47 protein-coding genes and 2 pseudogenes (2 of these 49 cut by a window edge) are annotated in these 57,671 nt (G+C 62.8%); 21 read left to right on the top strand and 28 right to left on the bottom strand.

Going from position 1 to position 57,671, the window contains the following annotated elements:
- Both N5095_RS06755 and N5095_RS06750 read right to left on the bottom strand, forming a co-directional pair.
- On the bottom strand, positions 1-1,639 hold the 5' portion of the coding sequence (locus N5095_RS06755; protein ID WP_267621990.1) for a glycosyltransferase family 39 protein. The gene continues 62 nt to the left of window position 1, outside the view; 1,639 of the gene's 1,701 nt are visible here — the first part of the coding sequence; its start codon is at positions 1,637-1,639; the stop codon falls past the left edge of the window.
- A gap of 71 nt (positions 1,640-1,710) precedes the next feature.
- Positions 1,711-3,138 (bottom strand): flippase, encoded by a 1,428-nt coding sequence (locus N5095_RS06750; protein WP_267621989.1) that lies wholly within the window; start codon positions 3,136-3,138, stop codon positions 1,711-1,713.
- A 293-nt stretch (positions 3,139-3,431) separates the two neighbouring features.
- Here N5095_RS06750 and N5095_RS06745 point away from each other — a divergent pair, with 293 nt between their 5' ends.
- Positions 3,432-4,562 (top strand): glycosyltransferase family 4 protein, encoded by a 1,131-nt coding sequence (locus tag N5095_RS06745; protein ID WP_267621988.1) that lies wholly within the window; start codon positions 3,432-3,434, stop codon positions 4,560-4,562.
- Here N5095_RS06745 and N5095_RS06740 read toward each other — a convergent pair.
- The gene (locus N5095_RS06740; protein WP_267621987.1) at positions 4,554-5,522 is read right to left on the bottom strand and encodes an NAD-dependent epimerase/dehydratase family protein; all 969 of its coding nucleotides are present in this window, start codon (positions 5,520-5,522) and stop codon (positions 4,554-4,556) included. The two genes, N5095_RS06745 and N5095_RS06740, sit on opposite strands and share 9 nt — an antisense overlap.
- Positions 5,519-6,529: a Gfo/Idh/MocA family protein gene (locus N5095_RS06735; RefSeq protein WP_267621986.1), complete on the bottom strand. Its 1,011-nt coding sequence runs from the start codon at positions 6,527-6,529 to the stop codon at positions 5,519-5,521. Before N5095_RS06735 ends, N5095_RS06740 begins: the two co-directional genes overlap by 4 nt.
- Positions 6,530-6,588: 59 nt before the next feature.
- Here N5095_RS06735 and N5095_RS06730 point away from each other — a divergent pair, with 59 nt between their 5' ends.
- Positions 6,589-7,407 (top strand): polysaccharide deacetylase family protein, encoded by an 819-nt coding sequence (locus tag N5095_RS06730; RefSeq protein WP_267621985.1) that lies wholly within the window; start codon positions 6,589-6,591, stop codon positions 7,405-7,407.
- A 55-nt stretch (positions 7,408-7,462) separates the two neighbouring features.
- On the opposite strand, the gene N5095_RS06725 is transcribed toward N5095_RS06730, so the two are convergent.
- Positions 7,463-9,058: a hypothetical protein gene (locus N5095_RS06725; protein WP_267621984.1), complete on the bottom strand. Its 1,596-nt coding sequence runs from the start codon at positions 9,056-9,058 to the stop codon at positions 7,463-7,465.
- A gap of 173 nt (positions 9,059-9,231) precedes the next feature.
- Between N5095_RS06725 and N5095_RS06720 the strand changes: the two genes are divergently transcribed.
- Both N5095_RS06720 and N5095_RS06715 read left to right on the top strand, forming a co-directional pair.
- On the top strand, positions 9,232-9,837 hold the full coding sequence (locus N5095_RS06720) for a metal-dependent hydrolase (protein ID WP_267621983.1): 606 nt from the start codon (positions 9,232-9,234) through the stop codon (positions 9,835-9,837).
- Positions 9,838-9,921: 84 nt separating this feature from the next.
- On the top strand, positions 9,922-10,851 hold the full coding sequence (locus N5095_RS06715) for an NAD-dependent epimerase/dehydratase family protein (RefSeq protein WP_267621982.1): 930 nt from the start codon (positions 9,922-9,924) through the stop codon (positions 10,849-10,851).
- Between the two features lie 169 nt (positions 10,852-11,020).
- Here the strand turns inward: N5095_RS06715 and wecB are convergent, their stop codons facing one another.
- The gene (gene wecB / locus N5095_RS06710; RefSeq protein WP_267621981.1) at positions 11,021-12,190 is read right to left on the bottom strand and encodes a non-hydrolyzing UDP-N-acetylglucosamine 2-epimerase; all 1,170 of its coding nucleotides are present in this window, start codon (positions 12,188-12,190) and stop codon (positions 11,021-11,023) included.
- Positions 12,191-12,489: 299 nt separating this feature from the next.
- Here wecB and N5095_RS06705 point away from each other — a divergent pair, with 299 nt between their 5' ends.
- Both N5095_RS06705 and N5095_RS06700 read left to right on the top strand, forming a co-directional pair.
- A complete protein-coding gene (locus N5095_RS06705; RefSeq protein ID WP_267621980.1) occupies positions 12,490-13,977 on the top strand; it encodes a sugar transferase in 1,488 nt (495 codons plus the stop codon).
- 100 nt (positions 13,978-14,077) lie between these two features.
- Entirely contained in the window at positions 14,078-17,077 is a 3,000-nt protein-coding gene (locus tag N5095_RS06700) for a LamG-like jellyroll fold domain-containing protein (RefSeq protein WP_267621979.1), read from the top strand.
- 38 nt (positions 17,078-17,115) lie between these two features.
- Here the strand turns inward: N5095_RS06700 and N5095_RS06695 are convergent, their stop codons facing one another.
- Together N5095_RS06695 and N5095_RS06690 are read right to left on the bottom strand one after the other, a co-directional pair.
- A complete protein-coding gene (locus N5095_RS06695; protein ID WP_267621978.1) occupies positions 17,116-18,237 on the bottom strand; it encodes a glycosyltransferase in 1,122 nt (373 codons plus the stop codon).
- Positions 18,238-18,469: 232 nt separating this feature from the next.
- Positions 18,470-19,720 carry a hypothetical protein gene (locus tag N5095_RS06690; RefSeq protein ID WP_267621977.1) on the bottom strand — a complete coding sequence of 417 codons (1,251 nt, stop codon included), beginning with the start codon at positions 19,718-19,720 and terminating at the stop codon, positions 18,470-18,472.
- A gap of 252 nt (positions 19,721-19,972) precedes the next feature.
- Between N5095_RS06690 and N5095_RS06685 the strand changes: the two genes are divergently transcribed.
- Positions 19,973-20,806 carry a DUF4330 family protein gene (locus N5095_RS06685; protein WP_267621976.1) on the top strand — a complete coding sequence of 278 codons (834 nt, stop codon included), beginning with the start codon at positions 19,973-19,975 and terminating at the stop codon, positions 20,804-20,806.
- Positions 20,807-21,129: 323 nt separating this feature from the next.
- Here N5095_RS06685 and N5095_RS06680 read toward each other — a convergent pair whose 3' ends face one another.
- Positions 21,130-22,014 (bottom strand): glycosyltransferase family 2 protein, encoded by an 885-nt coding sequence (locus tag N5095_RS06680; protein ID WP_267621975.1) that lies wholly within the window; start codon positions 22,012-22,014, stop codon positions 21,130-21,132.
- 12 nt (positions 22,015-22,026) lie between these two features.
- Here N5095_RS06680 and N5095_RS06675 point away from each other — a divergent pair, with 12 nt between their 5' ends.
- Positions 22,027-23,007 carry a glycosyltransferase family 2 protein gene (locus N5095_RS06675; protein WP_267621974.1) on the top strand — a complete coding sequence of 327 codons (981 nt, stop codon included), beginning with the start codon at positions 22,027-22,029 and terminating at the stop codon, positions 23,005-23,007.
- A gap of 354 nt (positions 23,008-23,361) precedes the next feature.
- On the opposite strand, the gene N5095_RS06670 is transcribed toward N5095_RS06675, so the two are convergent.
- The 4 genes from N5095_RS06670 to N5095_RS06655 form a co-directional block, all read right to left on the bottom strand.
- Positions 23,362-24,435, bottom strand: a complete 1,074-nt coding sequence (locus N5095_RS06670; RefSeq protein ID WP_267621973.1) for a glucose-1-phosphate thymidylyltransferase — start codon at positions 24,433-24,435, stop codon at positions 23,362-23,364.
- A gap of 40 nt (positions 24,436-24,475) precedes the next feature.
- Positions 24,476-25,612, bottom strand: coding sequence for a glycosyltransferase (locus N5095_RS06665; RefSeq protein WP_267621972.1), 1,137 nt, complete (start codon positions 25,610-25,612; stop codon positions 24,476-24,478).
- Positions 25,605-26,735, bottom strand: a complete 1,131-nt coding sequence (locus N5095_RS06660) for a DegT/DnrJ/EryC1/StrS family aminotransferase (RefSeq protein ID WP_267621971.1) — start codon at positions 26,733-26,735, stop codon at positions 25,605-25,607. Before N5095_RS06660 ends, N5095_RS06665 begins: the two co-directional genes overlap by 8 nt.
- A gap of 81 nt (positions 26,736-26,816) precedes the next feature.
- Positions 26,817-28,349 (bottom strand): alkaline phosphatase family protein, encoded by a 1,533-nt coding sequence (locus N5095_RS06655; RefSeq protein WP_267623011.1) that lies wholly within the window; start codon positions 28,347-28,349, stop codon positions 26,817-26,819.
- A gap of 318 nt (positions 28,350-28,667) precedes the next feature.
- Here N5095_RS06655 and N5095_RS06650 point away from each other — a divergent pair, with 318 nt between their 5' ends.
- On the top strand, positions 28,668-29,306 hold the full coding sequence (locus N5095_RS06650) for a xenobiotic acyltransferase family protein (RefSeq protein WP_267621970.1): 639 nt from the start codon (positions 28,668-28,670) through the stop codon (positions 29,304-29,306).
- A 23-nt stretch (positions 29,307-29,329) separates the two neighbouring features.
- On the opposite strand, the gene N5095_RS06645 is transcribed toward N5095_RS06650, so the two are convergent.
- On the bottom strand, positions 29,330-30,832 hold the full coding sequence (locus N5095_RS06645; protein ID WP_267621969.1) for a lipopolysaccharide biosynthesis protein: 1,503 nt from the start codon (positions 30,830-30,832) through the stop codon (positions 29,330-29,332).
- Positions 30,833-31,019: 187 nt separating this feature from the next.
- Between N5095_RS06645 and rfbB the strand changes: the two genes are divergently transcribed.
- The gene (gene rfbB / locus N5095_RS06640; RefSeq protein ID WP_267621968.1) at positions 31,020-31,958 is read left to right on the top strand and encodes a dTDP-glucose 4,6-dehydratase; all 939 of its coding nucleotides are present in this window, start codon (positions 31,020-31,022) and stop codon (positions 31,956-31,958) included.
- Between the two features lie 534 nt (positions 31,959-32,492).
- Here the strand turns inward: rfbB and N5095_RS22525 are convergent.
- Positions 32,493-32,570 (bottom strand): annotated as a pseudogene (locus tag N5095_RS22525) (hypothetical protein); the annotation flags it as partial.
- Positions 32,571-34,038: 1,468 nt separating this feature from the next.
- On the opposite strand from N5095_RS22525, the gene N5095_RS06630 reads away from it, so the two are divergent.
- Positions 34,039-36,048: an asparagine synthase-related protein gene (locus tag N5095_RS06630; RefSeq protein WP_267621967.1), complete on the top strand. Its 2,010-nt coding sequence runs from the start codon at positions 34,039-34,041 to the stop codon at positions 36,046-36,048.
- A 112-nt stretch (positions 36,049-36,160) separates the two neighbouring features.
- Here N5095_RS06630 and N5095_RS06625 read toward each other — a convergent pair whose 3' ends face one another.
- Positions 36,161-37,372, bottom strand: a complete 1,212-nt coding sequence (locus N5095_RS06625) for a carboxylate--amine ligase (RefSeq protein WP_267621965.1) — start codon at positions 37,370-37,372, stop codon at positions 36,161-36,163.
- A gap of 265 nt (positions 37,373-37,637) precedes the next feature.
- Here N5095_RS06625 and N5095_RS06620 point away from each other — a divergent pair, with 265 nt between their 5' ends.
- The gene (locus tag N5095_RS06620) at positions 37,638-37,880 is read left to right on the top strand and encodes a DUF7542 family protein (protein ID WP_267621964.1); all 243 of its coding nucleotides are present in this window, start codon (positions 37,638-37,640) and stop codon (positions 37,878-37,880) included.
- 82 nt (positions 37,881-37,962) lie between these two features.
- Entirely contained in the window at positions 37,963-38,355 is a 393-nt protein-coding gene (locus N5095_RS06615; RefSeq protein ID WP_267621963.1) for a hypothetical protein, read from the top strand.
- A 38-nt stretch (positions 38,356-38,393) separates the two neighbouring features.
- Here the strand turns inward: N5095_RS06615 and N5095_RS06610 are convergent, their stop codons facing one another.
- From N5095_RS06610 to N5095_RS06600, 3 genes are all read right to left on the bottom strand, one after another.
- Positions 38,394-38,732, bottom strand: a complete 339-nt coding sequence (locus N5095_RS06610; protein ID WP_267621962.1) for a CBS domain-containing protein — start codon at positions 38,730-38,732, stop codon at positions 38,394-38,396.
- A 155-nt stretch (positions 38,733-38,887) separates the two neighbouring features.
- Complete coding sequence (locus tag N5095_RS06605; protein ID WP_267621960.1) at positions 38,888-39,337, bottom strand: hypothetical protein; 450 nt, start codon at positions 39,335-39,337, stop codon at positions 38,888-38,890.
- A 59-nt stretch (positions 39,338-39,396) separates the two neighbouring features.
- On the bottom strand, positions 39,397-39,675 hold the full coding sequence (locus N5095_RS06600) for a hypothetical protein (protein ID WP_267621958.1): 279 nt from the start codon (positions 39,673-39,675) through the stop codon (positions 39,397-39,399).
- A 141-nt stretch (positions 39,676-39,816) separates the two neighbouring features.
- Between N5095_RS06600 and N5095_RS06595 the strand changes: the two genes are divergently transcribed.
- The 6 genes and pseudogenes from N5095_RS06595 (at position 39,817) to N5095_RS06570 (ending at position 45,055) form a co-directional block, all read left to right on the top strand.
- The gene (locus N5095_RS06595) at positions 39,817-39,999 is read left to right on the top strand and encodes a hypothetical protein (RefSeq protein WP_267621957.1); all 183 of its coding nucleotides are present in this window, start codon (positions 39,817-39,819) and stop codon (positions 39,997-39,999) included.
- Between the two features lie 297 nt (positions 40,000-40,296).
- Positions 40,297-41,271 carry a hypothetical protein gene (locus tag N5095_RS06590; protein WP_267621956.1) on the top strand — a complete coding sequence of 325 codons (975 nt, stop codon included), beginning with the start codon at positions 40,297-40,299 and terminating at the stop codon, positions 41,269-41,271.
- A gap of 296 nt (positions 41,272-41,567) precedes the next feature.
- The gene (gene aglF / locus N5095_RS06585; protein WP_267621955.1) at positions 41,568-42,299 is read left to right on the top strand and encodes a UTP--glucose-1-phosphate uridylyltransferase AglF; all 732 of its coding nucleotides are present in this window, start codon (positions 41,568-41,570) and stop codon (positions 42,297-42,299) included.
- Between the two features lie 65 nt (positions 42,300-42,364).
- A pseudogene (locus N5095_RS06580) lies at positions 42,365-42,556 on the top strand (NAD-dependent epimerase/dehydratase family protein); the annotation flags it as partial.
- Positions 42,557-42,686: 130 nt separating this feature from the next.
- Positions 42,687-43,709, top strand: a complete 1,023-nt coding sequence (gene rtcA, locus N5095_RS06575; protein ID WP_267621953.1) for an RNA 3'-terminal phosphate cyclase — start codon at positions 42,687-42,689, stop codon at positions 43,707-43,709.
- A gap of 221 nt (positions 43,710-43,930) precedes the next feature.
- Complete coding sequence (locus N5095_RS06570) at positions 43,931-45,055, top strand: hypothetical protein (protein ID WP_267621952.1); 1,125 nt, start codon at positions 43,931-43,933, stop codon at positions 45,053-45,055.
- Between the two features lie 223 nt (positions 45,056-45,278).
- Here N5095_RS06570 and glmS read toward each other — a convergent pair whose 3' ends face one another.
- From glmS to N5095_RS06540, 6 genes are all read right to left on the bottom strand, one after another.
- Entirely contained in the window at positions 45,279-47,084 is a 1,806-nt protein-coding gene (glmS, locus tag N5095_RS06565; protein ID WP_267621951.1) for a glutamine--fructose-6-phosphate transaminase (isomerizing), read from the bottom strand.
- Positions 47,084-48,364 carry a sugar phosphate nucleotidyltransferase gene (locus N5095_RS06560; protein ID WP_267621950.1) on the bottom strand — a complete coding sequence of 427 codons (1,281 nt, stop codon included), beginning with the start codon at positions 48,362-48,364 and terminating at the stop codon, positions 47,084-47,086. Before N5095_RS06560 ends, glmS begins: the two co-directional genes overlap by 1 nt.
- Positions 48,365-48,618: 254 nt before the next feature.
- Positions 48,619-48,921, bottom strand: coding sequence for a DUF8036 family membrane protein (locus N5095_RS06555; protein ID WP_267621949.1), 303 nt, complete (start codon positions 48,919-48,921; stop codon positions 48,619-48,621).
- Positions 48,922-48,976: 55 nt separating this feature from the next.
- The gene (locus N5095_RS06550; protein WP_267621948.1) at positions 48,977-49,288 is read right to left on the bottom strand and encodes an ArsR/SmtB family transcription factor; all 312 of its coding nucleotides are present in this window, start codon (positions 49,286-49,288) and stop codon (positions 48,977-48,979) included.
- 128 nt (positions 49,289-49,416) lie between these two features.
- Complete coding sequence (locus N5095_RS06545; RefSeq protein WP_267621946.1) at positions 49,417-50,745, bottom strand: DUF7282 domain-containing protein; 1,329 nt, start codon at positions 50,743-50,745, stop codon at positions 49,417-49,419.
- 281 nt (positions 50,746-51,026) lie between these two features.
- Complete coding sequence (locus N5095_RS06540; protein WP_267621945.1) at positions 51,027-53,558, bottom strand: S8 family serine peptidase; 2,532 nt, start codon at positions 53,556-53,558, stop codon at positions 51,027-51,029.
- A gap of 397 nt (positions 53,559-53,955) precedes the next feature.
- On the opposite strand from N5095_RS06540, the gene N5095_RS06535 reads away from it, so the two are divergent.
- Positions 53,956-54,615 carry a metallophosphoesterase family protein gene (locus N5095_RS06535; RefSeq protein ID WP_390203035.1) on the top strand — a complete coding sequence of 220 codons (660 nt, stop codon included), beginning with the start codon at positions 53,956-53,958 and terminating at the stop codon, positions 54,613-54,615.
- A gap of 25 nt (positions 54,616-54,640) precedes the next feature.
- On the opposite strand, the gene N5095_RS06530 is transcribed toward N5095_RS06535, so the two are convergent.
- The 3 genes from N5095_RS06530 to N5095_RS06520 form a co-directional block, all read right to left on the bottom strand.
- Complete coding sequence (locus N5095_RS06530) at positions 54,641-55,714, bottom strand: thiamine ABC transporter substrate-binding protein (RefSeq protein ID WP_267623010.1); 1,074 nt, start codon at positions 55,712-55,714, stop codon at positions 54,641-54,643.
- Between the two features lie 89 nt (positions 55,715-55,803).
- Entirely contained in the window at positions 55,804-56,121 is a 318-nt protein-coding gene (locus tag N5095_RS06525) for an MTH1187 family thiamine-binding protein (RefSeq protein ID WP_267621943.1), read from the bottom strand.
- 257 nt (positions 56,122-56,378) lie between these two features.
- The gene (locus tag N5095_RS06520; protein WP_267621942.1) at positions 56,379-56,735 is read right to left on the bottom strand and encodes a hypothetical protein; all 357 of its coding nucleotides are present in this window, start codon (positions 56,733-56,735) and stop codon (positions 56,379-56,381) included.
- Between the two features lie 179 nt (positions 56,736-56,914).
- Here N5095_RS06520 and N5095_RS06515 point away from each other — a divergent pair, with 179 nt between their 5' ends.
- Positions 56,915-57,671 carry the 5' portion of a DUF7847 domain-containing protein gene (locus N5095_RS06515; protein ID WP_267621941.1) on the top strand. 68 nt of this gene lie beyond the right edge of the window, so the window shows 757 of its 825 coding nt (coding positions 1-757); its start codon is at positions 56,915-56,917; the stop codon falls past the right edge of the window.

Here is a 57,671-nt window from a genome sequence, read left to right as displayed (position 1 = left end):
TGAACGGTATCGGTTTCCGCAGCGGCCCATCGAACCCGATTATGACGCCCCTTTCGATCGACTCGTCCTTCACTACGACCAGAGATACGTTCGAGTCCGGCAACGCCGTATACTGTGACACGGTGCCAGTCATCAATGCCATCTCGTTGAATGGTGCAGAGCCGCCGACTCGCTGACTGGTGTGTGCCGTAACGAGCGCCCAGGAATGGCGCTGAAGTTCGGTGTGTCCCGTGGTCGGAACCAACGAATCGTCGGGTTGGTCTCTGAAGTCGTAGTCGGTCGACGATTTGTAGGCACTTGGACCGACAAGCGCCGTAGTGAGCACCAATACGGTGAGACCGACGTGGAGCGTACGGCTGTTCGATGGTCCCCCGCGTTTCGCGACCGCGAGTGCGGCGAGGAGGAATGCAGCAATGAACGGCGCGTAGAAGACCAGCGAGAACCGTGCGACACGGGTTGCGTGGAGCAACTTCGACAGGATGGGAAGAACGAGCCAGACGATTGGGAGTCCAGTGATTGCGACTCCCGCGAGTGCGATGCCGGTGTTCTTCGACCGCTTCCGGAACAGCGACCAGAGGAGAAGCGGGGCGCCGGCTAGCATCGCCACCCTGTACAGCCAATTGTAGATGAAGAGGAAACGGTCGCTTCCGAACAGGAACTGGGTTTTCTCGTCGCTTCCACCGACGGTATTGGCGCTCCCAATTAGGGATTCTCCGCCGAGAGCGACGTTACCGAACGAGCGTAAGGCGTCGAGTTGCCACTCAATGAACGACGGGTCCGCTCCGACGTTTGCCCAGAGGACGATAGCCCCGAACAGGACACCGGTCGCCCCGACGAGATAGCGGAAACGGTCGAATTGTGGGTCGAAGGACGCATTTCGACGACGGAGCAGCGCGTACGCCACGATAAGAAGTACGAGGATTGAGAGAAGCAGGTAGCTGCTCGTGTAGTGGGTGAGCGCGATAACGGCCGCAATCGGCGCGATCAGCGCCAGCTGTCGGAGGTATCGGTGGTCGCTCCACGAGCGGGTGCTTCGAAGAGCCATCAGCCCGAGGAGAACGAAGAACAGCAACAGCACGAGATTCTCCTTAAGAAGAGACGTCGAGTTCAGGAGATAGACGAAATCCGTCGAGACAACGATGGTCGCGAGGGCTCCGAGTTTCTGACCGAAAAACGACGAAATCGGGAGATACACCACCAGTGGGATTAGTACTGCGGTGCAAAGCAACGCAGCGTTCCACGGAACGACGAACGAGTCGAACGGGATTTGCAGTGCGGCAATAAACAGGTTCGGACCGGGGTACCCGTTGCTCTCTGGGAAGCCGATGTGTCCATACTGGAGGAGCAGTTTGAACTGATGGAACCGGCCGTAGTTGTCTACGCCACTAAACATACCGAACCTGATTAGTTCGAAGTACCACCGCACGAAGTTCGCAGCGACGATAGCGAGCACCGACAGGGTGTATCTACCCTTCGCGAACCAGATGAGCGCCGGGACGAACAGAGCCAGAATGGACACGATGTATATGACACGACCGTTCGGGTGGCCGTGTTTTCCGATCTCCGTCAACACGAACGTGGCGGCGCCGAACAGGAGCCCGAACGCTCCGACAGTCAGTTTGGTGGTTTGACTCGTCATATCTACCGGTGTCCGTGATTTCGTCTGAGTCATGGTCGGTGAGCAATATAAAGTTGCGGTGCATTGTCGTATCACTCGTTACCACTAGACAGGGTGCGCAAGCCAGTAAGGACGACTTGCTCTCTTACCTCCGGGAATGCGATGGTCGTCCCGGCGTACAGGACGAAACCAATCAGAATGGCGAGAAGGAGGTCGACGAGTCCGTTCACGCCGACGAGCCACTGGTAACCGACGAGACCGAGAACCATCACGAGCGACCCGAGGGAGTACCAGAACAGGTGCCGGTACGGGACACGAACGGTAACGAACCTGGAAACGTATCGGCCAGCCAAGAACGTCTCAACTCCGAACGCCACCGCAGTCGCAATCGCTGCTCCGACGATACCGTACTGTGCGACGAGTGCGACGTTCAGGACGAGGTTCAGCACGACCGTGATGATAACCGCCCGCGCAACGAGGTCAGGTTTGTCCACGGCGAGAAGTGCCCGGTCGAGAATCTCCTTCACCGACAGGAGCACTTTCTCCCCCATCAGAATGACGAGAACGAGGGCAGCGACCGCATAGTCGGCACCGAACAGATATCTAAGCATTGGATCTGCAAGAACGACCACACCAAAGAACGCAGGCACCGAAACGAACAGACCGACACTCATCGCCGATGTCAGAGTCGACTCAACCGAGGACCGTTGGTCACTCTCGTTCCATTTACTGAGCTGGGGGAACGCTGTCGTGGCGACCGACCTCGCGACGAGAGACGCAACGAGCGTGATCTGCCACGCGTACTCGTAGGCACCAATCAGGGAGTTCGAGACGAACAGCCCCAGCACAGCGACGTCCATCCAGTTGTAAATGTACCCACCGGCGGCGGAGACGAAGTTGTATCGAGAGTATTGAAGCAGCGACCGAGCCTGCGCGATTGAGGGGCGTCCAAACGTCGTTGTCCAACTAACTACCCCCCAACTCACAGCGACAACGAACCCCCCTAAAAACCCGAATACGACGCCCAAGGTCCCGAATCCGACGATAGCGAGGGGAACAGCGACACCGAACCAGACGAGGTGTCTGGCCGCCTCAATCGGAGCCGTGTCACCGACCCGCAACTCTCCACGCAACACGTGGATTACGAGTTCCGAGGCCTCGTTGAGAACGACGCCGAGGGCGACCCAGAGGGCGAGTTCGGCACCCATGTACGCGTTCAAAGTGTCACGAAAAGCGTAGATGCCGATGAGAACGATTCCGGTTACGGCGGTCTTGAGGAGCAGGGCGGTTGTGAGGACGGTTCCGGAGTCCCTCCCTTCACTAAGGCGCTTCTCTACTGCTCCTCGAATCCCCACATCAGCGAGAAGCGAGAACACGCCGACGAGCGTCTGAAAGAGGAAGAAAGCACCCATCTGAGCGGGCGACAGATGTCGAGCCAAAACGGCCAGTCCAACGAAGACTGCAATGGCGCTGATGCCATTAGCTACAACGATTTTCAGACTGGCTCGGGCGAGGTTCATGACGGCGTACCCGCTTACTGTACGTGAGCAGATAAATCGATGGGGGGACCCCACCCGTTGGAGACCTAGCGTCACGATAGCAGTTAGCGATGGAGGGACGTGAGGCCCCTCCGGCGTCTTGACTGCCTCGAGTCGAAGACCCGTCGCGGTCCGAACGTCGAAGCCTCGGCCGCGCTGGCGTCAACGTAGATTCGGTCGCAGCGAGAGAGTCGTCGTATGACCCCTCGACCGATGTGTTGAGATCCGGACGTAGTTATATATTCACAGGACACAGTCGTCCTATCGAGCCGACTATGCGAATCCTCATCGTCAACGATTACTTCGAGCAGGTGGGGGGCGTCGAAGTGTACGTCCACCGCGTGAAGGACCTGCTCCGTGAACGCGGTCACGAAGTTGCGGTGGTCGGGGGCAAAGAGACAAACAGCGTGGTAGCCGGGTACGTCCGGAGCCTGTACAGTTTCCGGTACCAGCGACGTATCATGGATGCGGTCGACCAGTTCGACCCTGACCTCGTGTTCTGTCACAGCGTCATTTACAACATCTCCCCCTCGTTCCTGCGACCCCTCCACCGAAGAGGGGTGCCAGTCGTTCTGACTGTCCACGAGCTCAACGGACTCAGTTTCCGCCGATACCCGAACCTACCACCGGCCTTCGTGCTTCCATCGCTGCTGCGGAAGCTACTCCATCGACCGCTAATCGAGCGGTACGTCGACGCGTTCGTCGCCCCCTCATCTATCGCTCGGCATCAACTCGAGACAGAAGTCGGCGTCGACAACGTGAGCGTCATTCGGAACCCAGTATTCTGGGAAGTGGCGTCGGAGCCACCATCGTTCGGTAGCGGGCGAGTTCTGTACATCGGTCGATTGGACAGGAAGAAGGGAGTTCATGTACTGGTCGCGGCGTTTGCGGACCTCGTTTTGCGGATGGGTACCGGCACCGCCCCGACGTTAGAAATCGTTGGAACGGGAGAGGAATTGAGCGTGCTCCGCTCGCTGGTATCGCAACACAGTATTGAGGAGCACGTGACATTCACCGGCCATCTTGACCACGAGGCAGTTCGGGGGCGATATCGCGATGCGGACGTGTTCGTTCTCCCGTCCATCATCGAGGAGAACTGTCCTCTGACGGTCATGGAGGCGATGTGTCAGGGGGTCCCGGTCGTGACGACCGATTTCGGCGGCCAGCGAGAGCTCGTGGCAGGTCACGGCTGTGCACGGCTCGTCCCACCAGGCGACGCAGACGCCTTGGGACAGACTCTATATGACTTGCTGGACGACGTGAGCACGCTGACCGAGATGGGACGGAACGCGGTGGACGCGGCGGCAGATTTCTCGAAGGAGCGCCACGCCACACAGTTGGAATCGCTATTCCAAGGGCTCGTCTCTGACAGACGCGTCACCTGTCAGCCGGTCCGATCAGAGTAATCCCACGGATTCATACCATTCGATCGCATCGGCGAGCGTTTCGAGGGTCGAGCGTTGTTCGACTGGCGCCCGGAAAGTCTGTCGCTTCGGAACCGTGCCGCCGTCGGTCGGCGTTTGGAACTGGTCTCCCGGTGCCGGGAACAGGTCCTTCTCGTGAAGGAAGTTCACGACCGGTGGGAGCACGTGTTTACTGACGGCGAACGGCATCGGGACGACGAGACCCCGATTGTCAGTCAACTGCCCGATATGTCGGTAGAGTTTTCCTGTGCTAACATTCTCTCCCGAGAGAACGTATCGGTCGTCGAGGTTCACTTCCGGGTCCAGACAGTAGACGACCGAGTCTACGACGTCTTGGACGTGGACGACGTTGTACGCACCGGGTGCGTACAGCGGCGGGGCGAACACGACGTTCGTGGCGACACGCTGGAAGTGAGAGAATCGGTTGAGGCGGTAATCCCGCGGTCCGATGACGAACGTCGGGTACAGAATCGAATACTCGAACTCGTGATTCGTCTCGGTGAACAGTCGTTCTGCTTTGAGCTTTGAACGCTGATAGTCTTCGTGCAAGTTGCGCCCGAACTCCGGGTGCGCGAGGATCGTGCTGAAGAAGACGAATCGGTCGACACCATGCCTGTCGGCCGCGTCGACCAGCGCTGAAGTTCCATCGACGTTGATGTGCTTGATGCGCTCCCAGTCGACTCCCAACTGGTCCCGCAGCGTCCCCGTATACCCTCCGTATATCGCTGCGAGGTGAACGACCACATCGACGTCGGCCATCACTTCGTCAAGGAAATCAGGCGAAGAGAGGTCACCGGTGACAGTTTCGATCGATTGGGGGAGGTGGTCGGTGTTCGAGGACTGACGGACGAGCACGACCGGCTCGTATGACGGATCCGCTGCCAGCGTTTCGAGCAGGTTCACTCCGATGAACCCCGTACCTCCAGTAACGAAACACTTCATCGTGAAACCCCCCCCGTCTGATAAATGTCGTCGATGATCCTGGTCACTTCGACGCCCCGCTCTATCGGGGACAGCGTTTCATAGTCGCCGCGACGAACGTGTGCGACGAAGTCATCGATTCGGTCGGTGTGGGGGGTTTCAGACGGCCGTAGCCAGGTCTGGAATAACGGACCCAGCTGAATCAGCGGCCGCTGTCCGCGCTTGAAATACACCCACTCGCCCTGGACGGTTCCTTCGAGGGTCTCGTCGTTGAACTCTAACATACCTTCCACTCCGACGACAGTCGTCCGAACGTTCCATCGTTGATGCGTCCACCCAGCAGAGATGTCGACATCGGTGCCACCGACGTCGAGTGTCACTTCGGCGATGTCCTCGACAGCGTTGGTCCGTGCGTAACGCAGTTCCGCCGACTCGACCGAGACCGAGCCCTTACCGAACAGTCCGATGTAGAAATCGAGTACGTGCGGGAACTTGTCGACGACGACTCCACCGCCCGACAGATCGGCATCGTAGTACCACCCGGCTGGCGGCGGTGAAGAGTGATACACCGTCGTCGCCTGAGAGACATCACCTAGTAGCCCGTTTTGGAGCATCTGTCTCGAACGTCGATAGTTTCCCATATACCGCAACGCGTGTCCCATCTGTGTGACGATACCCGCGCTTTCCGCGGCAGCCTGCATTCGGCGGGCGCTGGCAAGCGAAGTCGAAACCGGTTTCTCACAGAGAATGTGGATGCCACGTTCCGCAGCATCGGTGAAGATCTCCTCATGGGTGAACGGAGGGGAACAGATACTCACCACATCGAGGTTCGCCTCCTCGAACAGCGACCCGTGATTCTCGTACTGGCCCCGAACGTCATACTGTTCCGCGACACGACGCCGGCGGTCGGGGTCAATCTCGGCGAGCCCGACCACTCGAGTCGCGGGATTGGCGTCGTATGCAGGGAGGTGGACGGACTCAGCGATATCGCCCGTGCCGACAATGCCTACCCGTAACGGTTCGGTCATGCGTAAAGGATTCATGACTCAGTATTAATACTTTGGCGGCGACATCCATCCAGTAGCTAATGTCGACAGAACGCGAACAGGACGGGGTCGTCTGTCTGACGGGTGACGTCCACGAGGACGACGTTCGTCGCGACGACGTTGCGGCCGTGCCCGAGTCCGAGATCAGCCTCTCGGAGCGACTTGCGGAGATTGCACGAGGATACGATATCGAACTGACGCTGTTCGTTGAGGGAAGAGTCTGTGTGCGCCGACCACAGCGCGTCGCCGACCTCGCCGCGACGCCAGGGGTTGAAATCGGCGGCCACACTTACAGTTCGTTCATGCCCCGCTGGGTACACCGACCCTTCAGACTCATGTTCGGGACCGAGTACGGGCCTGCTCGATATCAACGGCACGATATCGATCGAACGCTCGACGTGCTCGAGTCCACGACTGGCACTCAGGTTCTAAGTTGGCGGACCCACGCGTACGACTCGAACTGTGCAACACGAAAAGCGTTGAATCGAACATCCGTTGAGGTAATCTCGGATCGAGTGACGCCACCTACGGATATCGGCCCCGTTCGAAACGCAGGACTCGTTGAACTTCCTGTAAACACCCTTCGTGACGACGGATACCTTCGAGTGTCCACCCGTAGTGACGACCTCGTGAATGGAGACTGGTTCGATGACCGGATGTACGATCCCGATGAGTGGCTCTCGAAGGTGTGCGAGCAGACCGAAAGTATCGTTGAGCTAGGGGGAGTTGCCACGATTCAGGCCCATCCGATCTACATGTACGCAGCCGACGGGTTCGAAGTGTTCGAAGGTCTCTGTCAATGGCTTGCCGACCGAGATATCGAGACCCGTTGCTGTCACACGATTCACGATCACCTGTGAGTCGCAATACCGAATAACGGGAACGGTCGTTGTCCGCTCCCGCCGGGTGCGAGAGTTAACTCGTCTGACAGGACACGTCGGCGACCACATCGCCCGAGTCTGGGGTGCTTCCGTTCGACCACTCGAACTGGATTACGACACGGTCGATGTGACTGTCATCGTCTCGTTCGTACGAGATCCTCGGGTGACCGAGCGTCGCACCGGATGGCTTGCCTGGGACGTCGGTCACGTTGACGTCGACGGCAGGGGGGCGACTGTACGCGGTGTCGAGGCGAACGGTGATGCGCCCCTGGCCATCACAGGCAGCGTTCTGGGCCTCATTGTGGCTGAGACCGCGTGGGCGCTCACCGGAGAATGTCCAGTCGACACCGTTGCCGATGTCGTACGTGGGGTCCCGGCTCTGGGCGTTGTACACACGGAGACCGCCGAACGATACGCAGCCCTTGTCGCGTGACCGAATCGCATCGGTCGACTTGTCGTCGACTTCGATCGACCCGTTGATGAACGCCCCATCGGCGCTGTCGATACGAAGCTCTGCGTCGCCGGCCAAACGACGGTCGTTCCGGAGGCATCCGACCATGTACTCCCCGGCAGCGTCGGAAGTGAGATGGATTCCTTTGCCACGGTTGCGCTCGGCCGAGAGGACGAAGTGTCCTCGACAGGACCCGACGTAAACGCCACCATCGCCGGTGTCCGCGCGGCCGTTATTGTCGCTCCTGATGAACGCGTCGAACTCGCCGCCGGCACCGAACTCGACTCCCCAGCTCTGGTTCCCCGCGAAGTTGCCACTGATTTCGAGATACGACGGTGGACCGGCGGTGACGAGCCCCCGTTTTCCGTTGTCGAACCCGCCGATCCATTCGAGTTGGCTATTGAAGAACGATCCCTCGATGTACCATCCGTCGCGGTTCCAGTCGTTCGCAGAGACGTTGATGAACCGTGAGAACTCGACCTTGGCAATGTCGCCGCCATGATCGCCTGTGTGACCGAGGTCGACGCCGTACGTGCCCGACCCGTCGTTTCTGAGCACGAGATTCTCCACGACGATGTGGGCGTATCCCGTCGAGATGTTGGCAATCGAGAAACCAGCGCCGCTGCCCTGGTAGTGGTACTCCGTTCCGATGTGTGAGTTGAACTGTGTGTTCTGACGCGCGTTCCCTCCCTGACCCAGGATATGGACGCCCGAGTTCTTCGGTTCGATGGTCGTCGACCCGGAGTATGTGCCTGCGGGGAGAAGTATCCACCCCCCACTATCGAGTGCAGCCCACGCGTTATTGACCGCTCGACCGAAGTCATCTGTTGGGTCGTAGTACTGAACAGCCTCACTCAGCCCTGGGCCGGCGGCGACGATTTGATCCTCGACGGCGCCGACGAGAGCCTGTTTCGCGTTCGGTCCGACGCTGATGGAGTCGAACGTCGGTGACCGACCCGAAGACCGAATCTGCTGCCAATCGGATCCGTCGCCGATAAACTCGCGTTCGGTATCTGTTGCGAGGTACTTCGCACCGGTCTTGGGCTCGTACTCCTGGAGTGTGGACTCTGCTCCACGAATCTCGACACCTGTGTCGATTTTCCTGAAGTTCTCGTTTAGTGGAACGTGCCAGTCCTCTTCGCCTTGGGTCGGTGTCCGATAGTTGTGATTTTCCGTCATAGTGGTGCCAGCGAGACCGCACAGCGATTGCTTTCTGAGTGACCACCCAGATAACGATTTCGACTGTATTAGTCTCTCAAACGCAGTAATCTAGATATTTTCACACCACGGTGAAGTGGTTACTGTTGTGGGAGAAAAGGACGTGTCGGATGGCCATCTCGTCGCGAGTGGGGATGAGACGTATCGTCGTGAATGAAGGGTTAAACGGCTTGACCGCCAACCCGCAATCAATGTGGCCTTGGGGGCACCTTGTGTTCGGATATGTCGTATATTCGCTTTGGCGCCGGTTGTCTGGGAATCCACCTCCGACGGACACTACTGCTCTTCTCCTGGCGTTCGGGACACAGTTCCCAGACCTTGTCGACAAGCCGCTCGCGTGGACGTTCGGCGTCATCCCGAACGGACGGTCGCTCACACACTCGGCGATTACGACGACGATTATCGTCGTCACCGTCCTCTACGTAGCGCACCGCAGCAGTCGATTGTCGTATGCGACCGCGTTTGGGACGGGATACTACAGCCATCTGATTGGTGACGCGTTGAATCCGCTCCTCGGTGGGTCGCTGTACGAACTGGGCTTCCTGCTTTGGCCGCTTGTTCCAGCCATCGATTACGGAGACGGCGGGTTCCTCGCACACTTCGCAGAACTTGAACTCACTCCCCTGTTCGTCGTTCGCATATTGGTGTTAGCTGTTCCCGCGGCCCTCCTCTGGATAGCCGACGGGACGCCGGGGACTGCTCTCCTCCGGTGGGTCCGGACACGCTTCATTCCCGAGTAGTTGTCGGTCGCCGGGCGGGCGTTCGAACCGCTGCCGACGGCGAGCACCCACCTTTTTCCGCCTGCTCCGAGAATTGGACTGTCAATGAACTCGATAGGTCCTGTCGGAAAGCGGGTGCTCGTCACCGGCGGCGCCGGCTTCATCGGGAGCCACCTCGTCGACGCGCTCGTTCCCGACAACGACGTGGTCGTCCTCGACAGTCTCGCCTCCGGTGACCGGGCGAACGTCCACGACGACGCCGAACTCGTCGAGGGTGACCTCCGCGACGAGGACGCGCTCGACCGGGCGACGGAAGATGTCGACGTCATCTACCATCAGGGCGCGGTCGTCGCCGTCTCGGACACCGTCGAGGACCCGACGCGCTCGAACGCGGTAAACGTCGACGCCACCCTCTCGCTGCTCGAACGGGCCCGGGACGAGGACGCCCGCATCGTGCTCGCGTCGTCGGCGGCCATCTACGGCGACCCCGAGTCGGTCCCGGTCCACGAGGACGACCCGAAGACCCCCTCGTCACCCTACGGCGTGCAGAAACTGACGCTCGACCACTACGCGCAGGTGTACCACGACCTGTACGGGCTAGAGACGGTTCCGCTCCGATACTTCAACGTGTACGGGCCGCGACAGGGCGGGAGCGACTACGCGGCCGTCATCAGCGTCTTCCTGCAGCAAGCCCGGGAGGGTGGCCCCATCACGATAGAGGGCGACGGAGAACAGACTCGCGACTTCGTCTTCGTCGAGGACGTGGTTCGGGCGAACCTGCTCGCGGCGACGACCGACGCCGTCGGTGAGCCATTCAACGTCGCTACCGGGGAGCAAACCACGATTCTCGACATCGCCGACGCCATCGTCGGGGCGACCGGGAGCGACGCCGAGATAACCCACGTCGACCCACGAGTCGGCGACATCCGCCACAGCCGGGCGGACGTTTCGAGGGCAAAGGAGACGCTGGACTTCGAGGCGACGGTCGAGCTGGAGGAAGGAATCAGCCGACTGGTCGAGAGTACGCGAGCGTGAACTGCCTCGGGGTCAAGCCCCGAGGCACTCGCCTTGTTTATCTGTAGACGGTCGACGAGGCTCGCCGCCGGACGTGTACTTCGACCTCGACGACTTCGAGGAGACGGGTTGCCCCTCACCGAATCCTGAAAACGGTCGGACCGACCGTCGCCGACGCAGTGTCAGTCGTCTACGACTGTGAGTCGACACCGGGCTCACGGTCCGCCGGTCCCCCTTCGGGTTCGAATCGCTCGACGAGGGTGTCCACGATACGTTCGCCCGCCCGGCCGTCGCCGTAGAGGTCAGGGTGACCGGTCATCGCCGTCCGGACCGCTTCGTCGCCGTGGAGCGTCCGTATCCGTGCCGCGAGGTCGGCCGGTTCGACCAGCTCGTTCACGCCGGCGTCGACCGTCTCCGGCCGCTCCGTGTTCGGTCGGACGGTCAGACAGGGTCGTTCGAGTATCGACGCCTCCTCCTGTACCCCACCGGAGTCGGTGACCACCAGCTGGGCCTCCGAGAGGAGCGCGAGGAAGTCGAGGTAGTCGAGCGGCTCGACCGTGCGGAGCGCACCCGTCGACTCGAAGTCAAGGGCGTCGATGGCCGACCGGGTGCGCGGATGAACGGGGAACACGACCGGGAGCGGGGCATCGTCGAGCGCTTCCAAGGTCGAGGCGAGCCGGTCGGGGTCGTCGGTGTTCCGCGGTCGGTGAACCGTCGCGACCGCGTACCCCTCCGGTTCCAGACCGAATCGGTCGAGGACGTCGGAGCGCGACTCCGCGATTCGGGCGTGGGTCCGACAGGCGTCGACGACGGTGTTGCCCGTCATGCGGACGTTCCGGTCGATTCCCTCATGAGTCAGGTTCGTGGCCGCCTCCTCGGTCGGCGCGAACAGGAGGTCGCCGACGTGGTCGGCGAGAATGCGGTTCACCTCCTCGGGCATCGACAGGTCGCCGCTCCTGATGCCCGCCTCGACGTGTCCGAACGCGACGGGGAGCTTGCTCGCCGCGAGTGCCGTCGAGAGCACGGTGTTCGTATCACCCACCGCGAGGACGACGTCGGGGTCGCGTTCTTGGAGGAGGCGTTCGACGCCGACGAGCGCGTCTGCGGTTTGCTCGCCGTGGCTGCCGCTCCCGACCTCCAGGTCGACGCTCGGCGGGTCCAACTCCAGCGTCTCGAAGAACACGTCGCTCAGCTCGGCGTCGTAGTGCTGGTTCGTGTGGACCAGCGTGAGGTCGACCCGCTCGTTCGCCTCGGCGGCGCGGACGACCGGGGCGGCCTTGACGATCTCCGGCCGGGTTCCGACGACGAGCATGGCCGACACCCGTTTCGCTTCTCCCGCCACGTCATCGTTGACCGACATACGACCGACCGACAGTCCATCACCTCTTTGCTCTTTCGCGTTCCGTTCCCGCGGCTGGACCGACCCGCGAAAGGACGAGAATCAGGGCCGACCGGCGGAAATCAAGACCGACCGGCGGGAGCCAAGACCGACCGAAGAACCCTGGGCGAGTGGTAGGTGTGGCGCGTAGGGGCCGCGGAGCGTAGGGGGGCGAATCCGTCGTGTGTGCACCGACAGAAGTTCCGCCTCACCGTCGAACAACTAAGCTCGCCGACAGTGTAGAGAAAGACATTTATCCATCAGCGAGCCATCACCAGCCGATGAGTCCCCGGCAGCGACACCGCCTCCTCGCGATTCTCGGCACGGTCGGGCTGACCGACCTCGCCCTCCTTGCTGCCAACCACACGGGCGTCCAGCGCGTCGTGACGACCCTGGTTCCCGTCGTGGGACAGTTCCCGGCCGAGTCGCTGTCGGGTACCGCCCTCGACATCGCGCTGATGACGACCCTCCCGGTCGTCATGCTCGCGCTCGCGCCGCTGTACAAGCCGAACTCCCGACGTATCCTCGAGACGGTCGGACTGACGGTCCAGCGGGTGTTCGTCGCCAGCGCCGTGCTCGCCGCGGTGGGGTACTACGACTACACGTACCGCCTGCCGCGCATCACGCTCGCGCTGTTGACGACGGTCCTGTTGGTCGTCCTCCCGGCGTGGTTCGTCGTCATCCGCCGACGGCCCGTCAGGAGCGGCGACCGGGCGATTATCGTGGGTGACGACCCGACCGAAATCGACCGCGTGCTGGAGGCAACGGAGCAGGACGTCGTCGGCTACGTTGTCCCACCCGTCACGGCCTACGTCAACGGCGACCGTCAGTACCTCGCAGCGACCGACGGCGGGGACCGGAGACCGAACGTCTCGCTACCCGACGGCGGGCGACTGTCGCAGGTGGCGGCGGCCGACGCCGAGGCGCTCGAGTGTCTCGGCGACGTGACCCAACTCGAGTCGCTGCTGGTCGAGCACGACGTCGACACCGCGCTGTTCGCGTTCGCAGAACCCGACCGGGAGGCGTTCTTCGGCGCGCTCGCAACCTGCGAAGCGAACGGCGTCCGGACGAAGATTCACCGCCGGAACGCCGAGAGCGTACTCGTCGCCGACGCGGCGGCCGGCGAGGAGGTCGTCGACGTCGACCTGGAGCCGTGGGACGCACAGGACCGGCTGCTCAAACGGCTGTTCGACGTGGCGTTCGCGGGAGTCGGGCTGGCGGTGCTCTCGCCGGTCATCGTCCTCACCGCGCTGGCGGTGAAACTCGACAGCGAGGGGCCCGTGTTCTACCAGCAACGGCGCACCTCGGAGTTCGGCGAGACGTTCACCGTCGCGAAGTTCCGGAGCATGGTGACCGACGCCGAGTCGGACTCGGGTGCGGTCATCAGCGCCGAGGACGAGGGCGACGTCGACCCCCGCGTCACGCGGGTCGGCCGGTTCATCCGAAAGACCCACCTCGACGAGATTCCCCAGCTCTGGTCGATTTTGGTGGGCGACATGAGCGTCGTCGGCCCCCGTCCCGAACGCCCGGAGCTCGACGGGGAGATCGGCGAAACGGTCGAGACGTGGCAGCGTCGGTGGTTCGTCAAACCGGGGTTGACCGGCCTCGCACAGGTCAACGGTGTGACCGGTCACGACCCGGCGGCGAAACTCGAGCACGACATCCTCTACGTCCGTCAGCAGTCGTTCACCTACGACGTGAAACTCGTGGTCCGGCAGTTGTGGAAGGTCGGCGAGGACGTTGTGGAGACGGTCCGGTCGGGGCGCTGAGGGGCGCTCGGAGACGTCCCGCTCGGGTCCCATTATTAGACGTACTGTCCAGCAGATGAGACGTGAAACCGTTTTATGCACGTGCCGGCAACGGGGTTCCATGACCGACGAGCGGACGGCGGCCGCGGAGCTCCTCGCGGACCGCCCCGACCTGGAACCCGCCCTCCGAGCGCTCGTCGAACGCGACGCCGACGGCCCGTGGACGTTCGACGACACCGCCCTCGACTCCGGCGCGTTCGGCGAACTCGTCTCTAGGGAGTTCGTCGAGAGCGCCGGCGAGGGGTACCGCTTCACCGATCGCGTGGCCGTGCGGCGAGCGCTCGACAGTGAGTCCGGCGACACGTCCGAGACCGGTGCCTCGACCGTCGGCGCGTTCCGCTCGCCCAACCTGTCGCTCCCGAGCGTCGACCGTCGCGCCGCGGCGGCCCTCGCCGGGACGCTCCTCCTGCTCGTCCTCTTTCGCTCGTTCTCGCTCCCGGCGGTGTTCCGCGGCGGCGACGTCGTGCTCACCGCGAACGACCCCTACTACTACCGCTACCTCGTCGAAAAGACGCTCCGCGGCGTCGACGGGGGGTTCATCCCCGAGACGGCGCGTGTGGGCGAACCCCTCCTCGTGGCGACGCTCGCTGCGGTATCGATGCTGCTGGGCGGGAGTACCGGCGCAGTCGGCCTCGTCCTCGCGCTGTACCCCCTCCTCGCGGCGGTCGTCACCGGCGTCCTCGTCTACCTGCTCGCGACCCGCCTGACCGGGGACCGACGTATCGGGCTGGCGTCAGTCGCGATGCTGGCGATTACGCCAGTGCACGCCTACCGGACGAGTCTGGGCTTCGCCGACCACCACGCATTCGACTACGTCTGGCTGGCGCTGACGGTCGTGGCGCTCGTCTACGCGTTGACTCGCGAGGTCGGGGGTTCGAAGGGGCGCCGAGTCGGACTCCTCGCGACGGTCGCACTCGGCGTGGGTATCTCGGCACAACTGCTCGCGTGGGACGCGGGCGCATTACTCGTGCTTCCGGTCGGTGGGGCGGTGGCGCTCGCGTCCGTGTCGGCCGTCCGAGCAGACGAGTCACCGCTCGAGACGCTGTGGCCGGTCGCCGCCGGAGCCGGCCTCGGGGCGGTGCTCACCTTCCTCACCCATCTGGGACTCGGCTGGCAGTCGACGACGCTGGCGTCAGTATCGGCGGTGCTGTTCGGAGGGGCTGTCATCTGTGTCGCCGCCGGCGAGGTGGCCTCACGGCGCGGACTCGGCTACCGTAGCGCGGTGGGAATCGAAGGGGTGGCCGTCCTCGGACTGGTCGGTGCCTACTTCCTCGTCGTTCCCTCCTCCGGCTTCGCGTTCGACTCGGGCGTCGACGAGTTGTTCGGGACCGCGGGCGCGGTGGAGGCCGGGTCGATGTTCGGGCAGGAACTAGGCACGCTCATCGGCCCGCTGTTCCTGTTCGGACTGGTGTTCGTCCTCGGCCTGCCGTACCTTCTGTGGGCTACGTGGCGGGCGTGGACCGACCACGCCCCCGAGTGGGCCGCGATGGCGGTGTACGGGTGGTTCCTGCTCGTCCTGTCGGTCGTCCAGCTCCGCTTCGCGGGTGAGCTGTCGGTGTTCGTTGCGGTCTTCGCCGGGGTCGGGTTCGTCCACCTGGCTTCGAAGCTCGACGTGGCCGCCGTGCCCGATGTGGTTCAAGGCGGCTCCAACCGCGGTCGCAGGGCCGACGGCGGCGAGCGGACGGAGCTTGCGATGCCCGAGCGGCGGGAGGCGATGACGACCCTCGGTCTCGGGGCGATGGTCGGGAGTCTGAGTCTCGTCCAGACCCCCATCAAGACGAGCCAGTTGACACACGGCGAGGAGGCGTACGAGCTCGCGATGGCGATGCGGGAGTACGCCGACGAGCACGGGTTGGAGTATCCGGAGAGCTACGTGCTGAGCGAGTGGGGGAGCAATCGGTTCTACAACTACTTTGTGAACGGTGAGTCGCGGTCGTACGCGTACGCACGGAGCAACTACAGCGGGTTCGTCGGCGCCACCGACGGCGAACGGTGGTACCGGAAGCTGGAAGACCGGACCGGATTCGTCGTCGTTGACCGGGAGAACCCCGAGGAGGGTGGTCCGCTCTACTCTCAGCTACAGTCATTCGCGAACGGCGACCCCTCGGTTTCGGGGGTGGGACACTACCGTGCGGTGGGAGTCACCGAATCGAAGCTCGCATACGAACTGGTCCCGGGAGTGCTCCTCACGGGTCCGGCCAGCGACGGCAGTTCCGTACGGACGATGGCAAGCGTCGACCTTCCGGACCGAGGTTTCGAATACGACCGCCGGGTGAGCAGTCGACACGGGGTGTACGCCGTTCGGGTTGCGTATCCTGGGGAGTACACGGTCGGTGGACGGACGGTGGACGTATCCGACTCGGAGATCAGATCCGGTACCCGCCGAAGCTTCTTCGAGGGGGACGGTATCTCCTACTGGTCGTTCGACGCCGGCGAGGGGAGTACTGCCTACGACCGAGTGGGAGGCAACCACGCAGCCGTCGAGGACGCTTCGTGGACTTCGGGCGTCCGTGAGTCGGCGCTGTCGTTCGACTCCGAAGAGGGGTCACAGGCTATCGCCGGTACCGAGTCGGGAAGTTTCAGTGCATTCACCGTGAGTTCTTGGATCGAGCCACGAACGCAGTCGAGCGGAGCCATTCTCTCGGTCGGGAAAGACGGTGGCGCCGACTCGACGAGCGGATTCCTCTTCGACCACGGTCTCTCCGGCTGGGTGGACGACAGATTGGGACTGTTCGTCGGTGACGGAGACCGGTCAGCGGGGGCTCGGTCACCGTCCCTCGACCTCTCGTATCCGACGAACCGTTTCCACCACGTCGCGGTGGTCTTCGAACGTGGGGCAGTGACCTGGTTCCTAGATGGACGGCAAATCGGCCGTGGGTCGATCCCGGTATCGGCGGTCGACTTCGGCGACGCGAGCCGGGTTCGAATCGGTCGCGAAGCGACCAGTTACGGGGACTTCAGCCGCTACGACGGGTCGATGGACGAGCTCCGTCTATTCGGGGAGGCGCTACCGGACGAACGTATCGTTTCGCTCTACCGCGAGTCCGCCGTCGACGACTGAACCCGTGTCGGACACCGACGGCCGGGCGTTCGGTGCCATCAGGAGAGAATCGAATCGTACAATCGGTCGTAGTCTGCGACCATGCGCTCCGCGGTAAACCGATTTCGCGCCCGTCGTCGAGCGGCGTCGCCCATCTCCCGACGACGGGTCTTATTTACGACGAGTTCCTCAACGGCATCGGTGAACGCCGCCTCGTCGCCGGGGAGAACTACTCGTCCGGTCTCTCGGTCGGAGAGCGCTTCGGAGACCCCGCCGACATCGTACGCGACGATCGGGACGCCAAGGTGCATCGTCTCGAGGACCGTCAGCGGGAACCCCTCGAAGCGGGACGGAAGGAGGAACGCGTCGAGGTCCGCGAGGAGCGGGAGGGCGTCCTGACGGAAGCCGAGCAGGTGGACGTCCTCCATTCCGTTGTTCCGAACGAACCGCTTGCAGTCTTCAGCGAGCGGTCCATCCCCTATCAGCACCGTCGAGACGGGGTGCCCCCGGCCCCGGAGCCGTTTCGCTACCCGGAGAATGGCCAGTGGGTCTTTCTGCGGAGCGAGACGCAGAACCGCGCCGATGACGGGTACGTCGTCGTCGATGTCGAGTTCGTTCCAGAGAGGTGAACTGTTCGGAGCCGGGGTATACGGGGGAACACCGTTGTGAATCACCTCGGTGCGGGCGTTCTGTAGGATACCCCGTTCACACCCCTCCCGTCTGTCGTTTTCCGAGACGCAGACGAGAGCAGTCGTACCGCGTGCCAACGCTCGTTCACCGTGTACAAGCAGCGGTCGAAGCGACCCGTACGACGTGTTGTAGAACCCCCACCCGTGGACCGTGAAGACGGTCGGAACACCGGAGAAGAGCGACGCGAGTCGACCGACCAGGCCGGCCTTCGTGCTGTGACAGTGGACCAGGTCGAACGAATGCTCCCGGAGAATTTCGAGGAGCCGCAGGAGCGTCCTCGTATCGCTCAGCGGCGCTGGCGAACTCCTGAACGCAGGCAGTCGAAAAACCGGTATCCGGCTGGTCCGGAGTTCGCTGATGAGCCTGCCCCCGCCCCCGCAGGCCACAGACGCGTTCGCGTGCCCCCTGGTGGCGAGGAGGTGAACGACTTTCTGGGCACCCCCCCACGTTGAGCGAGTGACGACGTGAAGAACGCAATACTCAGCGGACATCGACTACTGTACGCTGAGTCAGCAGTGGTATCTATTTTGTGATTCCGACGACGGGTGTCCGAAGGTACATAACCGATGTCCCGTACAATGGATTGTGAAGCCGAAGGAGAGGATACGCGAGGCGAGCGTCTACCAAGCTGTCGAACGCTTGCGCCAGTACGGGGCACAGAGTTACACGTATCGTCTAGCAACGAACCCCCGTATCCTCGGCGGGGCGCTACTCGTAGCCGTCCTAATCGGAATGGTTCGGATACTGCTCACCGACATGAACGACGCTATCAAGTTCCTCTCGTTCGCCGTCCTGTTCGTCGCCTTCACGGCGCTCTTCTGGCCGTACACGAAGCCAGTCTTCGAGTGATTGTTCGAGTCCGAATAACGTAGGTGCAGCGAAGGTAATCAGGAGCAAGACGAAGGGGATACGATGCCTCACGCTCGTTCCGAAATTCGAGTCGATCAATCCGTACCCGATTACACCGCCAACGTAGACGACGATTAGACCGGTGCCGATTACTCTGTCACTCTCGGTCCTGTAGAGCGAACGGAGGGCACCAGTGAAGAAGAAGACGAGCAGCGGCAGCGAACCGAGCGCCAAGAGGTCGAACGCCGAGTTCACGTGGAGTGGGAAGGGGGCGAACTGAAAGTACAGGCCGCGAATTGGTGCTAATAGGAGGACATCGAACCAGGATTCGTATTGTAGTCCCTCGAGATAGGCGGCGCCGCCAGAGGCGCGGAACGCAATTCGGCGGTTGAGGGCAGAGAGCGGAACCAGCCGGGTGAGAGCGAGAAAACCGACGAAGCCGAAGGTCGTAGCGGATGCGGCAACGAGCCGAAGGGAGACCGGTTTCTCGGAGACGGCGTCCAAAACCCACAGGGAGGCTCCGGCCGAAGCTCCGAGAGCCAGTACCGCGGCGAGCTCCGGTCGGAGGAGAGAGAGAAGGGCAAGGAGCGGGGAGGCGACGACCAGTGGACGCCAGTCTCGGTTGTCCGGAACCATGCACAGAAGAGCCAGCGCCGTCACGAAAACGAGGATGGAGAGCGCGTCCCGCATCGGGAGGGTGGTGAACAGAAGCGGCAATGGGAGAAAGAGGACGGCCAACGTGTAGAGACGTGGTACCGACAGCGAGGGGTAGAGTGATTTCAAGACCCGGTAGAGTGGGAGCGGGGTCAGGACCGCCAGGAGGCCGTTGACCAGGGAGAGAACGATCGGATCGGCCCCCAGAAACGCGTAGACTAGCGCGTGGAACGCGGCGAACGAATCAACCGTCGATGAGAACGACGGTAGGCCTCCGTTCAATATCGCACGGGCCTCTCGGTCGAAGGTCGCGGTATCCCAGCGGTAGGGGAGGAGCGGCAAGACGACGACCGCGACGAGGGTGTGAACGGCGAAAGCTACCGGAGCGAGGACGCGATAGGTGCGGTCCGCTACCTTGGTGAGGACGAACAGCAGTGACAGCAGAGAAACTGCAAACGCATACAGTGCCATGGGAAGTAAGACCAATCCAGGTACTAAGCAGTAGTGGGTCTACAGAATTCGGCAGACGTAAGCGTACCGAAGAGGCACGTTCTACACGACCGTGACCCGCAGTCGCCGTCGTACCGGATCAGTCGGGTCAACAGCCCGAAACGAGTTCCCGACTCGAGCCAGTACAGCCACATCCCCTCGGGTCACGAACCCAGAATCGTTTTGCCGCGACTCGAATTTGTCTATCCAAATGCAACCGCCAGGTGACCCCCGATGAGTCCCATCGACGAGCGGGGCAATCTCTTCGGACTGGTAAACGTCGTCGACGCGGCCGTCGTCATCCTCGCGGTCGCACTGGTCGTCGCGAGCCTCGCCTTCCTCCTACAGCCCGAACCGGAACCGGAACCGACAGAGCCGGACCTCGTCGCTACGAGCGCCACACTCGACCTCGGAACGCAGCCGAGCTACCTCGTAGAAGAGATCGAAGTTGGGGACTCGTACTCGCCCGCCGAGAACAGTGAACTCACCATCTCTGAGATTTACGTCACGCCACAAGACGAGGCGGTACGAGTAATCCTCGATGTGAATCTCAGCGGGCCGGAATCCGGCGGGGTACTCGATTACGCCGGTGCGCCGCCTCGAGTCGGGCGGAGCCTCGATATCCAGACGATTGCTTACCAAGTCTCTGGGGAAATTCGGGGAGTCGACGACCCGAGTCAGCCCACGACCACGAAAGTTCTCGTCGCGGACCGTGTTTCGACTGGAACCGCTGAGAGCATCCAAGCAGGCGACAAATACATACTCGGGGGCCGAACGGTGGCCACTGTCGAGTCGATCACCACGTCCGCTACCAACGACACCGGACACAGTCACATCCTCGTTGGACTTTCGCTATCGACGTGGCTGGACAACGGCACCGCACACTTTGGGGGTCGCGTGATCCGCAGGAATGCGAGCGTCCTGTTCCGAACCGACGAGTATGAGTTCACTGGACAGGTCCGTCGTGTCGGGACAACCGAGCCTCGAAGGAACATAGAACACGGGCGGTCGCGTTCGGATTTCGAGACGTCTCTTTGTCTCTCGCAGGCGCGATTCGACTGGGAATGAACGATGGACTTCGCGAGCGACGGTACTGTCGCACGTATACTGCCATCGAAGCCGAGAGCGCCACCGTCGTCACGAGCCGAGGCGACTACATCTACGAACTGACCGCCCGGTGAGATACGGATATCATATCTTCTACCAACCTCTCTGTCCCTGGAACCGTCTCCAGAGCGACGTTCGAGGGACGTCTCTTCAGACAGGGAGCAAGACACCGCTCGGTCTCAGGGCAGTCACCGTTCGAGCGACTGTCATCTCCCCATACTTGCCGTCAGCCCGGAAGACGATAGGTACGGCGGCAGTACCCTCGCGGTGCATCGTCGACCTGGTCAGCCGTTCAAGCCGTTGTAGACCGCGAGGCCGAGTCCGAAGTAGTCGCGGACGTGCGGTGCTGCCGACCCCCGGAGGAGCGCGATTCCCTCCCGATGCCGGCCGTTTGCAAACGCGACCTTCGCCAGCGAGAAGCGATGGCGCTCGATAACCGGATATCCAGCCAACGAGAGGTCGACGACGATATCCGAGAACTTCCGTAAGTACCGTTTCCGGGCCTCGAGACAGGTTTCGAAATCCGGAACTCCCGTGTCGTGTTTTGTCACGAGCGGAGCATCGACGTATGCCAACCGGCTCCGCTGAAGCAACCGAACGAGGAACTCCCAGTCCTGATGGCGTGAGAACGTCGGGTCGAACCCTTCCAGTTCGTCGACGAGACTCCGCTCGACAACGAGTGTCGAGGACCCCCCGTGCGAGAACCGGAGCAGGAGAATGGCGTAGAGCAGCTCGGTGTCCCCCTCGATTCCCGTTTCTCGTTCGAGAAGATTGTCCACCAGGGAGACGACAGCGCTCTGGCGCTCGCTCCGGAAGCCGCAGTACGCAGCACGCCACTCCTCGGAACGGGTCTCCAGACGGCCGATCTGCCTGCTGAGCTTGTCAGCACGCCACTCATCATCCGAGTCGAGAAATGCGACGTACTCGCCGGTGGAGCGTTCGATTCCCGAGTTCCTCGCAGCACTTCCACCTCGATTGACATCGTGTCTGACGTATGTGAGTCGGTCGTCGTCGTACGCTTCGACCACTGCTCGCGTATCGTCGGTCGAAGCGTCGTCCACCACGACAACTTCGATATCCGTCATCGTCTGATTCAACGCGCTATCGATTGCGTGACCGACGACGTCCTCTCGATTGTGCGTGGGGATGACTACGCTGATCTTCACCATATTCTAATAAGTATGGAGTTCAAGTCGGGGATGAGCAATAAACCTGAAGATGCACTCACTGCAGTACTCACATCGACACCAGAGACCGAGCGATCCGAGACCTTCCCCTTACAGATGAAGCGGTTCTCGGTCATCGTCCCGGTATACAACGACGGCACCGGAATCCGAGACACATTGGAATCTCTCCTTGAGGTTCGTTACCCTCGTGATCGCCACGAGATACTCGTCGTCGATAACGGCTCAACGGACGACACGAAAGCCGTGGTCGAAAGCTTTGCCGCCGAGTACGCTCATGTCGTCGCACTTGAAGAGACGGACATTCAAAGTTCATACGCGGCCCGTAACACCGGGGTTAGGAGGAGTACGGGTGAGTTGGTAGCGTTCGTTGACTCGGACATGACCGTCGATGCGTCCTGGCTGAGGGATCTTGACGCGGTGTTTCAAGCAACTGACTACAGCTACGTCGCCGGTGACGTCGAACTGTACGTCCCCGACGGGCAGGATTCAGTTTGGAGCGAGTACAGCCTCGCGACAGGATTTCCCGTCCGTCACTACGTCTCCGAATTACACTTCTCGCCGACTTGCTGTCTGACCGTCCGCCATTCAGTGTTCGACGATGTTGGCTTGTTCGCAGAAGATCTGGAGTCGGGCGGGGACTTCGAGTTCGGACAGCGCGTCTTTCGGGCGGGGTACAGCCAACGATTCGCCGGGGACGTCACGTACTATCACCCAGCGCGAGCCACGTTCGGCCAGCACCTGAAAAAGGCTCGCCGGCTCGGTCGGGGGGCTGAACAGCGTTATCGGAACCACCGAGATACGCTGGGTGGTCGTCCCTGGTACCACCTGTTCAACTTCCTGCCGCCGAATCCAGCCCAATTCGTCGAACGTGTGAATAGTCATCAGACCCCTCAAAAGATGGCGACGTTCTACATGATAGAGTGCGTCCTGAAGATAGCCAGTTTCGTGGGCAGAGTTGAAGAGAGAACTGACTGACGGTCGGTGGCCTACCGGAAGAGAGCCTCGGACCCGCTGTCCACCGAAGCCGGTGAAAACAGAGTGTTCGCTGGGAGCAAAGAGCCCGTCTTGTACGTGTCTCTTTTCGCGGATAGCTACGCGCCCCACTGCCGTCCGGAGCCGACGTAACGCGGGAAGCCCGAACCGAGAATTCGAGCCGAAGTCGGTCCTAATCCTGCTGGACGTGCTGTCTTTGATCCTCCGGGAAGTCGTCGAACGAGAAGACGTTTGAACATCCCAGTCGTGGGCACTTCAGTACCCGTTCTCGGTCGAGGATGTTCGCTGCTACGATCGTCCCACAGTCCGAACACGTTTGTGTGAATATTTTCATATCTAAAGCTTCAGGTTCGAGTTCTCACCGACGACGAACCGGCGCCCGGTAGGCAGCAACTCATCTGCGCTCTCTACTGTTGTTCCTCGGCCCAAGAGACTATCAACGATTCGTTCGGAGGCGGTGATCGTGGACTCCCCTACAATGACGCTATTCTCGATTTGTGCACCTGCCACTACAGAGTCTCGGCCGATGGAGGTGTAAGGACCGATGTAAGTTCCAGACTTGATGTGGGTGTCCGCTCCGATAGAGACCGGACCGCGGACGACTGCCCCGGCCTCGACCACCGCTCCCTCTTGCAGGTCCACCTGACCAGTGACCTCCGCACCGTCTTCGATTTCACCACTCACAATGCCAATCTGTTCGTCGAGTACGAGCCGGTTCGCGTCGAGAATGTCGGTGGGCTTTCCAGTGTCTTTCCACCAGCCGTGAACCACGTGGGAGTCAACCCGTCCGTGTTCCTCCAGTAGCTGCTGGATAGCGTCAGTAATCTCTAACTCGCCGCGCCAGGAGGGTTCCAGTTCGTCTATCACATCGAACACTTCTGAGGAAAACACATACACTCCAATGAGGGCTAGATTACTCGGTGGAGAATCCGGCTTCTCAATCAACCGTTCGACACTCCCGTCTTCATTTAGATCCGCGACGCCGAACCGTTCCGGGTGGTCGACCTCCTGAAGTGCGATTCCTGCGACAAAGTCCCCTTGTCGAAAGCTTTCGACGAGTTCGACGACGCCCTGTTTCAGGATGTTATCCCCGAGGTAGACGACGAAATCATCTTCACCGACGAAGTCGCGTGCGCACCCCACCGCATGAGACAGACCGAGCGGTTCCCCCTGAAAGATGTACGTGATATCGACATCGAACGCGCTCCCGTCGCCGAGGAACTCCTGGATACGCGCCGCGCCTTTATTTCCGAGGACGATTCCGATTTCGGTGATTCCCGCCTCAGCGAGGTCCTCGATAGCATACTGTATCACCGGTTTGTTCGCCACGGGGACCAGTTGTTTCGGACCAGTGTGCGTTATCGGACGGAGTCTTGTTCCCTTCCCACCCGAGAGGATCACGCCTTTCATCGTTCACTCACACAACGGTGTCTCGTTCAACCTCAAGGGGTTACCGAATCCCGTCGTACCTCTCCTCTAATTGCTCCGCGAGAACTCGTACGTCGTGACGCTGTTCCATTCGCTCGACGCCGACCTGCCCCATCCGGGCCATCCGCTCTCTGTCGTTGACGCACCGTTCGAGCGCGGCTGCCAACCCAGAGATGTCTCCCGGTGCGGCCAATACCCCCGTCTTTCCGTCCTCGATAACGTACGGGATGTCAGCATGGGTGGTCGCCACGACCGGTTTTCCCGACGCCTGTGCTTCGAGGAGAACCGTCGGCGCCCCTCCTTCCGAGTCGCCTGATTCGGCACGCTTGCTTGGCGCCAACAGGACATCACACGTGCGGACCTCTCGGAGATATTGGTCATACTCTAGAAACCCGGTGAAGGTGACTTGATTCTCCACATTACAGTCAGCCGCTACCCGCCCGAGGTCTTCACGTGTGTACTCGTCGGCTTCCCCTCCGACGATTCGCAGTTCGGCCGCCTTACCCTCGAAGACTGAAGCGAAGGCTTTGATTCCGTCCGGCATTCCCTTCTTTTCTACGAACCTCCCGACCATCAGCACCTGCATCGGGCCGTCGTCTTGGGGAAACCGTGGCTCGATTCGCGTCGTGTCAATGGCGATGCGTTGAATCGCCAGTTTCGACTTTGGACAGCCGAGTGCGACCACTTTCTCCCTCATCGCGGGGCCCTCGACGAGGAACAGGTCTCCATGGTCGAACAGTTCTTCGTACTTCGTTCGGTACTCCGGATTACTGTCGACCAGTTGTGACGCGTCGTATCCGTAGAAGGAGGTGACGAGCTGCCGGTCGTTAGTACGGTGTGGTACCAATTTCACACCCATCGGTCCAAAGTGCGCGTGTACGATGTCGGGGTCGCGTCGGTCGAGAATTCTCTGGTAGTACGTGTTTTCGATGCCTCTGATTCCGAGTTTCGCCAGGCTACCGTACACCCAAAACCGAGGACTCCATCGGGGAAGGTCTAAAAACACCTCTCGTGGCTCGAAGTCGAACACATCGCGATTTTCGCTGGACAGGGCACAGACGAAGGGTTCGTACCGCTCGTGATGGGTTAGATACTGGTAAATGAACGTCTGCGTCAGCGGGAGAAACGACGTTCTGAAATGACCGACCGTTTCACCCATCTGTCGGGGCCTCCAACGCTTCCATCACTTGTTCCTGCTCGGTGTCAGTCATTCCGGGGTACATCGGAAGCGAGAGTATCTCCTCGAACAGGACGTCCGCCGTCCTGTGTTCACCGGGCACGCCCTCGTAGTACGAGAGGTCCGAAATCGGCGGATAGTGTACACCGGTGATGATTCCCGCGTCGTCGAGGTGGTCGTACAGTTCCTGCCGGCTCAGCGGGTAGTCGTCACCGATGCGGACGACGAACAGGTGGAACACGTGTTCTTTCTCCGGGTTACCGCCGACCCACTCGAGCCCCGGAATCGACTCGATTCGCTCGACGTACCGATTCGCTACTCGTCGACGGCTCTCGTTCATCTCGGGGAGGCGATCGAGCTGGCTCAGGCCGAAGACCGCTTCGAACTCACTCATTCGGAAGTTAAACCCGAGGCCGTCGACATCGTAGCCCCAGTTATGTTTCTTCTCGTCGGGGGATTTGGTCTGGTGGTGGTTCCGCAGCTTTCTGACGCGCTCTGCGAGCTCCGCATCACTCGTCACTACCATCCCCCCCTCACCAGTCGTCATGTTCTTCGTCGCGTAGAAGCTGTAGCAGCCCGCGTCACCGAACGAGCCCACAGGTTGTCCGTCAAGCGTCGCACCCGGGGCATGTGCACAGTCCTCAACCACAGCTGCATCGTGAGCGCGCGCGAGGTCAACGATTTCGTGCATATCCGCAGGAAGTCCGTAGAGATGAACTGGGACGACGGCGGAGACATCGTGTGTATCAAGCAGCCGTCGGAGGCTCTCAGGGTCCATGTTCCCGTGTGCGTCCACGTCGGCAAGGACGACCTCTCCCCCTAGCAGTCGGACAGTGTTCGCCGTCGCGGAGAACGTCATCGCCGGGACAACGACGCTATCGCCCTCTCCAACTCCGAGCGCCCGCAGCGTCGCGTACAGAGACGACGTACAGGAGTTCATCGCGATGCCATGGTCGCTCGCATGGGCCTCGGCGAAGGACTCCTCGAACGCCCGCGTTTTCGGGCCGAGGGTCAGCCATCCCGAGGCGAGGACCTCGCGGATGCCATCGAGAACCTCCTCACCAATCACGTTCTCGGGTTTGTATAGAGGAACTTCGTCAGTCATATTTCGTCAATCGAATGAATGTGTTTAATGCTTGCGAACAGTTCAGCTGGTGGTTGTATTGCATTAGTCAGAAACACTTGCCTACTCAAGATATCCTAAGTCCCGCAGACGGTCGTCTACGTCCTGAGCGGCAGTTTTGTGTTCTGTTTGAGTATTCACCTCTTCCACATTCATCACTTCCACGCTTCGCTCCGCCGCTTCAGAAGCAGTCGTATAGAACGACTTGAGTACGTCGCCAGAGAGGTCGTCAGGAATTGGATGACCATGGAGATGAAGAAGAGTCGGGGCGAGATCATAGAGGTACGCGTCAAGCTTATCGGGATGTTCATTTGAGAGGTTCGGCCCTGCTCCGAGCAGAATTCCTTTCTGAGCGTTATCTGCAATTACCCCGTGCTGCGAACCAAAAACCTTCTCTTCAGCATCGGAATGGCGGTCTTTGACTTCGAACCCATCATTCCATCTCACTAGCAAGTCGGGCGAGTCCGGTCTGAGGTCGCCATCATATACATCGTCCGCGAACTCGACACCAGAGAGAACTTCGTTTCCGGTCTTCGGGTCGACTACGCTCTCAAGCTCGGATTTTAGCACATTCACGAACGAGTCGTCGGCAGAGAGGTCGTATACGGGTCCTTGTGGGAGAGCAACAGCCTTGCTTCTCTCGAAGTCGATACGCGATTCATATTCTTTCGGGTCAATCAGCCGACGTCCCGAGGTAACTGCATCAATCAACCGACCGGGAAGCGCTCGCTTCACTAATGACTTGACTCCTAACAAGCCAAGTGCGTTTTTTATTTCATCTACTGCGATGGATGACGCGCCTTGGTTGTCCTCTTCAGCGAGAACAAGATACCCCTTCTCCATCAGCCAGCCGTTTATGTAGAATACGCGTTTTACCTCGTGAAGACCATGGTCTGAATGAATAATAATATCCATGTTATCCTCTAGTAGGTTACCTAATCGTTCATCAATCGTTTCCCATAGCCCCCTGACTTCGGTGGCGTCCCACGCTTTATGTTGCATAACATTGATGTAGAATAGCGTTAGATTCAGCAGGGACGGAGATTCGGTCTCCAGTAGCCACTCCGCGACGTCGAACCTTTGGTTTATCATTGAGTCGAAATCAGCTACTATCTCGTCTTTTGTTGCGTTTTCTACGGAAGGATAGGTTTCAGGGTGAAGTTGATAGTCGAATTTCTCCTCAATTATTTCTGAAAGTGACTCTGGATAGGTGTAATCGTCCGGGTTTGCGAAAGGCCCTCCTGCAATTAACTGACCGTTCACTGGGCGCGGCGGTGCGTTGAGCGGAACACCGATGATAGCTACATCATCACCCCTCTCTGAGAGGTATTCCCAATAACACTTGCTGTCCAGCGGTATCTCATCAGCACCGACGAAAGTCCGCTCGTCACGGACTAACTGTCGCCACCAATAGACACCAATCGAATTCGGGTCCTTTCCTGTAGCGTAGCAGCGCCATGCCGGGCTCGTTACTGGAGGGGTGGTACTCTCAAGTTCGGTGATGCCGTTGTCCTCAATGAGCGAAGCAAAGTTGGGAAGGCTGTCCTTCCATCTGTTTATTAGCTCAAGATTCGCACCATCAATTCCGAGAACGATAGTTGTGATAGTTTCTCCCCTCCTATCTTTGCTCTCCGGTGAGCGATAAAAACGGTTTTGTTACTTAGTAGTGGGTGTAGTAGTTCTCCGAGTGGGTGATTTAGTAGCGTATGACCTATCTATTTGGACGAATGATATTGTTCAAAGATGCAATATCCAAAACGCATTGCTTCTCTGTTAGTCAGTCTATCTATGTACCCGAAAACTCTTGTCAGATTAATTAACTCAAGTTCGTTCAATACGAATTTGAGTATATCCTCGTCGGCTAACATTGGTTTGCGAGTCACTATGCGGGGTCACATATGTTTGGAACAAAATGTGAGGGTCCATTCCGGGAGCGAGCTAATTGGGAAAATAAATATTGGAAAGAATAGTGTTGTACAAAAGAACGCGAAGATTCACACAGATACAGAGGTTGAAGACAACGTTCGAATTGGCCGTAATTCGTACATTCAACGGGGTAAGGTGAAAATAGGATCTCATACCAATCTCGTCAGAGAAAACGAGATATATGGAGATACGATAATCGGGAAGTTCAGCGCGATTGCACCTCACACGGTCTTTCAGGCGGAGAATCATCCGATGGAGAAAGCCAGCATGCAAATGACATTTTACGATCATTTCTTTGATGTGCCCCTTGAGCATGAAATAGAAGGGCCAATTACTGTAGGGAATGATGTATGGATTGGAACGAACGCGGTCCTTCTTCCCGGTGTTAGCGTCGGAAGTGGTGCTGTTATCGGAGCAGGGTCAATTGTGACCCGAGATGTAGAACCGTACGCTATCGTCGCCGGGTCCCCAGCGGAACATAAAAAGTGGAGGTTCGATCATTCAACTCGAAAACAATTGTTGGACATAGCGTGGTGGGAATGGGGCGACGAGAAAATACGAGCAAACAGAGAATTCTTCGAAACGGACCTGACTCAACAAGACGACTTACGCGAACTAGTCAGGTAAGATCGTAAGAAGTTTTCCGTGACCTATATTGACCCTGCGATATTCCTTGCCAAACTTACTGCGTCGTAGTCAGTTATCGATGCAAAGACGAATATAATAAAGATATAGAAGATAGCACCGAGACCAACCAAAAGAGTCAGTAACACGATATCGGAGGCGAAATTGGCTAGGTCTTTTACTACTACTAACAGTCCACCCATCACTATACTAGCAGAAAGGGGAAACAAAATAAGCCGTATCAATCTGATCGCACTCCCGTCAATGATGTTCAGCACAAAACGGACGGTCAGAGGCTGAATAAATACCGTTGTTACGATGATTGTATACGCGACACCAACTACTCCGAACCGATTGCTGAGCGGTATCAGAAGTACCACCGATAAAAGTACACGAATGACTTGAAGCTTCGTCTCAATATCCGGTCTTCCAACACTCTTGAACACCGCTCCGACATTTGCACCGAGTGCTCGTAGCGCTCCCCAAATTCCGAGTACCTGCATGAGAGGCACCATTTGTAGCCATTTGACACCGAAGAATACTCGTACGAATTCGGGAGCAACGATGATGATGCCGGTTGCCATCGGAAAACCGATTAATGTTGATAGTTGAACAGTTCTAAAGTATCCCTCACGGAGCCGTTCAACATCTTCTTGCAACTTGGAGAACGCTGGGAACGCGACTCTGGAGATAACGTGAGTTACCTCGGTTGCGGGGGCGTTTGAGAACCGGTATGCGAGCTGGTAGAATCCTAAGGCTGTCGCTCCAAAGAACCACCCAACGAATGCGTCGTCGCCCTGCCCGTAGACGAACACCAATATACCCGAAACCATCAGCCATTTTCCGAATCCAATCATCTCCCGGGCATGTGCTCGGTTGAACGAAATTCGAGGTCGGTATTGGTGAACTGCATAAGAAAGGAACACCTTAGCTAAGTTGCCAGCGATGAGGCCGTACACAAGGGCCCAGACGTTTTGATAGATGAAGGCAATCACCGTCGCAACGACAAGATCGACAAGCTTTCCACCGACCTGATAAATAAATTCTTTTTCGAAGTTGAGGTTTTTCTGGAAGTAGACTACTGCGGGATTCTGTATGCTGAGAATGACTGGAGACAAACCGATGATACGTATGAGGGATTCGGCCTTCGGCTCATTGAATAGTGCCGCGAGGTACGGGGCACTCGCGTAGGCCAAGAACGCGATGACAAGACCTCTGAGTATCTTCAGAATCCAGGCAGTATTGAGGTAATCGTCAATATCGGTCCGCTTATTTTGTATTAGTGCCTGATCAAAGCCCAGTTGTAGAATACGCCTTAGAGCAGCGAGGGACAGGAGAGCAATCCCTAATAGGCCGAAAGCTTCCGGGGACAGGACAGACGCCAAGATGACGAGCTTCACCATCTGTAGGAGCCGGTCGGACATGTTAATGCCGACCATCCAGAGGCCACTCTGGACTGCTTTCTGTGTGGTCGACCCTTCTGCGGTCAACCTCACGTACGATTTCTTGAGCAGCTCAAGTATTCCCATGCTGGTCCATGGATGCGTACATCGCAACCAGCATATTCGAGATTTTCGTTAGCAATCGAACGCATGCATTTGTGCAGTTTTCGCTCAGGGACCTCTTCGATGAAGAGCGACATAACCTAAAGTTCGTCTGTGAGTGAGTTCCTAGAGTGTCCAACAGGTTTACTTCAGGACCACTACAAAGGGGTCCATGCGCGTTCTCGTCACCGGAGGGGCCGGGTTCATCGGCTCCAACTACGTACACCACCTCATCGAGGAGACAGAAGACGAGGTCGTCACGCTGGACGCCCTGACTTACGCGGGTTCGAAGTCGAACCTCGAAGGTGTACTCAACGACCCACGCCACGAGTTCGTCGAAGGGGACATCAGAGATAGTGAACTCGTCTCGGACCTGCTCTCACGAACTGACGCTGTCGTTAACTTCGCCGCCGAGTCGCACGTCGACCGGTCCATCGTGAGTTCCGAGCCGTTCGTCTCGACGAACGTCGGCGGCGTACAGACGCTTTTAGATGCGGCCCTCGAAACCGGAGTCGACCGCTTCGTCCAGATATCCACAGACGAGGTGTATGGGGAGATCGCCGAAGGGGAGTTCGATGAAGAGGATCCGCTGCAGCCGAGAAACCCGTACGCTGCGACGAAAGCGAGTGCAGATCTCTTGGCTCGAAGCTACTACACCACTCACGACCTACCTGTGATTGTCACACGTTCCTCGAACAACTTCGGGCCCCGTCAGCACAAAGAAAAGCTCATCCCGAAGTTCATCACGAACTCCGCGTGTGGGGACTCGCTCCCGCTCTATGGCGATGGCTCGAACGTTCGTGAGTGGACCTACGTCGAAGACAACTGTCGTGCGATAGATCTCGTACTGAAGGAGGGTCAACCGGGAGAGATATACAACGTTGGTAGCGGAGCGGAGCGATCGAACTCGGAGGTTACCGAGGCGATATTGAGGAGGGTCGGCGCGTCACAAGATTTGATCGAGTTCGTTGAGGACCGTCCGGGTCACGATCGACGGTATGCACTAAACGCCTCGAAAATCAGGCGACTCGGGTGGGAGCCGCGGTACTCGTTTGAGCAGGGCCTCGAACGTACAATTGAGTACTACGTCTCCGAGCAGAGACCGAGGTAACCCCGCAAGAGATTCGCATACCTTCGGCGGCCGACTCTATTAGGAGGCTACTTGTATATTTGCCCAACAGAGACGGTCGTGTTTAGTTAAGCGTGAAAAGTGAGGCGACGTGATTTCTTGGTGCCTATGCCAGAAATCAGCCGCCTCGTCGATCGTAGTGGCTGGATAGACATGGAGTTTGTGGAGCGAGAGCGGACACCCGAGTGGGCGATGAAGCTCGGTACTCAATCGCATGTAGCGGGTCTCTCGGTGTCGAATATCGTCTCGTTGCTCGAAAGCTTGGGTGTCGAGCGTTCTCGGAAAGCGGTTCATAACTAGGTTCAGAAGGTCGATCTATAACCAATAGATCGAAAAAGCCCGAATCACGTCGCGCTCGACGAGACAGTGATTCGGATCAATTCTCAGCAATACTGGCTGTACGCTGCCTGTGACCCAAAAAAACCCAGTAACTCCATGTCTGGCTCTCTGCAACCACGACAACCGCAACAAGGCAGATATTCCTCGCTGAACTCCGTAAGAAACACTCCGTCGAATCTACCGTGTTTCTGGTCGACGGTGCTCAGTACCCCTAGACCGCACTCTCCCGACCTCGGCTCCGATTTCATCCAGAACGACACGAAAATCGGAATAGCATCGAGGGCATCTTCCGCGAACTGAAACGTCGAACGTCGTCGTTCTCGAACTGCTTCAGCCACGTTCTCCCCGAAACCGCTGAGAACTGGCTCCAAGCGTTCGCTGCCTGGCTCGGTGCTCCAAACTAAACACGACCGACCGGAGGCAAGGATGATTAAACACACACACCGATACGCAACAGTTCGTACAGCAGCGGAACGGAGAACGTCGCTACGGCGCTCACAGGCCGTTCACACATGGACACAGCGCCCGATAGAGGGAGTATAGGCGAATAGAGGGGTCCAATTGTGGAGACAGCAGCGACAGCGAGAGACCGACGCTGACGTCGATAGGGATGGAGCGAACGTTGTAAGGGGCGTTTTGTGGCTATCGCGTGTTGACTGCCAAGTCACTCCCACGGTGGCCACCGCCGAGTAGCGCGGCACGAAACCGGGAGACGGAAGCCGTGTGTGAGAATCATTGGATCCGCGTAGAAGGCCTGTTCGATGAAACATATTGTACGAAGGCAATTCTTTTCAAGCCAGTACTGCCCGTTTACAGCTCCTCTCGAGGCAAGAGACACAAGAGCACCGTGGCTTGAGCGCATTATACCTGGCCCTCCGATTATCCTCACACTCCTCTACCGACCTGCTGAAAAGCGTTCTTCCGGGCCGGATTTCGAGTGTGGAACCTGATTGGACGTCTCACGCCAGTCGGTATCCCTTCTCCGCCGATGTGGACGTGCGATTCTGTGTGTGATACCCGTCCAAGGTTGAGGACGAGGGCAGACCGAACAGCTTGCCGCGTGCTGACCAACCTTGCGTGTGTATGTGCTCATCAAGAGTCGAGAGTCGGGGACCGGACGTCGAACGCCAGCGTAGTTGACTGAATCTTGGTGGTCGCCCGCTGCGGCGCCACACCGCGTTGCCGTTGTATACCCACAGAACTAGTGGTACAGCGCCCAATACGCGCATCAGCGGTGACCCGACACACCAGATTGCCGCTGCAATCCCTCAGAAACGGGATGTGTCGATCGATTCCGAGAATACTGCCAACGTGAACACACTAGGCTGCCCTTATGCGTAGGACCCACACCTGTCAGAATCCAGCATATCCCTCCAGTCGACGTGCCATTGCAGAGCCGCGCTCCTCGCCCGTTCAGCGTCAGGAGCGAAGGCAACGTGTGCCGAGGTCGGACTAGTAGCGGAGCCCCTCCGTGAAGACGTGCGAGGAAGGTCGCGAAAGCGAGCACTCCGTCTCTCACTTCGACGAGGCGCGAATCACCTGCCGAGCCCTTTGCTCCGAGATAGGGAGCGCTGATTTTTGCCCCCGAACAACCTGTAAAACGAGAAACTAAAAACCCGGCAGGAGTGAAGAGGGTACCGTTGGGAACAGATGAGTCCGGGTGAATCAGTAACCGGTGTCGTGGGAACGACCCGCTCGGAGCGGGTCGGGAGGTCGTGATAGCGTGGTCGGTCTCTGTGGCGTCCTCGGCTCCGACGCCGAACTCACCGACGAGGTGGTCGGGACGGTCCGTCGACACGACGACGAGGTGACGGTCGCCTACGACGACGAGCGGGTGGAACTACGGGTTTCCTCACACCCGCTTCTCGCGGGCGACCAACCCGCGACCGCCGACGGCGGCGACGTCCTCGTCTGGGTATGGGGGGACGTCTACGGGTACGGGAGCGGAGACGCTTACGCTCCCCGTCCCGGACCGTCCGGTGGGAGTGCCGAGTTCTGCGCCCGCCGGTACGAGGAGGACGGCCCCGACTTCGTCAGCGGCCTCAACGGCGAGTTCGCGCTCGTGCTGTACGACCGCGTCGACGACACCATCTCGTTCGTCACCGACCGCCTCGCCACGAAGCCCGTCTACTGGATCCGCCCCGAGTCGGAGACGGTCGTGTTCGCCTCGAATCTCAACGCCCTCCCGCACCACCCCGCGGTCGACGTCGAGTACGACCTCGACTACCTGCAGGAGTATCTCGCCCTCCGGCGCGTGTTCGGGGTCGAGACGCCGCTGGCCGGCGTCCGGGAGCGACCGCCGGCGTCGGTCACGACCGTCGACGTCGACGACTTGACGACCGAGACGACGACCTACTGGCGTCCCCGGTACGACCCCGTCGAGCAGTCGTTCTCCGCCGTGGTCGACGACCTCACGGAGACGCTCAAGCGGGTGCTCGCGGAGTGGACCGACGACGACCTGACCTACGGGCTGCTGTTGAGCGGCGGCAGCGACTCGCGGTTCGTCGAGGCCTGCATCGACCAGTCGGTCGTCGCGCTTCACACCACCGACTGGACGAGCAGGGAGACACGGGTCGCCCGGCGCGTCGCAGAGGCCGCCGGCGACGACTTTCGGCTCCTGATACGGAACGAGGACCACGAGGCTCGGGCGTTGGAGGCGACGGCCGGACTCACGGAGTACAGCGGCTGGTTCGACCAGGCGTACTTCACACCGTTCGAAGACCGGATTCGCGACGAGGTCGACGTGCTCGTCTCGGGGCTGTTCGCGGACACCCTGTTTAGCGCCGCGTCGCTCCCGCGGCGGCGGGTGTCGCTCGGGCCGCTCGGGAAGCTGACGCTCCCGTTCGAACGGCCTATTCACGACCTCGAGGACTACGTCGACACGAAGCTACTCGAGAGCCCGCCGCTCCCCTACTTCACGCCGGAACGGTCGATGCGGGAGGTCCTCTCGGCCAACCTGCACCGAACCCCCGACGGCGGCGTCGTCAGTCACGGCGTCGGATACGACTCGTTGACCGACCTTGCGATGTACGGGGACTACTACCCGCTGGGCGCGGACACCGAGGCGCTCTTCCCGCGGAGCCTCGCACAGATTAGACCGACGCGGAGCCCGTTCCTCGACAATCGACTGCTGGACCTCCAGCAACGGATTCCACGGCGATACTTCCTCCGTCGCAACCTCATCAACGCCGGGGTGAGCAGGGTCGCCCCGGAGTTGGCCAAAATTCCCCACGCCGGCACGGGCGTCCCCCTCACCTACTCGTACCCCCTCGAGTACGTCGGCACGAACCTCGTCGCCTTCTACCGGAAGCATATCGGTGACGACCCGACGCCGGCGCCACACCTCGACCACGGGCCGTGGCCGAACCGACGCGAGCTGCTTCGAACCAGGCCGTTCGCAGCCGACACGGTCGCCGGGGCGGAGCCGGTCGTCCGACGGCTCCCGTTTCTCGACTACGACGCCGTCGAACGGACCCTCCGGACGCACCGCGAGGGCGAAGACAACACGGTCGCACTCTACTCGTTGCTCACGCTCCTGTGGATGCCGCACCTCGAAATGGCTACGAGACAGGGCTCTATCGACGGCCACGGCGGTAGCGACGGGAGTGGAGGTGGGGGCGGCGCCGATGGAAGTGGAGACGTCGACGGCGACGGAAGCGGAGGCGTCGACGGCGACGGAAGCGGCCGGACCCTACGCCCGGCCGGGTCGCCGCCGCGCGACGGACCGAACTGAGCTCCCCGGCGAGTCGCCGGAGCCGTCCCTCGGCAGACGGTCAGGTGGCGCGTCGCCCAGGCGTTCGACTCGCGACTCTCGACTCCACGTTCGACTCGCGGTTCTCGGTTCTTCACTCCCGACCGAGTCGCCTGCCGACGACCCGTACGAACTCGTTTCGCACCTGTCGGAGCGCGGGCGACGGGTCGTCGAGATGGAAGTCGTCGAACTGCGGTCGTTCGACCCACGACCGGGCGATCGACGCTACCGTCCCGAGGACGGAGGGTCGCGCGACGAACGCGGAGTCCTCGCGTAGCACGCTCACGAGATGTTCCAGTTCGCCGTAGAGGTAGTGGGTACCGACGCCGACCCGGTAGTCGGGGTCGATGCGGTCCGACCGTCCGGTCGCGAGCAACCAGTACCAGTAGGGGAAGTCGGCGCCCGCCCTGACCGCCGTGGCCAGCGACTGCCACATCCGGGGGTTGATTTCGACGAGCGTGAACTCGCCCGTTTCGGCGTCCTCGACGAACTCCAGACAGGCGAGGCCGTGCCAGTCGAGCGCGTCCAGTGCGCGCCGGCCGGCGGCGTCGAGTTCGGGACTTCGGACGCTCTCGCGGTAGACGCCACCCCCGCCGGCGTAGGAGTCTTCGCGGAGCTGTCGGTGACCGAACGTCGCCAGGGCCTCGCCGCGGTCGTACAGCGCCCCGAAGACGTACTCGTCGGCGCCGGCGACGTACTCCTGGACGATGGGGACGTGACCCATCTTCTCACACAACGCGTCGACGTCGACGGACTCCCCGGCCGGGAGGTGCTTCACCGTCTTGACGATGCGGGAGTCGGTGGGGGTGAACGAGTCGACGTACTCGGCGGCGAGGAGGTTGTATCTGGACTTGACGATACGGTCCGTCTCCCACCCGGCGGCCTCGTCGAGGAGGCGGGTCTCGGGGACCGACACACCCGCGTCGCTCACGACCTCCATCAGTCGCTTGCGGTCGTGGACGGTCCGCAGGGTCTCGAACGGCGGGACGACGAGGTCGACGTGCGGGTCGAACGCGTCAGCGTGCTTCGAGAGGACGTACGGGTCCTGGGGCCGATGCGGGAGTATCGTCCGAACGTCGGGCCGTGCGGCGAGGTCGAGCAGCGCGTCCCGATAGGGGACGAGGTCGTACGACGGCGGCACCGTCACGACTTCGTCGCAGAACCGCGACGTTGTGACCGGCAGGGTCGGGTTCGCGACGGCGGCGACCGCTCGAATCCCGCGGGTCGCGAGCGACCTGACCGAGGCGTACCCGTGCGGGTACCGGGACGCCGGGACGACTGCCGCCTCTGTGTTGACGTGTGTCATCGTTCTCCGCCCCCATTCCCGACTCGACGCTGTCTCGTGGTCGTCACCGACGGAAGCGAAGGTGACCGACCACCGTCACAATACGCGGTCGTGAGCGGGTCGGGAGCCGTGGGTGTCCTGGTGTTCACAGGGCGTCCGATTAGTCGTTGCGTCCGGCCGACGACGGGATGCCGGTGTTCGTGTTCGAATCGACTGGGCAACTCACGGTCGAACCCGACCGTCCGAAGCGGGAGGTCTTTCCGCGCCGTCGTCCTTCCACCGGACGATGACCGCCCCTCGTGCCACCGTCACGTGTCCCGACTGCGACCTCGAAGAGACCTTCACGAAGCTCCGGGACGCCCGCCTCGCCGTCGACCGACACCAGCGCGAGACGGGTCACGACCCGACGTGGCGGCTCGGCCGACTCGACCCCGGCGTCGAGCGCGCCGGCGACGCGGCCACCGCCTGCGGGCGAACCCGGGAGGACTGCGGCGGAGCGCTCACCCCATTCACCGAGCGACGGGAGTAAGGGTCCTCGCGTCGCTCGGCGGTCCCCCGGCAAGCAGGGAGACCGACCACAGGGTTATCCGGCTCACTCCCCTGGAAGGCGTATGGCGGACACCAAGCAAGGCCGAGAGAAGCAGGCCCGTGACGCGGAGCGCCGCCAACGAGAGCGGGAAATCGAGGAGGAGCGCGAGCGTGCCGACGAGGCGGCGCCGGCGCCCGACGGCTCGAACCCGGTCCAGCGGGGCGAAGTCGGAGCCGAGGTGGACGACCCCGAATCGCCGCGGTCGTGTCACCGTCGCGGCTGTGACGAGCCGGCCGCGTTCCTCGTCCTCGAACGATACTTGGAGGAGACCGGGCAGGGGCCGGTCGAGGCGAGAGCGTACCTCTGTGCCGACCACACCGGCGAGGAGTGTCCGACGAACCTCGACCACGCCTACGAGGAGTACGTGTTCCGAATCGAACCGATACCCGGACACACCGCTTCGTCACCCCCGTGACCGACGGGTAACCGGCGAGGCGACGCGACCGCTCCCGGTCAGGACAACTGTGCGGTCACGTCCGTCGAGGAAACCATCCCGACCGGGTCGCCGTCGACGACCGGCAGGTGGTTGATGCCGAGGCTGGTCATCATCGCGGCGACCTCCTCCAGTAACAGGTCCGGCGGCACGGTCTCGACCGGCGTCGTCATGAGGTCGGCGACGGTCAGCGTCGCCAGCTCCCGCCCGTCGGCGATGGCGTCGAGGACGTCGGTAGCGGTGACGATGCCGGGCGGCCCGCTCGTCACCAGGAGCGCCTTGATGTCGTGCTCTCGCATCACCCGGACTGCCTCCGTGACGGTCGCGTCCTCCGGGATGGTCTCGAGTGGCGTCGACATTACCTCCTCCGCGCGAACACGGCTGTTCGGGTCCATACGCGTGCCAACGAATCGCACGCTTATCGGTGTTGCTGCTTCGTCTGCGGTTCTGGCCCCACGGACCTCCGTCAACGCTCTGGTCCCATCGACCGCCTCGGCGGCAGTCGATACGGCTCTCAGGAGTCCAGCGACGTGTCTGCGGTCCGTCGGGACGTCTCCGTCTCCGCTCCCTCGGCTCGTTCCTCGCGTCCGTCGAGTTGGTACCGAAGGTCGCTCACGTCGTTCCGGAGTTCGGCGACGGCGCGGTCCTCGGGCGTGGCGGTCCCCGTCGAACTGAACACGAGACGGGTCGTCCCGGAGTCGTCTTCCACCTCCCGCGCAGTGACGTACTCGGCGGCACGGAGCCTGTCGAGTGCGACTCGCAACCGGACCGACGCGCCGGAGTCGGGTTCGACCCCACCTTCGAACTCGGGGAGGAGTTCGGTCCGGCGGCGGAGCTGGTCACCGATGTCGGCGACGGTGCGCGCTGGCTCGGGACCACGGTCGAGCACCTCGAGCACGGCGAACTCGAGGACGCCACATCGGTCGGTCGACGGCGGGCCTTCCGGCCCCGAAGATTCGTCCATACCACGCTAGAACGTACTGAAAAATTATAAGTATTTCTACGGAACTGGTTACCCTCGACTCACCCGGGTGCCACCCACTTCCCGCTCGAACTGAGCAACGTACAACGTTCGAACCGGGTTCGCTCCCCGCTGGCCGACTCGAGGACGATGGTGAACGTCGTCCCGTCGCGGAAGAGGCGGTGGAGGGTGTCGGCGTGAGCGGCGGTCGTCAGCACGCCGTCGACCGTCGAGGCGTCCGATTCGCGACACACCGTGAGGGCGAAGTCGTCGTCGACACACTCGCCCCCGTCCCACCGGATACGAACGCGGTCGCCCTCGGCCGCACTGTAGCGCTCCATCCGTCCCGGTTCGGACGCGAACTCCCTCAACCCTCCCACAGTAGTCTACGCCCCCGACTGTTTGGAAAAGGAGAATATCGGGGGCGGTTACCGACTGGTTGCCGCGCACTTATGTGACGTGACCCGATTCACCGAATCGTCATGGACCACCGGACAGTCGGGGACGACATCGCGGAGGCAATTTCGGAACTGGAAGCGGCAATAGAGAACGACGGGTACGACGAGCTGATGGCGCGAGACCAGGCCTACCTCCACGAGGCGCTCCACTACCTCACGCTCGTGCAGCGCGGGCCGGAACCCGGAGCGGACGAAGCCGAGGCGTAGACACTTCGGTCGCGGGTCACGGGGACCGGTGTGGGGGTTGTGAGGGGACTGCCTCTCGGGGCAGGTCGGCGAGTACGGCGAGCACAGCGAGCATCGGCGCGACGGGCGCGACGCGTGTGACCGGTGACCGGCCGGCCCTCGACGACTTCTATTAAAATATAGAAATATATACAAGAAATAATTAAAGTGATTGAGATATTATACTCTCTGTAGGAAGATATTTATGAATCGTGATTAGTCGGTCTGTCGATGGCACGCGAGCGAACTCCGATCGGGCGGCGAAGCGTTCTCAAGAGTATGGCAGTTGCGGCGGCGGGAGCGGCGGTCGTCGCCGAGCCCGCGACACCGGCGAGTCCGGACAGCCCGGCGTTCGGTGCGGGCGGGTTCGGCGAGGGGACGTACCCGGGCGACGGGGGGTCGGGAGACGACGACTCCGGAAGCGACGACGGTTCCGGTCGCGACCCGACCGAGAAGGGGATGTCCGTCGTCGGGAGCGGTAACTGGACGGCGTACGAGTTCACGACCTCCGGCAGCATCACCCCTGGCGACAACGTCGAAGCCGACGATAGCAGCTCCGACAGCCGAGCGACGGGAACCGTTGAGTACATGTCCGACAACTACTCCTTCGAGGGAGAGATGACCTCGTTCACCGTCGTCGCCGGCGACCCAGACGTCGACATCTGGATTCAGGGCGAGAAGTACGCGCCCTCGGACTTCCCGTCCGACACCGCGAGCGACCTCCCGGAGCGACGGATGTCCGTCGTCGGGAGCGGCAACTGGTCGGCGTACGAGTTCACTGCGGAGGGCCGAATCACCTCGGGCGACAACGTCGAAGACGACGACAGCGTCACCAGCGAACGCGCGAAAGGGAACGTCGAGTACATGTCCGACAACTACACGTTCGAAGGGGACATGACCTCGTTCACCGTCGTCGCCGGCGACCCGGACGTCGACATCTGGATCGAAGGCCGGAAGTACGCACCCTCGGACTTCCCCTCCGACCCGTCCGGCGAGCTCCCGGAGCGGGAGATGTCCGTTGTCGGGACGGGGAACCCGACCGAGTACGAGTTCACGGCCGAAGGAGCGGTCACTCCCGCCGACAACGTCGAGAGCGACGACAGCGTCTCCAGCGGACGGGCCGAGGGGAGCGTCGAGTACATGTCCGACAACTACACCCTCGAGGGCGACATGACCTCGTTCACCGTCGTCTCGGGCGACCCAGACGTCGCCATCTGGATCGAGGGGCGGAAGTACGCACCCTCGGACTTTTAGGCGTTGTCACTGATTCGCAGTACTCACGTACTTCGGCATCTCTGACGGACCACTTCTCGTCTCCCTGTCGGCCTCCTCGACGCCACCACGGGGCGGTGGATGCGGTTCTCACATCGGTGCCGCCGTGGCCGACTATTCGGTAAGATACCGCGACTATCGGAGACAATCCACGGCGACGTACCTCTCGTTCTCCGGCATTCCCGCTTTCCGCTCTCCAGCCCAGTGTCCATCGTCACGGTGAGGGCGGCGATAATCGAGGCGAAAGAGACTTATCGGTCTATCTTCGTGTCGAAATCATGCAAGCCGTCGTCCTGGCCGCCGGGGAAGGGACCCGACTCCGACCGCTCACCGAGGAGAAACCGAAGGGGCTGGTCGAAGTCGACGGACAGCCCATCCTCACCCACTGCTTCGAACAGCTCGCCGAACTCGGCGCCGACGAGTTCGTCGTCGTCGTCGGCTACTTGAAAGAGCACATCATCGAGCACTACGGCGACGAGTTCGAGGGTGTCCCCATCACGTACGCTCACCAGCGCGACCAGAAGGGGCTCGCACACGCGCTGCTCACCGTCGAAGACCACGTCGACGACGACTTCATGCTGATGCTCGGCGACAACGTCTTCTCGGCGAACCTCGGCGACGTGGTGCGGCGCCAGCGGGAGGACCGCGCGGACGCGGCGTTCCTCGTCGAGGAGGTTCCCTACGAGGAAGCCGGCCGTTACGGCGTCTGTGATACCAACAACTACGGAGAGATAACCGGAGTCATCGAGAAACCGGAGGACCCGCCGTCGAACCTCGTGATGACCGGATTCTACACCTTCACGCCCGCTATCTTCCACGCCTGTCACCTCGTCCAGCCCTCGAACCGGGGCGAGTACGAGATTAGCGAGGCCATCGACCTGCTCATCGAGAGCGGTCGGACCATCGACGCCATCCGCCTCGACGGCTGGCGGATGGACATCGGCTACCCCGAGGACCGCGACGAGGCCGAGGAGCGCCTCCGGGAGGAGACACCCGCGTCGAGCGCGTAGCGACGTGGACTCCGCTCTCGGTTCGATGCGACGGAATTGAGTCACAGACCCGTTCTCGTCGGTGTATGCGAGTTCTCGTCACCGGCGGTGCGGGTTTTATCGGCGGCTACGTCGCGGCGACGTTCGCCCGTGACGGTCACGACGTCGTGCTCGACGGTTTCGAGCCGTACTGCGACCTCGGTATCGAGAAATACGACTTCGACGCGGTGTACCACCAGGCCGCGCAGGCCGGGGGCAGGACGCGCGTCGAGAGTCCGACGGGGTGAACGACCTCGCCGTTCTTGGAAACGGGGTGCGTACGTCGAGTCGAACGACCGTGACAACCACGTGCGACTGCGCGTCGACGACCACCCCCCGAACCGGCTTCCCGGGAGACCGCCGATGCTGATGGTCGACGGTACGGCGGGCGGCGGCCAACTCCTCCGAACGGCGCTGAGCCTCGCGGCCGTCACCGGCGACCCCTTCGAGATGACCGGCGTCCGCGCCGAGCGTCCCGAACCGGGGCTCAAGCCCCAGCACCTCGCGGCCGTCGAGACCCTCGCCGACCTCACGGACGCCGAAGTCGACGGAGCCGAAGTCGGCTCGACCGAGGTGACCTTCGACCCGGGCCCGATACGGGGCGGCGCGTTCGAGGCGTCGATGGGCACCGCCGGGAGCCTCACCCTCCTGTTCGACGCGGCGCTCCCCGCCGCCGTCCGTCTCGACGAACCCCTCACCCTTCACGCGACCGGCGGCACCGACGTGAAGTGGTCGCCGCCGGTCGAGTCCCTCCGCTCGGTGAAGCTGCCACTCCTCGGGCGATACGGTCTCGACGCCGGCGTCGACCTCCACCGGACGGGGTACTACCCGGCCGGTGGCGGCGCGGCGACACTCCGACTCGAACCCTCGGACGGCCGCCCGCTCGAGTTGGTCGACCGGGGCGACCTCGACCGCGTCGAGGTGGTCTCGAAGGCGAGCGAGGAACTCGAAGGGGCCGAGGTGGCCGACCGACAGGCCGCCCGCGCCGAGGAGCGCCTGGTCGACGCCGGCCTCCCGGTCGAGGTGCGCAGCCCCGAGTACGTTCCCACGAAGTCGACCGGCTCTACGCTCGTCCTGCGCGGCGTCTACGACGGCTCGCTCGTCGGCGTCGACGAACTCGGCGAGCGCGGACGCCCCTCCGAGACCGTCGCCGACCGGGCCGTCGACCGCTTCCTGTCGCTACACGCCTCGGGTGCCCCCGTCGACGAGCACGTGGCCGACCAACTGCTCGTCTTCCTGGCGCTGTGGGGCGGGCAGGTGTCGATTCCGCGGGTCACGGCCCACGTCGAGTCGAACCTCGACGTGCTGGCGGCGTTCGGCTGTGAGGTGGAACTCGACGACAGTGGTGAGCAACTGCTGTTGGCAGTATCGCCGCATCGAACGGTCGAATAACCGCGTTCTCGTCCTCACGCGGCACCGTCTGAACGACTGCCCAACTAACGGAGAGGCTCAACGACCCGTCAGTAACGGTGATATGAAATCTACGTTTGTGACTCTACTGATAATTATATATCTCTCCATCGAATGGATTTTTAACACTGTGAGCTATCGTGGTATCAATGCGTGAGCGAAGCCGAGACATACTCTTGCTCTGTGGCTTACTGATTCCACTGATGACGGTTGCAGTTGAACTCGGCTCACGACCGGTTAACGTCTGGTGGCAGTCCAACTTACTGTTTCAACAAGGAGACCCGTTCAATATCGTCACACGTTCGACCCGGGTCGCAGACACTGGAGACATATACACCGTTGACCCGCCACTTCGATACGTTCCACTCGCAGTCGTGCACGCTCTTACACCGGGACTATCGAACAGCGTCTCGACCCATTTGTACACGACCATCGTAAGTTACGTTGTCCTCCCTGCTACAGTGGCGGCGTTCTTTTACGCAGTCGGCGGACTTCGGAGCGCAGTGTTCACTCTACTGGGATTTATGTCTTGGAGAGCGGTGGGTGTCGGTCGAATCGGCTACCACACCGGTTGGTGGCACTACGATCACACCTTACCGTTCGTATTCCTTGCACTTCTCGCCGCCCACGAAGCCTTAGTTTGGGACACCAAGTCAGGCAGCTACGCTCTGGCGGCGGCGACAGGGCTCGTAATTGGTGTCTCGGGCCTGAACCAGTACATCATGGGGGCGCTTACGGCTCTGATCGTCGTCATTGCATGTCTCTGGAAGCGGCGGCACATTGAGTTGGCAATCTGCGGAACAGTCGGAAGTGCTGTTGGTTCAATCTTTTTGTTCGCCCCCCCAAAGACGTTCAGTTTCGTCGCAGAGAAAGCAACTGGAACGCGACTCGGAGTCGGTGCAGAGTGGTCTCTGGAAACAATCGGGGGTGGATTCCTCAGTCTATTCACCACTGCTGGCTACCTGTTTCCGTTCGTACTCATCTTGCTCGTGATCGGAACAATGTGGCACCTTGACTCGGACGTCTCGCGGAGCACCATCTTAACTGCTTCACTCCTTGTTCTCGCCCCTTTCTGGCTCATCACGACGGTTGTAGTCCCCCTCAGATGGCTCTCGATGCTCGCTCAGTATATCCTTCAGTATCTCTTGCTCGGATGTGTGATGATAGCTCTCTCCGAAACGCTAAGTGGTGTCTCGAATCGATACTGGCATCGAACAAACCAGTTGCTGTTCGAGCGGAAAGACAGGACAACAGGAGGGATATGGACTGTACTCATCGCAGCCCTCACAGTCGCCCTAATCACCGTCGTACCGGTAACGACGCCGTGATTTAGCAGGACAGACCTGTCGGTAAACGGAATCTCAACATACGTCGTTCGTCTGAAATCTATACGTAAACGAACGGAGAACGCGACGAAGCTCGCGCTGGTCCTCTACAGCGGGCTGAGAAGTCCGGGAAGAGCCTCAATGCTCATAGATTGGGCCACCAGTTCTGTGGTCCCCTCTCGACGAATCCGAATTGGTTAGCCGCTCGAGGTCAAACGCACACAATTCACTCCACGGTGACGCTCTTCGCGAGGTTCCGCGGCTTGTCGATGGGTCGTCCGAGTCGGTCGGCGACGTGGTAGGCCAGTAGCTGGAACTGGAGGTTCGCGAGGATGGGCACCGTCGCCGGGTGGCTCTCGGGAATCTCGAGGACGCGGTCGGCGTAGCCGGCGACCTCCTGACTCCCGTCGGAGACGACGACGACCGGCGCGTCCCGAGCCTCCACCTCCTTGACGTTCGCGAGGGTCTTACGCGCCAGCGCGCCGTCGCCGGCGACGACCGCGAACACCGGCGTCCGGCCGGTGACGAGCGCGAGCGGCCCGTGTTTGAGTTCGCCGGCTGCGAACCCTTCCGCGTGCTCGTAGGTTATCTCCTTGAACTTCAGCGCCCCTTCGAGGGCGACGGGGTAGTGGAGGCCCCGCCCGATGAAGAAGTAGGCGTCCATCCCGTCGAACTCCTCCGCTACCTCGGCGGCCCGGGACTCGTCCAACACCTGCTGGGCGAGGTCCGGCAGGTCCCGAAGCGCGGTGACGAGGTCGGGGTCGGCCCCCTCCGCGTCCGCGAGATGCTCGGCGAGCACCGCGAGGCCGACCAGTTGGGTCGAGAACGTCTTGGTGGCGGCGACGCCGATTTCGGGGCCGGCCCGCAGGAGGAACGTCCGGTCGCACTCGCGGGCGGCCGAGGAGCCGACGACGTTCGTCATCGCGAGCGTCCGCGCGCCGCGGTCGTCGGCGATGCGGAGCGCGGAGAGGGTGTCCGCGGTCTCCCCGCTCTGGGTGACGCCGACGACGAGCGTCTCCGACGTGACGGGACAGGGGGTCATCGCGTACTCGCTTGCGAGGTAGGCGTCGGCCTGCACGCCGGCCGCCCTGAGCAGCGACGCGCCGTACAGCGCCGCGTGGTACGACGTGCCACAGGCGACGAACTGCACGCGGTCGGGTCTGTCGAGACCGTCGAGTCCCTCGTCGCCGACCGTGCCCGCCAACTCGTCCACCCTCCCGCGAGTGCACTGTCTGAGCGACAGCGGCTGTTCGTTGATCTCCTTCAGCATGTAGTGGTCGTAGCCGCTCTTGCCGGTCTGCTCCGCGGTCCAGTCGACGGTTCGGACCTCGGGGTCGACGCGCTCGCCGGTCGCGTCGGTGACCCGCCAGCCCGAGGGCCGGAGCACGGCGAACTGGTCGTCCTCGATGTAGACGACCTCGCGAGTGTGTTCGACCAGCGCGGTCACGTCGCTCGCGAGGTAGTTCTCGTCGGCGCCGACGCCGAGCACGAGCGGGGAGTGACGCCTCGCGGCGAACACGGCGTCCTCGCCCGCGACGACGGCCGCGATGGCGTAACTCCCCTCCAGGCGGGACACGGTGCGTCTGAACGCCGCCTCGGGGTCGTCACCTTCCGTCAGGTAGCGTGCGAACAGGTGCGGCACCACCTCGGTGTCGGTGTCGCTCGTGAGCGGGACGCCCGCCTCCGTCAGCTCGTCGCGGAGGGCGGCGTAGTTCTCGATGATGCCGTTGTGGACGACCGCGACCCGACCGGTCTCATCGGTGTGCGGGTGGGCGTTGCGCGTCGCCGGCGGGCCGTGTGTCGACCAGCGCGTGTGGCCGATTCCGGTGCCGCCGGGGAACGAACGGTCCTCGACGGCGTCCTTCAGCGCCTGCAGTTCGCCCTCGCGCTTCGCCACGTCGAGGGGACCGCCGACGCCGGTGACGGCGATGCCGGCCGAGTCGTAGCCGCGGTACTCGAGCTGTGAGAGCCCCGAGAGCAGCACCTCCTTCGCGTCGCCGTCCCGACCGACGCAGCCGACGATGCCACACATCAGTTGCTCACCCGCCCGTGGGCCTCGACCTGTCCTCTGACGACGGTGCCGGGGTCGACGCGGGCGTCGGGGCCGACGAGCGCCCCCGGCAGTACGGTGGCGCCGCCGCCGACGTGGACGCGGTCGGCCAACACCCCGCCGAGCCGACAGTCCTCGTGGACGGTCGTGCCGATGCGCACGTCGGCCGCGCCCCCGGGGAGGGTGACGCCGGGGCCGACGTGGACCCCCTGACCGACGACGGCGTCGACGACCGTCGCGTTCTCGCCGATGCGGGCGTCGACGTCCACGACGGAGCCCCGGACGACCGCGCCCGCTCGGACCGTCGTGTTCCGGCCCAGCGCGACGTTGGGGCCGACGACGGCTCCCGGCCCGACGACACAGTCGTCGGCGACGTCGACCGGACCGACGAGCGTGGCGTCCTCGTGGACCGACGCCGTCGGCGAGACGCGAACTCGCCGCCGGCCGCGCCCGTTCCGTTCCTCGCGCCGGTCCCGCGGGCCTCGACCGTCGCGACCGGAGCGCTCCGTGACGGAGCCTCCGCCGTTCGGTATCGCCTCCGTCAGGATGTCGTCGTTTCGCAGTACCGTCCTCGCGAGCGAGAGGAGGTCCCAGGGGTAGACGGCGTCGCGCCACACCCCGTCGGTGTGGACCCCCCGGACCGACCGCTCCTCGGCGGCGAGCCAGGCGATGGTCCGGGTGAGCGAGAGCTCCCCCTCCTCGCGCGGCGTGCGCTCGATCTCCTCGAAGAACGAGCGGTCGAACGCGTACACGCCGGCGTTGAGGAGGTGGTGGTCCTCACCACCGGGGCGTTCGTGGAGTTCGACGACGCGGTCCCCGTCGAGGCGGACCGCGCCGTAGTCGGGTGCGGCGTCGCTCTCGACGACCGCGAGGGTCGCGACGTCCTCGGAGGTGTGCGCCGCAACCACGTCGCGGACGATAGCCGTGCTCACGACCTGGTCCCCGTTGACGACGAGACACTCCGTCTCGACGGCGTCGGCCGCCTGCAGGAGCGCGTGACCGCTCCCCAACTGCTTTCGCTGGTCGTGGTAGGTGACCGGCCGCCCGCGGTAGGTCGACCCGACGTGGTTCTGGATGCGGTCGCGCCCGTAGCCGACGACGAGGTGGAGGTCGGAGACGCCCGCCTCGAGCAGCGCGTCGAGGACGTACTCGAGGATGGGACGCGTTCCCGCCGGGAGCATCGGCTTCGGACGGTGTTCGGTCAGCGGTCGGAGCCGCTTCCCCTCGCCCGCGGCGAGCACCACGGCCGTGTCGACAGTCATGGGGAGTGGATTCACTTCACCGTACTAAATCGTTCCGTCACAATGGGTGCCCGGCGACCGGGGTAATGGACGGTTGTGCGCCCGTCCGAACGGTTCGGGTCGGTTCGCGACCGCAGCGGGCGACGAGGCGAACGTTCGTCCCCCGTTCGCGAGCCCGCGGCGTCGACGCCGACGGCACGTCGTTTCGACCGGGAGGTGACCGGGTCCGGTGAGTGGCCACCCCGAGGGTCGAGGGGCGCCCGTCGTGACCGTGGCTACCGCCAAGTCGTCCAGGTGAGAAACACCAGCGCGACCGTCTCACACACACGCAGGAGCGTCATCGCGAGCTGGGCGAGGGCGGGAATCTCGGTCACCCAGACCCGGAGCGTCGGCTCGAAGAAGTAGAAGTAGAACGCCATCCCGTTCTCGAGAAAGAGGAAGCCACCGAACAGGAGCAGTCCGAGCGCGAGCGGCGAGCGAATCTGGGCGTAGTTGCGGCCCCAGACGTAGACGAGGCTCAGCAACAGCAGGAGGTTCACGCCGATCGCCACGCGGGCGACGTCGACCCAGACCGTCATCTGCCCCTCCCTTTCCAACCTGCCGGCAAATAGCTGTTCACATCGTGTCGAGGACTCATTCCGTGGCCTCCGTGCTGCCGTTCGCGTCGAACCCGTCCAACTGCTCGAAGATGGTCTGAACGGTGTCCTGGTGGCTTCGGACGCGCTCCGAGGGGAGGTACACCGCCCCGTACTCGTCCCCGCTGTTCTGGACGATGTCGTTCTCCAGGAGCACCTCCAGATGGTGCTGGACGGTCTTGTAGTCGAGGTCCAGCGCGTCCGCGAGTTGATTCGTGTTGCGAGGCCGCTGCTCCACGGCACGCAGAATTCGGGCCCGGTTCGGCCCGCCCCGCGTCCCGGTGAAGACGTACCACAGCACGGCCTCCATCTACAGCCGCCCCATTGGCGGGACCGACGGCGCCTCGCCTTGTAAGTACGTCGACAGCCGGATGCCGGCAATAGTGGACACGAACGGTCACGAATCGGGGGTTGAGCGGTCTCCGTCTCCGACGCCGCTCAGTCGTCCCCGTCGGTCACGGTGATGGTACTCCGGTTGAGCACCGGTTCTCCGTCCATCGTGTACGGGCCGTCGGCCTGGCCCTCGCTCTCGACGAAGTCGTAGGTGTCGTTCTCGTTCGTGTCGAAGTGCGGCATGGCGTACAGCTGCTCGCCGTCCTCCAGGCTGTCCCGGTCGAAGTCGCCGCCGGGGACGCCCTCGAACAGGGTTACCTCGATGTCCTCCGTGCGGCCGGCCTCGAGGTATTCGGAGACGCCGACGACGCTCTCCAGGACCTCCCCGTCGAGGAGGGAGGCGTCGTGGATGGCGACGAACCCGCCCTCCGAGAGGTCGGCGTACGGGAGGTGGACCGTCGTCCCGTCGCTCTTCTGGCGGGGGAAGCAGGTCTTCGCGGTCGGCATCTCCTCGGCTTCGACCGTGACCATCCCCTTGTCGACGACGGCCTGGCCGTCCATCGTGTACGGACCGTCGGCCTGGCCCTCGCTCGTGAGGAAGTCGTAGGTGTCGTTGTCGTTGGTGTCGAGGTGCGGCATCGCGATGAGCGTTTGGTCCTCCTCCAGCATCGAACTCTCGAAGTCGCCGCCGGGCACGTCGAACAGCGTCACCGTCACGTCCTCGTGTTCGCCGGCGCCGAGGTACTCGGAGACGCCGATGACGCTACCGAGGACGTTCCCCTCGAGCAGCGACGCGTCGTGGATGGCGACGAACCCGCCCTCCGAGAGGCTGGTCGAGGCGACCGAGACCGTCTTCCCGCCGGTCGTCTGGTCGTCGAAGGTGACCGAGGCGGTCGGCTTCGACTCCATCGACTCGACCGTTATCGCCGCCTTGTCGACGACGGCCTCGCCGTCTGCCGTGTACGGGCCGTCGCTCTCGCCCTCGCTCGCGACGAACTCGTAAGTCTCGTTGCCGTTCGTCTCCCGGTGGGGCATCGCGATGAGCGGCTGGTCTTCCTCGAGCATCGACTGCTCGAACTCGGCGCCCTCGACGCCCTCGTACAGAGACACCTCGACGTCCTCGTGGGTGCCCGCCTCGTAGTACTCGGAGACGCCGATGACGCTACCGAGGACGTTCCCCTCGAGCAGCGACGCGTCGTGGATGGCGACGTAGCCGCCCTCGGGGAGGGTCGCGGAGGTGACGGTCACCGTCGAGCCTTCGGTCGTCTGGTCGTCGAACGTCGCGGCGGCCGTCCCGGAGTCGGACTCCTGTGCGACGGCGGTGCCGCCGAGAGCCAGGCCGGCACCGGTGGCGGCCGCGACGCCGAGGAACGTCCGGCGCGAGGACGTGTTAGATGAGTCGGTACTGTCTGTGGCTGGGGTCTTCTCTGACATGGCTGGGGTTTCGTCCGGGGTCGGACATGTGTAGCCGGGGGCGAGACACTAAAACGGATTTTGGCAGCTTCGACGGATTTGTAGCCCAATTTCGACCCAATTTCAGCCACGCGTTCGGCTCTCGGGTTCGGAGGTGGTCGTCTGTCCACGTCGCGGGCGCCCAGCTATCGCTCGTCGGCCGAGGTCACGGGCGGGCCGACCCGATTCCCACGTAGCGGTCGCTAGTGAGACGGCGAACGCGGAGAAGCGAGCGACAGCGGACGGTCGTCGGCGGTCGGCAGTCAGCGTCGTCGGGCCATCGCCAGCAGACCGACGACGAGCGCCACCAGCGCGAGCAGTGCCGAGAACCCGGGCACGGTCGTGGAGCTGGTTCGGTCCTGTGCGGACGCCCGCTCGGTCTCGGCTTGGGCTCCGGCCTGTCCGCCGGTGCCGACGGCCGTCTCGGTCGCCCCCTGGACTGCCTGCCCGTCGTCGACCGCCGTCGGTTCGCCGTCGGCGTTCGTGTCCGTGCTCTCGCCGGTCTGCCCGGACTGGACCGCGACGGTCCGCTCCTGGGCCCCGAGCGCGAGGCGTCGGTCACCCGCCTCGGCGAAGCTGTGAGCGAATCGGAGGGTGGCCTCCTCGCCGCTCGCGAGCGTCACCGTCCGTTCGGCGACGACGGTCCCGTCGACCCGGAGCGCGATGGTCCGCGTGTGGTCGACGACGTCCGTGTTCGACACGGTCGCGAGCACGGGCGTCGAGGTGCCGACGGTCGGCGTCCCCGACACCTCCACCGAACGGATGCCGAGCCCGCCGTCCTGCCCGACCGCCGGGCCGGCCGACCCGCCCCCGCTGCTCCCACCGTCGCCACCGCCGCCTGTGCCGGCGCTCCCGGCGTCCTCGGGCGTGGACTCAGGTGTGGATTCGGGCGTCGATTCTGGGGTGGATTCGGGCGTGGACTCCGGCGTCGATTCGGGTGTCGATTCTGGCGTGGACTCCGGCGTCGATTCGGGCGTCGCCGTCGGTTCCGGTGTGGACTCCGGCGTCGGTTCGGGCGTGGACTCCGGTGTCGCCGTCGGTTCCGGAGTCGGTTCCGGGGTCGGTTCGGGCGTCGCCGTCGGTTCCGGAGTCGGCTCCGGCGTCGATTCCGGGGTCGCCGTCGGCTCCGGCGTCGATTCCGGGGTCGCCGTCGGCTCCGGCGTCGGTTCCGGGGTCGCCGTCGGCTCCGGCGTCGGTTCCGGGGTCGGTTCGGGCGTCGCCGTCGGCTCCGGAGTCGGTTCCGGCGTCGCGGTCGGGTCGTCGCCGCTGCCGGCAGTCGAGGAGACCGCGGCGAGGCTCGCGCCCGCGTCGACCAGGCCGTCGCCGGCGGCGTTCGGTCCGCCGCTGACCGGGGCCGCCGTGTCCGTCATGACCGACTTCACCTGCGTCGGCGAGAGGTCGGCGTCGGCCTCGAGGAGGACGGCGGCAACGCCGGCGGCGTGGGGCGCGGCCGCGGAGGTGCCGGTGAACTGCCCCACCGAGTCGGTGCTGACGCCCGCGGGGGCGACGAGGTCGGGCTTCGTCCGTCCGTCGACGGTCGGCCCGCGCGAGGAGTAGTCGGCGACGCGGCTCCCGTCGGCGGTGGTCGCCCCGACCGTAACCACGTCGGGGTTCGTCGCGGGCAGCAGCACGCTCCCCTCGGCGGTCGCGTCCTGTCGGAGCCGGTGGCCGTCACCGGCGTACAGGTCGAACTGGGCGTCCGAGGGGGCGTCGTGTGCGCGGATGGCGGCGTGGAACACCGGCCCCTCCCCGGTCTCGTACGAGGAGGCGTCGAAGGCGTCCACCCAGTGACTGGAGACGAGTTCCCACGGCTCCTGGTGGCCCGTCTGGCGGACTGAACCGCTGGCGACGACGTTCTCGTCACAGAACGTCGGCTGGCCCTCGGCGTCGGTACACTCCATCTCCGTCGTGTTGGTCAGGTAGAGGTCGTAGTCCGCGTCCGTGCGGGGCCACGCGTCCCACTGCAGCGAGAGGGACACGTCGGAGTGCACGTCGTCGTGTGGCGCCGGGAGCACGACGTCCGTGGTCTCCCGGTCGCCCGCGAAGTTCTGCCAGCCGTCGCCGTCGGGGTCGCTCCACTCGCCCGACCAGTGTTTTCCGTCGCCCGCGTTGCCCGCGGAGACGAACCACGTCGTCCCGTCGGCGACGCTCTCGGAGATGGCCTCGTCCATCCGCGAGCTCCCGTCGAGTGCACCCGCGTGGCGCCAGTTGCGCGAGAGGCTCACCACGTCGGCGTCCGTCTGCCCGTCGACGTACCGAATCGCGCGGTACAGCTGGGTCTCGGTGTTCGCTCGGACGAGCACGAGGTTCGCGTCCGGGGCGGTGTCGGCGAGAATCTCGGCGACCGCCGTTCCGTGGAGGCCGGACTGTCCCCGACCGATACCGTGACCGGTGAAGTCCCTCGTCGCGGTCACCTGGTCCGCGATTTCGGGGTTCGACGTGTCGAACCCGTCGTCGATGATGACCACCGTGGTCCCCTCTCCGGTGTAGCCGGCCTCGTGCGCCGCGGAGAGGTTCATCGTCTCGACACCCTCGCTGGTGACGCTCCCGGCCGACTGCCGGACTGTCGACCCGCCGACGCCGAGGTCGGACGCGGCTCCACCGTCCGTACGCGTGTCCGCTCCCGCCCCCGCGAGAGTGGTAGAACGCTCGTCGGCGTCGGCACCGCTCGTGGCACCGGTGGCGTCTGTCGGGGACGAGGCGAGGGCGAACGGCACGAAGCCGGCCGTGACCACGACGAGCGCGACTAGCACGCCCACGGCCCGCCGGCTTCGCGCGGAGGTCTGTGATGACATGGTTGCTGGGGTCGACCGGCGACGGCGTCGTCGGTGGCACCCGACCCGGAGGCGCGACGACCAGTCGTCGCCCCCGGACGTCGTCCGACGCCGCCCGGTCGCTCTACCGACGTCAACAGATGCATCCCCTTTGCTAAGTGGCGGTTACCGGCTGTTTACGCGGTACCCAAACCCATGAAACGGTTAGAATTTTTATATAAAACTAGTTCGAACCGCGGTGAAAGCAGGTGGCGGCCGACCCCTCCGCCGACTGGTCCGCTCCCCGACCGAATCGCCGCTCGGACCACCCGCCCGGCGTGGGAGCACAGTCGGACTCGCCGGAGCCGTGCGAGGAACCTTCGAGACGGGTGACTGAGGCGGGAGCCTTAGGTGAACGCCGGTCGAACCAACCGACATGATAACGGTCCTCGGCGACGCTCACGCGGACGACCCGGAGAACCGGGCGTCCCTGATGGCGGCCTACGAGGCCGCCGACGCTCCGGTTACCCTTCAACTCGGCGACCTCGGCCACTACGACCTCCCGACGCCGACGTACTTCGTCGCCGGCAACAACGAGGACCTCGACGTGGTCGATGCCCTCCGCGAGGGCGACGACCCCGACGTGGAGGGGGTCTCGAACCTCATCCTCGTCGCCAGTCGAGCCTTCGAGATCGGCGACCTGAAACTCGCCGGCCTGTCAGGCAACTACGCGCCGACGCAGTACGAGAAGTCCCGCGAGGAGCTCGTCGGTGCTCGCCGTCGCCACTTCGTCGAATCCGAGGTGGAGGCCGCAATGGGGCTTCACGACGTGGACGTGTTCCTCGCCCACGAGGCGCCACACGGCGTTCTGCACACCGACGGCTACGACGTCGGCTGTCGGCCGATGGACCGGATTCTGAGCGAGCTCGAACCCGACCTCTGTCTGGTCGGTCACCACCACCAGCACGCGGAGGGGAGCTTCGGCGACACGCGTGTGGTGTGTCTGGCCCCCGTCACGGAGTCGTACTACAGTCTCGACCCCGACACGCTCGGGCTGGAACGGACCGAGACACCGGAGCCGAACGAAGCGGAGCGGTAGGGCGGAGGGGACGAGCCGGCCGGCGCTACTGCGAGGCCGCCATCCGCGCCCACTCGTCGCGCCAACTCTGCATGTTCGCGGCGAGCTCCTCGTAACCGTACTGCACCGGCTCCTCGGGCACCTTGACGTACTGCTGGTACTCCTCCGGCAACGACGCGTTCGAGACGGTGGGGATGCCGACGTTCTTCACGGCGGTCTCGCGCTGGACCTCCGGCTGGAGCAGGAAGGAGGTGAACTCGTTCACGAGGTCGTCGCGCTCGGTCGTCGCGAACTTCCCGATGCCGTCGACGTAGGCGTACCCCTGGTTCTCGAGGAAGGCTATCTGGTGGCGGCTCATCGGCTGGTCCTCGGCGGCGGCGTACACCTGGTCCGTCGAGAACGAGACGACCATCGGCGCCTCGCCCTCGGAGTACGCCGCGTAGGCGTCGCTCCACGAGCCGAGTACCCGGACGCCGTTGTCGAGCAGGCGCCGCCAGTAGTCGAGGTACGAGTCGGCCCCCTTCTGCATGAGCGACCAGAGTAAGAAGAGGAGCCCCGTCGCGGTGCTCTCGGGGTTGGCGAGCAGGAGGGAGTCCGCGTACGCCTCCCCCAGGAGGTCGTCGAACGAGGTCGGCGCCTCGACCGCTCCCTCGTCGTAGACGAGACAGACGTAGGACGCCCCGGTCGGGAGCACGCGGTTCTGCGGGTCGAACCGGAAAGCGTCCTCGACGTTCCCTACGTTCTCCACCTGTGAGGTGTCGAGCCCCTCGAACAGCGGCGTGTCGTCGTCGAGCGTCGCGTCCGCGCGCACGAGGTCTTGCGGTGTTACCCCGAGGTAGGCGTCGGCCTCCATCGGCGCGCCGCGTTGACGGCGCTGGATGAACTCGTTCAACTCGTTCTCGCGGACGACCCACTCCAGGGTCTTCCCGGTGCGCTCCTCGAACGCCGTCTTCACCCACTCACCGGCCGAGGTGCTGGGCGCATCGACGAACGCCTGGTACGTCCCGACGCGGAGCGTGTCGGCGGTGCCGCCACCACCGGTCCCCGGCACGAACCTGGTACAGCCCGCCAGCCCGACGCTGGCGGCGCCCGCACCGGCGAGGAACGCCCGGCGTCGAATCGACGTGTGGCGGCTGTCCGCTCCGGCGGTCGACCGGCCGTCGAATCGAGCGGTCGACCGGTCGTCGTGCCGGTGGTCGGCGTCGCGGCTCATCGTCGGCTCCGGGCCTCCCGGCCGAGGTGGGCCTCCACGCGGTCGACCTTCTCCTCGACGCCGAGCTGCTCCTCACGGAAGTGGTCGACTTTGAGGCTCGTCAGGACGCGGCGGGCGTCGACGGCCTCGCTCGCTGCCTGCGCGGCGGCGAACACCTCGTCGAGGTCGTCGGCCTCGATGGTCGTCTCCATCGGGTGGGTCTCGTACTCCACGTCGAAGCGCTCCAGCGCGTCGATTGCCTTCGCAATCTCCGCGTCGAAGTCGGCGTCCGGGTCGCCGAGCGGCGCCACGGTCAGCGCGGCGGTGACGGTCATACCCGACGGTAGTCGACACGGAGTAATATAACCAAGTGATACGCGCGCGGCTCGGGGTCACTCCTCCACGAAGGCGTCCTGGGGGAAGTGAGCGGGACCGAGGGAGAAACCGTGAAGCGACGGAGAACACGGAGCGAACGGAACGTTTCGAGGCAGGGAGTCGACGGAGGACGGGAAGCGACCGTGTCGAGGAGGAGGAAAAGGAGCGGGAACGAGGGAGCGAGGCCGGGGGCCGGGAAGGATGCCCGGCGCCTCACTCAGCCCTCGATTCGGCCAGACGCCGGTGCGCTCGACTCGTCGGCGGTGTCGGCGACGCTCCCGTCCGTCGTCGGCGACCACTCGCCCACGTGCCCCTCGCAGAACGCGGCGCGGCTGCGGTCGGGGGCGTAGCTCCGTGTGTTCGCCTCCGTACCGGTGTGGGCGAGCCGCCGGACGCTGTAGTCGGCGGCGTCGCCACAACAGAGACACGACCCCTCGTCGGCGCGTTCGAGGAGGTCCGCACCGCAGTCCACACAGAGTTCGCCGAGCCAGTCGAAGGAGTCGACCGGGCCGAGCCGATACCGGTGCTCGCCGGGCTTTCCGAGTTCGTCCGCGCAGGTCAGGCATTCCGACATAGTACACCGTGTGGGCGGGAGTGGGAAACCGGATGCTCCCAAAGGATTAGGTACCGACTCCGGCCTCCGAGGACCGGACGACGCCGAGCGTATAACACACCTTGTCGTTACGTGGTCGGTCACGTGTGAACGGGGACGAGCCACCCACGCTTATGTCGTCCATCGAACGAGACCCCACCATGGGTGCACTGTCCTCCCTCCGAACCGGCGGCCGGGCCGCGCTGCGGAACCCGGTCCTGTTCGGTGTCGCCGCGCTGTTGAGCCTCCTCCAACTCCCCCAGTTCGCGCTTCAACTGCTCGACCCGTGGCTCGCGAGCGTCGGGTCGCTGCTGTTCACCGGCGTGTTCGTGTTCGTCCTCCCCTTCTTCATGGGTGGTATCCTCGGGCTCGCGAACGAGGCGGTCGACGGCGAGACCCGCTTCGCCACGTTCGTCGAGTCCGGCAAGGCGCACTACGTGTCGCTGTTGGCCGTGTACCTGGCGGTGCTGGCCGTGAGCTTCGTCTTCGGTATCGTCGTCACGATTGCGGCGGTCGCCATGGGAGTCGCCGCCGTCGCCGGCGGCAGCGGCGGGGGTCTCGCCCTGTTCGGTGTCGGGGCCGTCGTCCTGCTGGTCGCGCTCGTCGGCTTCCTCCTGTTGTTCTTCCTGCAGTTCTACGGACAGGCCATCGTCGTCGACGACCTCGGCGCGGTCGACGGGCTGAAGCGCAGCGCGGCCGTCGTCCGCCGGAACCTGCTCAGCACGTTCGGCTACACGCTGTTCGTGAGTCTCGTCGGCGGCGGGTTCGGCCTCGTCGTCGGCGTGACCTCGGCGCTACTCACCACGCCGACCGGACCGGCGCCGACCCCCGCGGCGCCGACGGTCGGCGTCGCACAGCCGTCGCTCGCTCTCGTGGCCGTCCTCTCGGCCGTCGTCCTCGTCGGCGGGACGCTGATGG

Source organism: Halobium salinum (assembly GCF_026586625.1).
Lineage (GTDB): Archaea > Halobacteriota > Halobacteria > Halobacteriales > Haloferacaceae > Halobium > Halobium salinum.
This window is presented reverse-complemented; position numbering and strand designations above follow the sequence as displayed.

Excerpts from the sequence above, each read along its gene's own strand:
- N5095_RS06680 (WP_267621975.1), bottom strand. The coding sequence starts at position 22,014 with ATGGTGAAGATCAGCGTAGTCATCCCCACGCACAATCGAGAGGACGTC.
- N5095_RS06540 (WP_267621945.1), bottom strand. The coding sequence starts at position 53,558 with ATGTCATCACAGACCTCCGCGCGAAGCCGGCGGGCCGTGGGCGTGCTA.
- N5095_RS06610 (WP_267621962.1), bottom strand. The coding sequence starts at position 38,732 with ATGTCGACGCCACTCGAGACCATCCCGGAGGACGCGACCGTCACGGAG.
- rtcA (WP_267621953.1), top strand. The coding sequence starts at position 42,687 with ATGGTCGACGGTACGGCGGGCGGCGGCCAACTCCTCCGAACGGCGCTG.
- N5095_RS06545 (WP_267621946.1), bottom strand. The coding sequence starts at position 50,745 with ATGTCAGAGAAGACCCCAGCCACAGACAGTACCGACTCATCTAACACG.
- wecB (WP_267621981.1), bottom strand. The coding sequence starts at position 12,190 with ATGTCGGTCAACGATGACGTGGCGGGAGAAGCGAAACGGGTGTCGGCC.
- N5095_RS06625 (WP_267621965.1), bottom strand. The coding sequence starts at position 37,372 with ATGACACACGTCAACACAGAGGCGGCAGTCGTCCCGGCGTCCCGGTAC.
- N5095_RS06725 (WP_267621984.1), bottom strand. The coding sequence starts at position 9,058 with ATGACGGAAAATCACAACTATCGGACACCGACCCAAGGCGAAGAGGAC.
- N5095_RS06735 (WP_267621986.1), bottom strand. The coding sequence starts at position 6,529 with ATGACCGAACCGTTACGGGTAGGCATTGTCGGCACGGGCGATATCGCT.
- N5095_RS06665 (WP_267621972.1), bottom strand. The coding sequence starts at position 25,612 with ATGGGTGAAACGGTCGGTCATTTCAGAACGTCGTTTCTCCCGCTGACG.
- N5095_RS06555 (WP_267621949.1), bottom strand. The coding sequence starts at position 48,921 with ATGACGGTCTGGGTCGACGTCGCCCGCGTGGCGATCGGCGTGAACCTC.
- N5095_RS06670 (WP_267621973.1), bottom strand. The coding sequence starts at position 24,435 with ATGAAAGGCGTGATCCTCTCGGGTGGGAAGGGAACAAGACTCCGTCCG.
- rfbB (WP_267621968.1), top strand. The coding sequence starts at position 31,020 with ATGCGCGTTCTCGTCACCGGAGGGGCCGGGTTCATCGGCTCCAACTAC.
- N5095_RS06620 (WP_267621964.1), top strand. The coding sequence starts at position 37,638 with ATGACCGCCCCTCGTGCCACCGTCACGTGTCCCGACTGCGACCTCGAA.
- N5095_RS06675 (WP_267621974.1), top strand. The coding sequence starts at position 22,027 with ATGGAGTTCAAGTCGGGGATGAGCAATAAACCTGAAGATGCACTCACT.
- aglF (WP_267621955.1), top strand. The coding sequence starts at position 41,568 with ATGCAAGCCGTCGTCCTGGCCGCCGGGGAAGGGACCCGACTCCGACCG.
- N5095_RS06685 (WP_267621976.1), top strand. The coding sequence starts at position 19,973 with ATGAGTCCCATCGACGAGCGGGGCAATCTCTTCGGACTGGTAAACGTC.
- N5095_RS06695 (WP_267621978.1), bottom strand. The coding sequence starts at position 18,237 with ATGTCCGCTGAGTATTGCGTTCTTCACGTCGTCACTCGCTCAACGTGG.
- N5095_RS06720 (WP_267621983.1), top strand. The coding sequence starts at position 9,232 with ATGAGACGTATCGTCGTGAATGAAGGGTTAAACGGCTTGACCGCCAAC.
- N5095_RS06700 (WP_267621979.1), top strand. The coding sequence starts at position 14,078 with ATGACCGACGAGCGGACGGCGGCCGCGGAGCTCCTCGCGGACCGCCCC.
- N5095_RS06660 (WP_267621971.1), bottom strand. The coding sequence starts at position 26,735 with ATGACTGACGAAGTTCCTCTATACAAACCCGAGAACGTGATTGGTGAG.
- N5095_RS06740 (WP_267621987.1), bottom strand. The coding sequence starts at position 5,522 with ATGAAGTGTTTCGTTACTGGAGGTACGGGGTTCATCGGAGTGAACCTG.
- N5095_RS06520 (WP_267621942.1), bottom strand. The coding sequence starts at position 56,735 with ATGTCGGAATGCCTGACCTGCGCGGACGAACTCGGAAAGCCCGGCGAG.
- N5095_RS06590 (WP_267621956.1), top strand. The coding sequence starts at position 40,297 with ATGGCAGTTGCGGCGGCGGGAGCGGCGGTCGTCGCCGAGCCCGCGACA.
- N5095_RS06715 (WP_267621982.1), top strand. The coding sequence starts at position 9,922 with ATGAACTCGATAGGTCCTGTCGGAAAGCGGGTGCTCGTCACCGGCGGC.
- N5095_RS06690 (WP_267621977.1), bottom strand. The coding sequence starts at position 19,720 with ATGGCACTGTATGCGTTTGCAGTTTCTCTGCTGTCACTGCTGTTCGTC.
- N5095_RS06525 (WP_267621943.1), bottom strand. The coding sequence starts at position 56,121 with ATGACCGTCACCGCCGCGCTGACCGTGGCGCCGCTCGGCGACCCGGAC.
- N5095_RS06705 (WP_267621980.1), top strand. The coding sequence starts at position 12,490 with ATGAGTCCCCGGCAGCGACACCGCCTCCTCGCGATTCTCGGCACGGTC.
- N5095_RS06570 (WP_267621952.1), top strand. The coding sequence starts at position 43,931 with ATGACGGTTGCAGTTGAACTCGGCTCACGACCGGTTAACGTCTGGTGG.
- N5095_RS06615 (WP_267621963.1), top strand. The coding sequence starts at position 37,963 with ATGGCGGACACCAAGCAAGGCCGAGAGAAGCAGGCCCGTGACGCGGAG.
- N5095_RS06745 (WP_267621988.1), top strand. The coding sequence starts at position 3,432 with ATGCGAATCCTCATCGTCAACGATTACTTCGAGCAGGTGGGGGGCGTC.
- N5095_RS06600 (WP_267621958.1), bottom strand. The coding sequence starts at position 39,675 with ATGGAGCGCTACAGTGCGGCCGAGGGCGACCGCGTTCGTATCCGGTGG.
- N5095_RS06550 (WP_267621948.1), bottom strand. The coding sequence starts at position 49,288 with ATGGAGGCCGTGCTGTGGTACGTCTTCACCGGGACGCGGGGCGGGCCG.
- N5095_RS06750 (WP_267621989.1), bottom strand. The coding sequence starts at position 3,138 with ATGAACCTCGCCCGAGCCAGTCTGAAAATCGTTGTAGCTAATGGCATC.
- N5095_RS06605 (WP_267621960.1), bottom strand. The coding sequence starts at position 39,337 with ATGGACGAATCTTCGGGGCCGGAAGGCCCGCCGTCGACCGACCGATGT.
- glmS (WP_267621951.1), bottom strand. The coding sequence starts at position 47,084 with ATGTGTGGCATCGTCGGCTGCGTCGGTCGGGACGGCGACGCGAAGGAG.
- N5095_RS06645 (WP_267621969.1), bottom strand. The coding sequence starts at position 30,832 with ATGGGAATACTTGAGCTGCTCAAGAAATCGTACGTGAGGTTGACCGCA.
- N5095_RS06560 (WP_267621950.1), bottom strand. The coding sequence starts at position 48,364 with ATGACTGTCGACACGGCCGTGGTGCTCGCCGCGGGCGAGGGGAAGCGG.
- N5095_RS06595 (WP_267621957.1), top strand. The coding sequence starts at position 39,817 with ATGGACCACCGGACAGTCGGGGACGACATCGCGGAGGCAATTTCGGAA.
- N5095_RS06730 (WP_267621985.1), top strand. The coding sequence starts at position 6,589 with ATGTCGACAGAACGCGAACAGGACGGGGTCGTCTGTCTGACGGGTGAC.